56 protein-coding genes and 3 pseudogenes (1 of these 59 only partly in view) are annotated in these 55,188 nt (G+C 63.8%); 27 read left to right on the forward strand and 32 right to left on the reverse strand.

Annotated elements, in window-relative coordinates; translation table 11 throughout:
* Positions 1-681 (forward strand): annotated as a pseudogene (locus IPF76_RS19885) (TonB-dependent receptor); the annotation flags it as partial.
* On the opposite strand, the gene IPF76_RS19890 reads toward IPF76_RS19885, so the two are convergent.
* The 6 genes from IPF76_RS19890 to IPF76_RS19915 form a co-directional block, all read right to left on the reverse strand.
* The gene (locus tag IPF76_RS19890) at positions 678-1,730 is read right to left on the reverse strand and encodes a glycosyltransferase family 1 protein (protein WP_293847416.1); all 1,053 of its coding nucleotides are present in this window, start codon (positions 1,728-1,730) and stop codon (positions 678-680) included. The pseudogene IPF76_RS19885 and the gene IPF76_RS19890 overlap by 4 nt on opposite strands.
* Complete coding sequence (locus tag IPF76_RS19895) at positions 1,727-2,608, reverse strand: UDP-2,3-diacylglucosamine diphosphatase (protein ID WP_293847417.1); 882 nt, start codon at positions 2,606-2,608, stop codon at positions 1,727-1,729. Before IPF76_RS19895 ends, IPF76_RS19890 begins: the two co-directional genes overlap by 4 nt.
* Before the next feature lie 220 nt (positions 2,609-2,828).
* The gene (locus IPF76_RS19900) at positions 2,829-4,262 is read right to left on the reverse strand and encodes an aldehyde dehydrogenase family protein (RefSeq protein WP_293847418.1); all 1,434 of its coding nucleotides are present in this window, start codon (positions 4,260-4,262) and stop codon (positions 2,829-2,831) included.
* A 160-nt stretch (positions 4,263-4,422) separates the two neighbouring features.
* Positions 4,423-6,069, reverse strand: a complete 1,647-nt coding sequence (locus tag IPF76_RS19905; RefSeq protein ID WP_293847419.1) for an acetolactate synthase large subunit — start codon at positions 6,067-6,069, stop codon at positions 4,423-4,425.
* Positions 6,070-6,248: 179 nt separating this feature from the next.
* Entirely contained in the window at positions 6,249-6,782 is a 534-nt protein-coding gene (locus tag IPF76_RS19910) for a hypothetical protein (protein ID WP_293847420.1), read from the reverse strand.
* Positions 6,779-7,366 (reverse strand): hypothetical protein, encoded by a 588-nt coding sequence (locus tag IPF76_RS19915; protein ID WP_293847421.1) that lies wholly within the window; start codon positions 7,364-7,366, stop codon positions 6,779-6,781. Before IPF76_RS19915 ends, IPF76_RS19910 begins: the two co-directional genes overlap by 4 nt.
* Positions 7,367-7,484: 118 nt before the next feature.
* Between IPF76_RS19915 and IPF76_RS19920 the strand changes: the two genes are divergently transcribed.
* Positions 7,485-7,928 carry a hypothetical protein gene (locus IPF76_RS19920; RefSeq protein ID WP_293847422.1) on the forward strand — a complete coding sequence of 148 codons (444 nt, stop codon included), beginning with the start codon at positions 7,485-7,487 and terminating at the stop codon, positions 7,926-7,928.
* Positions 7,929-8,001: 73 nt separating this feature from the next.
* Here the strand turns inward: IPF76_RS19920 and cobT are convergent, their stop codons facing one another.
* A complete protein-coding gene (gene cobT / locus IPF76_RS19925; protein WP_293847423.1) occupies positions 8,002-9,825 on the reverse strand; it encodes a cobaltochelatase subunit CobT in 1,824 nt (607 codons plus the stop codon).
* 147 nt (positions 9,826-9,972) lie between these two features.
* On the opposite strand from cobT, the gene IPF76_RS19930 reads away from it, so the two are divergent.
* Positions 9,973-11,193, forward strand: a complete 1,221-nt coding sequence (locus IPF76_RS19930) for an MFS transporter (RefSeq protein WP_293847424.1) — start codon at positions 9,973-9,975, stop codon at positions 11,191-11,193.
* The gene (locus IPF76_RS19935; RefSeq protein WP_293847425.1) at positions 11,190-11,321 is read left to right on the forward strand and encodes a hypothetical protein; all 132 of its coding nucleotides are present in this window, start codon (positions 11,190-11,192) and stop codon (positions 11,319-11,321) included. The genes IPF76_RS19930 and IPF76_RS19935 overlap by 4 nt, the downstream gene beginning before the upstream one ends.
* A gap of 10 nt (positions 11,322-11,331) precedes the next feature.
* Here the strand turns inward: IPF76_RS19935 and IPF76_RS19940 are convergent, their stop codons facing one another.
* A complete protein-coding gene (locus IPF76_RS19940) occupies positions 11,332-12,495 on the reverse strand; it encodes an alpha/beta hydrolase (RefSeq protein WP_293847426.1) in 1,164 nt (387 codons plus the stop codon).
* A 198-nt stretch (positions 12,496-12,693) separates the two neighbouring features.
* Between IPF76_RS19940 and IPF76_RS19945 the strand changes: the two genes are divergently transcribed.
* On the forward strand, positions 12,694-13,761 hold the full coding sequence (locus tag IPF76_RS19945) for a DUF5694 domain-containing protein (protein WP_293847427.1): 1,068 nt from the start codon (positions 12,694-12,696) through the stop codon (positions 13,759-13,761).
* Positions 13,762-13,765: 4 nt separating this feature from the next.
* Here the strand turns inward: IPF76_RS19945 and cobS are convergent, their stop codons facing one another.
* The 3 genes from cobS to IPF76_RS19960 all read right to left on the reverse strand — a co-directional run bounded on the left by cobS (position 13,766) and on the right by IPF76_RS19960 (position 15,894).
* A complete protein-coding gene (gene cobS / locus IPF76_RS19950; protein ID WP_293847428.1) occupies positions 13,766-14,755 on the reverse strand; it encodes a cobaltochelatase subunit CobS in 990 nt (329 codons plus the stop codon).
* A 96-nt stretch (positions 14,756-14,851) separates the two neighbouring features.
* Positions 14,852-15,292: a nuclear transport factor 2 family protein gene (locus IPF76_RS19955; RefSeq protein WP_293847429.1), complete on the reverse strand. Its 441-nt coding sequence runs from the start codon at positions 15,290-15,292 to the stop codon at positions 14,852-14,854.
* Between the two features lie 8 nt (positions 15,293-15,300).
* The gene (locus IPF76_RS19960) at positions 15,301-15,894 is read right to left on the reverse strand and encodes a J domain-containing protein (protein WP_293847430.1); all 594 of its coding nucleotides are present in this window, start codon (positions 15,892-15,894) and stop codon (positions 15,301-15,303) included.
* Between the two features lie 106 nt (positions 15,895-16,000).
* Here IPF76_RS19960 and IPF76_RS19965 point away from each other — a divergent pair.
* The 4 genes and pseudogenes from IPF76_RS19965 (at position 16,001) to IPF76_RS19980 (ending at position 18,712) form a co-directional block, all read left to right on the forward strand.
* Positions 16,001-16,248, forward strand: a pseudogene (locus tag IPF76_RS19965) (BolA family protein).
* Positions 16,245-17,132, forward strand: coding sequence for a pirin family protein (locus IPF76_RS19970; RefSeq protein WP_293847431.1), 888 nt, complete (start codon positions 16,245-16,247; stop codon positions 17,130-17,132). The pseudogene IPF76_RS19965 and the gene IPF76_RS19970 overlap by 4 nt, the downstream one beginning before the upstream one ends.
* Before the next feature lie 493 nt (positions 17,133-17,625).
* The gene (locus IPF76_RS19975; RefSeq protein WP_366499757.1) at positions 17,626-18,000 is read left to right on the forward strand and encodes an MbcA/ParS/Xre antitoxin family protein; all 375 of its coding nucleotides are present in this window, start codon (positions 17,626-17,628) and stop codon (positions 17,998-18,000) included.
* Positions 17,972-18,712, forward strand: a complete 741-nt coding sequence (locus IPF76_RS19980; RefSeq protein WP_293847433.1) for an RES family NAD+ phosphorylase — start codon at positions 17,972-17,974, stop codon at positions 18,710-18,712. Before IPF76_RS19975 ends, IPF76_RS19980 begins: the two co-directional genes overlap by 29 nt.
* Before the next feature lie 198 nt (positions 18,713-18,910).
* Here the strand turns inward: IPF76_RS19980 and IPF76_RS21045 are convergent, their stop codons facing one another.
* Together IPF76_RS21045 and IPF76_RS21050 are read right to left on the reverse strand one after the other, a co-directional pair.
* On the reverse strand, positions 18,911-19,414 hold the full coding sequence (locus IPF76_RS21045; protein ID WP_366499758.1) for a transposase: 504 nt from the start codon (positions 19,412-19,414) through the stop codon (positions 18,911-18,913).
* A gap of 175 nt (positions 19,415-19,589) precedes the next feature.
* On the reverse strand, positions 19,590-20,048 hold the full coding sequence (locus tag IPF76_RS21050; RefSeq protein ID WP_366499759.1) for a transposase: 459 nt from the start codon (positions 20,046-20,048) through the stop codon (positions 19,590-19,592).
* A 143-nt stretch (positions 20,049-20,191) separates the two neighbouring features.
* On the opposite strand from IPF76_RS21050, the gene IPF76_RS19990 reads away from it, so the two are divergent.
* From IPF76_RS19990 to IPF76_RS21055, 3 genes are read left to right on the forward strand one after another with little or no spacing between them, the layout of a single operon-like run.
* On the forward strand, positions 20,192-20,437 hold the full coding sequence (locus IPF76_RS19990) for a hypothetical protein (protein WP_293847434.1): 246 nt from the start codon (positions 20,192-20,194) through the stop codon (positions 20,435-20,437).
* Positions 20,418-20,585: a DNA methyltransferase gene (locus IPF76_RS19995; protein ID WP_293847435.1), complete on the forward strand. Its 168-nt coding sequence runs from the start codon at positions 20,418-20,420 to the stop codon at positions 20,583-20,585. Before IPF76_RS19990 ends, IPF76_RS19995 begins: the two co-directional genes overlap by 20 nt.
* Complete coding sequence (locus IPF76_RS21055) at positions 20,582-21,169, forward strand: DNA methyltransferase (RefSeq protein WP_366499760.1); 588 nt, start codon at positions 20,582-20,584, stop codon at positions 21,167-21,169. The genes IPF76_RS19995 and IPF76_RS21055 overlap by 4 nt, the downstream gene beginning before the upstream one ends.
* Here the strand turns inward: IPF76_RS21055 and IPF76_RS20000 are convergent.
* Positions 21,069-21,758: pseudogene (locus IPF76_RS20000) on the reverse strand (nucleotidyltransferase domain-containing protein); the annotation flags it as partial. The gene IPF76_RS21055 and the pseudogene IPF76_RS20000 sit on opposite strands and share 101 nt — an antisense overlap.
* A gap of 348 nt (positions 21,759-22,106) precedes the next feature.
* Here IPF76_RS20000 and IPF76_RS20005 point away from each other — a divergent pair.
* Positions 22,107-23,030 (forward strand): alpha/beta hydrolase, encoded by a 924-nt coding sequence (locus tag IPF76_RS20005; RefSeq protein ID WP_293847549.1) that lies wholly within the window; start codon positions 22,107-22,109, stop codon positions 23,028-23,030.
* Positions 23,031-23,255: 225 nt separating this feature from the next.
* Here the strand turns inward: IPF76_RS20005 and IPF76_RS20010 are convergent, their stop codons facing one another.
* The gene (locus IPF76_RS20010; RefSeq protein ID WP_293847436.1) at positions 23,256-23,678 is read right to left on the reverse strand and encodes a hypothetical protein; all 423 of its coding nucleotides are present in this window, start codon (positions 23,676-23,678) and stop codon (positions 23,256-23,258) included.
* 7 nt (positions 23,679-23,685) lie between these two features.
* Between IPF76_RS20010 and IPF76_RS20015 the strand changes: the two genes are divergently transcribed.
* On the forward strand, positions 23,686-24,843 hold the full coding sequence (locus IPF76_RS20015) for a serine hydrolase (RefSeq protein WP_293847437.1): 1,158 nt from the start codon (positions 23,686-23,688) through the stop codon (positions 24,841-24,843).
* On the opposite strand, the gene IPF76_RS20020 is transcribed toward IPF76_RS20015, so the two are convergent.
* Together IPF76_RS20020 and pdxH are read right to left on the reverse strand one after the other, a co-directional pair.
* The gene (locus IPF76_RS20020; RefSeq protein ID WP_293847438.1) at positions 24,838-25,659 is read right to left on the reverse strand and encodes a PhzF family phenazine biosynthesis protein; all 822 of its coding nucleotides are present in this window, start codon (positions 25,657-25,659) and stop codon (positions 24,838-24,840) included. The two genes, IPF76_RS20015 and IPF76_RS20020, sit on opposite strands and share 6 nt — an antisense overlap.
* Positions 25,656-26,234 (reverse strand): pyridoxamine 5'-phosphate oxidase, encoded by a 579-nt coding sequence (gene pdxH, locus IPF76_RS20025; protein WP_293847439.1) that lies wholly within the window; start codon positions 26,232-26,234, stop codon positions 25,656-25,658. The genes IPF76_RS20020 and pdxH overlap by 4 nt, the downstream gene beginning before the upstream one ends.
* Before the next feature lie 125 nt (positions 26,235-26,359).
* On the opposite strand from pdxH, the gene IPF76_RS20030 reads away from it, so the two are divergent.
* The 8 genes from IPF76_RS20030 to IPF76_RS20065 all read left to right on the forward strand — a co-directional run bounded on the left by IPF76_RS20030 (position 26,360) and on the right by IPF76_RS20065 (position 35,493).
* Positions 26,360-27,295, forward strand: coding sequence for a DnaJ C-terminal domain-containing protein (locus tag IPF76_RS20030; RefSeq protein WP_293847440.1), 936 nt, complete (start codon positions 26,360-26,362; stop codon positions 27,293-27,295).
* A 3-nt stretch (positions 27,296-27,298) separates the two neighbouring features.
* Positions 27,299-28,396: a YihY/virulence factor BrkB family protein gene (locus tag IPF76_RS20035; protein WP_293847441.1), complete on the forward strand. Its 1,098-nt coding sequence runs from the start codon at positions 27,299-27,301 to the stop codon at positions 28,394-28,396.
* Positions 28,393-29,220, forward strand: coding sequence for an SDR family oxidoreductase (locus tag IPF76_RS20040; RefSeq protein WP_293847442.1), 828 nt, complete (start codon positions 28,393-28,395; stop codon positions 29,218-29,220). The genes IPF76_RS20035 and IPF76_RS20040 overlap by 4 nt, the downstream gene beginning before the upstream one ends.
* Positions 29,213-29,743: an N-acetyltransferase gene (locus IPF76_RS20045; protein WP_293847443.1), complete on the forward strand. Its 531-nt coding sequence runs from the start codon at positions 29,213-29,215 to the stop codon at positions 29,741-29,743. Before IPF76_RS20040 ends, IPF76_RS20045 begins: the two co-directional genes overlap by 8 nt.
* Positions 29,744-29,746: 3 nt before the next feature.
* The gene (gene aroC, locus IPF76_RS20050; RefSeq protein ID WP_293847444.1) at positions 29,747-30,823 is read left to right on the forward strand and encodes a chorismate synthase; all 1,077 of its coding nucleotides are present in this window, start codon (positions 29,747-29,749) and stop codon (positions 30,821-30,823) included.
* Positions 30,824-30,833: 10 nt separating this feature from the next.
* Positions 30,834-32,615: an SLC13 family permease gene (locus tag IPF76_RS20055; protein ID WP_293847550.1), complete on the forward strand. Its 1,782-nt coding sequence runs from the start codon at positions 30,834-30,836 to the stop codon at positions 32,613-32,615.
* A gap of 102 nt (positions 32,616-32,717) precedes the next feature.
* Positions 32,718-34,070 (forward strand): dicarboxylate/amino acid:cation symporter, encoded by a 1,353-nt coding sequence (locus IPF76_RS20060; RefSeq protein ID WP_293847445.1) that lies wholly within the window; start codon positions 32,718-32,720, stop codon positions 34,068-34,070.
* A 46-nt stretch (positions 34,071-34,116) separates the two neighbouring features.
* On the forward strand, positions 34,117-35,493 hold the full coding sequence (locus tag IPF76_RS20065; protein ID WP_293847446.1) for a dicarboxylate/amino acid:cation symporter: 1,377 nt from the start codon (positions 34,117-34,119) through the stop codon (positions 35,491-35,493).
* Between the two features lie 22 nt (positions 35,494-35,515).
* On the opposite strand, the gene IPF76_RS20070 is transcribed toward IPF76_RS20065, so the two are convergent.
* Positions 35,516-36,400: a hypothetical protein gene (locus IPF76_RS20070; protein WP_293847447.1), complete on the reverse strand. Its 885-nt coding sequence runs from the start codon at positions 36,398-36,400 to the stop codon at positions 35,516-35,518.
* A 171-nt stretch (positions 36,401-36,571) separates the two neighbouring features.
* On the opposite strand from IPF76_RS20070, the gene IPF76_RS20075 reads away from it, so the two are divergent.
* Complete coding sequence (locus tag IPF76_RS20075) at positions 36,572-37,975, forward strand: cytochrome P450 (protein ID WP_293847448.1); 1,404 nt, start codon at positions 36,572-36,574, stop codon at positions 37,973-37,975.
* Positions 37,976-38,012: 37 nt separating this feature from the next.
* On the forward strand, positions 38,013-38,729 hold the full coding sequence (locus IPF76_RS20080) for an extensin family protein (protein WP_293847449.1): 717 nt from the start codon (positions 38,013-38,015) through the stop codon (positions 38,727-38,729).
* Here IPF76_RS20080 and IPF76_RS20085 read toward each other — a convergent pair whose 3' ends face one another.
* The 11 genes from IPF76_RS20085 to IPF76_RS20135 form a co-directional block, all read right to left on the reverse strand.
* Complete coding sequence (locus tag IPF76_RS20085; protein WP_293847450.1) at positions 38,730-39,086, reverse strand: iron-sulfur cluster assembly accessory protein; 357 nt, start codon at positions 39,084-39,086, stop codon at positions 38,730-38,732.
* Positions 39,086-39,556: an SUF system Fe-S cluster assembly protein gene (locus IPF76_RS20090; RefSeq protein WP_293847451.1), complete on the reverse strand. Its 471-nt coding sequence runs from the start codon at positions 39,554-39,556 to the stop codon at positions 39,086-39,088. Before IPF76_RS20090 ends, IPF76_RS20085 begins: the two co-directional genes overlap by 1 nt.
* A complete protein-coding gene (locus tag IPF76_RS20095) occupies positions 39,553-40,734 on the reverse strand; it encodes a cysteine desulfurase (RefSeq protein WP_293847452.1) in 1,182 nt (393 codons plus the stop codon). The genes IPF76_RS20090 and IPF76_RS20095 overlap by 4 nt, the downstream gene beginning before the upstream one ends.
* Entirely contained in the window at positions 40,731-41,459 is a 729-nt protein-coding gene (locus IPF76_RS20100; protein ID WP_293847453.1) for a SufD family Fe-S cluster assembly protein, read from the reverse strand. Before IPF76_RS20100 ends, IPF76_RS20095 begins: the two co-directional genes overlap by 4 nt.
* Before the next feature lie 46 nt (positions 41,460-41,505).
* Entirely contained in the window at positions 41,506-42,249 is a 744-nt protein-coding gene (gene sufC / locus IPF76_RS20105) for a Fe-S cluster assembly ATPase SufC (RefSeq protein ID WP_293847454.1), read from the reverse strand.
* A 107-nt stretch (positions 42,250-42,356) separates the two neighbouring features.
* A complete protein-coding gene (locus tag IPF76_RS20110; protein ID WP_293847455.1) occupies positions 42,357-42,620 on the reverse strand; it encodes a hypothetical protein in 264 nt (87 codons plus the stop codon).
* Positions 42,621-42,850: 230 nt separating this feature from the next.
* Complete coding sequence (locus IPF76_RS20115) at positions 42,851-43,249, reverse strand: hypothetical protein (RefSeq protein WP_293847456.1); 399 nt, start codon at positions 43,247-43,249, stop codon at positions 42,851-42,853.
* A complete protein-coding gene (gene sufB, locus IPF76_RS20120) occupies positions 43,249-44,736 on the reverse strand; it encodes a Fe-S cluster assembly protein SufB (protein WP_293847457.1) in 1,488 nt (495 codons plus the stop codon). Before sufB ends, IPF76_RS20115 begins: the two co-directional genes overlap by 1 nt.
* Positions 44,733-45,194, reverse strand: a complete 462-nt coding sequence (locus IPF76_RS20125) for an SUF system Fe-S cluster assembly regulator (protein ID WP_293847458.1) — start codon at positions 45,192-45,194, stop codon at positions 44,733-44,735. The genes sufB and IPF76_RS20125 overlap by 4 nt, the downstream gene beginning before the upstream one ends.
* Before the next feature lie 392 nt (positions 45,195-45,586).
* A complete protein-coding gene (locus IPF76_RS20130; protein ID WP_293847459.1) occupies positions 45,587-46,474 on the reverse strand; it encodes a helix-turn-helix domain-containing protein in 888 nt (295 codons plus the stop codon).
* A gap of 100 nt (positions 46,475-46,574) precedes the next feature.
* The gene (locus tag IPF76_RS20135; protein WP_293847460.1) at positions 46,575-48,395 is read right to left on the reverse strand and encodes a DUF885 family protein; all 1,821 of its coding nucleotides are present in this window, start codon (positions 48,393-48,395) and stop codon (positions 46,575-46,577) included.
* A gap of 92 nt (positions 48,396-48,487) precedes the next feature.
* On the opposite strand from IPF76_RS20135, the gene IPF76_RS20140 reads away from it, so the two are divergent.
* The 3 genes from IPF76_RS20140 to IPF76_RS20150 all read left to right on the forward strand — a co-directional run bounded on the left by IPF76_RS20140 (position 48,488) and on the right by IPF76_RS20150 (position 53,361).
* Complete coding sequence (locus IPF76_RS20140; RefSeq protein WP_293847461.1) at positions 48,488-49,558, forward strand: quinone-dependent dihydroorotate dehydrogenase; 1,071 nt, start codon at positions 48,488-48,490, stop codon at positions 49,556-49,558.
* A 239-nt stretch (positions 49,559-49,797) separates the two neighbouring features.
* Positions 49,798-51,489 carry a gamma-glutamyltransferase gene (ggt, locus tag IPF76_RS20145; RefSeq protein WP_293847462.1) on the forward strand — a complete coding sequence of 564 codons (1,692 nt, stop codon included), beginning with the start codon at positions 49,798-49,800 and terminating at the stop codon, positions 51,487-51,489.
* A 42-nt stretch (positions 51,490-51,531) separates the two neighbouring features.
* Entirely contained in the window at positions 51,532-53,361 is a 1,830-nt protein-coding gene (locus IPF76_RS20150) for an AMP-dependent synthetase/ligase (protein ID WP_293847463.1), read from the forward strand.
* 151 nt (positions 53,362-53,512) lie between these two features.
* Here the strand turns inward: IPF76_RS20150 and IPF76_RS20155 are convergent, their stop codons facing one another.
* From IPF76_RS20155 to IPF76_RS20165, 3 genes are all read right to left on the reverse strand, one after another.
* Positions 53,513-53,959, reverse strand: a complete 447-nt coding sequence (locus IPF76_RS20155) for a hypothetical protein (RefSeq protein WP_293847464.1) — start codon at positions 53,957-53,959, stop codon at positions 53,513-53,515.
* A 64-nt stretch (positions 53,960-54,023) separates the two neighbouring features.
* Positions 54,024-54,752 (reverse strand): hydroxyacylglutathione hydrolase, encoded by a 729-nt coding sequence (gloB, locus tag IPF76_RS20160; RefSeq protein ID WP_293847465.1) that lies wholly within the window; start codon positions 54,750-54,752, stop codon positions 54,024-54,026.
* Positions 54,753-54,826: 74 nt separating this feature from the next.
* A protein-coding gene (locus tag IPF76_RS20165; protein ID WP_293847466.1) for a VOC family protein crosses the window boundary here: on the reverse strand, positions 54,827-55,188 show its 3' portion. 76 nt of this gene lie beyond the right edge of the window; the window shows 362 of its 438 coding nt (coding positions 77-438); its start codon lies off the right edge, out of view; the stop codon is at positions 54,827-54,829.

Genomic DNA, 55,188 nt, shown 5'->3' on the forward strand with positions numbered 1-55,188 from the left:
AATTTCGATCAGGTAGAAAATTCTCAGATTCGCTGGGGCCTGAACTTTGGCAAAAGCTTTGGGCAGCCAGAGCAGGCGGCGCGCCCCGCCGGTGGGCCGGGCGCTGGTGCTGACCGGCCGCGCGGCGGCGGCGGTCCGCGAGCGGGCGGTCGCGGCGGTCGTGGTGGCGGCGGCGGGCCCGGCGGAATGTTCGGCGGTCCGCAGGGCGGGCGCTGGCAGGTGTCGCTGTATCACACCTACAAGCTGACCGACACAATCCTGATCCGTCCGGGGGTGCCCGAACTCGACCTGCTTGACGGATCGGCGACGGGGAGCGGCGGCGGCAGCAATCGCCACCTGCTCGAACTTGACGGCGGCCTTTTCAACAAGGGCCTGGGGGTCCGGCTCAGCGCCAAATATGACAGCGGCAGCACGGTGACGGGCGGCACGGCGGGCAACCTGAACTTTGGCGATCTCGCCACTTTTAATCTGCGGTTCTTCGTCGACCTAAACCAGCGGCCGAAGCTGACCGAGAAATTGCCGTTCCTGAAGGGATCGCGTTTGCGCCTGTCGGTCGACAATCTGTTCGATGCACAGCGCAGGATCACCGATGCGAATGGCGTGGTGCCGCTCAATTACCAACCCGGCTATATCGACCCGCTGGGCCGCTATATCGAGCTGGAGTGGCGCAAGACCTTCTAGGCGGTGAAACTTGCTGGGCTGGTGCTACCCTCTGGCGCGGGCTGGGCGGGAACGAAGGACAGGGCTTTCGCGAACTGCGCTGTGCAGTTTGTCCAGCTGAAGCGTGCGCCGAGTGCGGCGGCGTCGGCTCGGTCGCAGGCCAGTGCGGCATCGATCGCGCGGCCCAGATCCTCGTCGAGCGCGCCAGCGCCGTCGCGAACGATGTCGCCAGGCCCCGGGACCGGATAGGCGGCGACCGGCGTCCCGCAACTCAGCGCCTCGATGACCACCAGGCCGAAGGTGTCGGTGCGGCTGGGGAAGACGAAGACGTCCGCACCCGAATAGGCCGAGGCAAGCGTTTCACCGCTCAGCTTGCCAAGACATACCGCCTGGGGATGCCGCGCCTGCAACTGGGCGAGGGCAGGGCCGTCGCCAACGATGACCTTTGTTCCCGGTCCGCCACAGTCGAGAAATGCACCGATATTCTTCTCGACCGCGACGCGCCCGACATAGAGCTGGATCGGCCGCGCGAGCCCCGCATAGGCCGGCAGCGGCGCGCGGTCCGCGCGGAACAGGTCGTGGTCGACGCCGCGTTCCCACATCATCGTCTGCGTCAGGCCCTGTTCGGCAAGCTCGCGGGCCAGGCTGCGTGTCGCGACCATGATGTGCCGCGCCGGTCGGTGAAACCAGCGAATGAAGCGCCAAATGAGTGCGGGCGAGACCGGCAACCGCGCCGCGACATATTCGGGAAAGCGCGTGTGATAGGCGGTGGTGAAAGGGAATGTGTTGCGGAGGCACCAGCGGCGCGCCGCCAGCCCGAGCGGGCCTTCCGTCGAGATATGGATCGCCTGCGGTGCAAAGGCGCGGATATATTGCCCGACCTTGCGCCAGCCCGCGAATGCCAAGCGGATCTCGGGATAAGAGGGGCAGGGGACGGAACGAAACAGGTCGGGCGAGACGACGCCGACCTCATGCCCCGCCTTGCGCAGTTCGGCAATCGTGGCCTGCAGTGTCCGCACGACGCCATTGATCTGCGGCTCCCACGCGTCGCTGACGATCAGGATCCTCATGCGGCGCGCGCCGGGGCCGGGAGTTCCAGAACCGTCGGCACGGCGCGTGCCGCGACCGCCTCGGCCCAATGCAATATCTCCATCGTCCCGTCATGATGCTCGACCAGCGCGGTGCAGCCCTCGACCCAGTCGCCATCGTTATAATATTCGGTGCCTTCGATTTCGCGCATCTCGGCGCTGTGGATATGGCCGCAAACGACGCCATCGACCCCGCGCGAGCGGGCGGCGTGGGCGACCACTTCTTCATAGCGGCCGATGAACTGGACCGCGTTCTTGACCTTGTGCTTGGCGACCATCGACAGCGACCAATAGGGCAGGCCAAAGGCGCTGCGGATGCGGTTGACCACCACATTGCACTTCATCAGCGCGGTGTAGGCGGCATCGCCGACAAAGGCGAGCCAGCGGTGCGCCAGCATCACCGCGTCGAATTCGTCGCCATGGACGACCAGCAGTTTCCGTCCGTCGGCGGTTTCGTGGATCGCCTCGCGGCGGATCTCGACCCCGCCGAAATCGAAGCCGTCGAACGGCTTGACCATCTCGTCATGGTTGCCGGGGACATAGACGACGCGCGTGCCACGCTTCGCGCGCTTGAGCACGCGCCAGACAAGGTCGTTATGCTCGGGTGGCCAGAAATGCCGCTTTTTGAGCCGCCAGCCGTCGATGATGTCGCCGACAAGATAGAGCGTCTCGCAATCGACATGGTCGAAAAAATCGATCAGCATCGCCGCGTTGCAGCCGCGGGTGCCGAGATGGATGTCGCTGACCCACACGGTGCGATAGCTCCGCCGCTCGCCGATCGCGCGTTCGGGAATATGCGGGTCACTCGTGAACGGGTCGGGAAAACGCGCGGGGATGGGCAGGGTCGAAATCGTGGCCATGTCACACTCCGTAAGCAGCTTCGGCTGCTCACGGCGTAGACAGGAGATTTGTGACACTGTGCGATTCAAAGCCGCGTCGGTTTGGCGACGGTTTGGGGGCGGTTTTGTGACGGCGGCACCTCATCCGCCCTTGCGAGGAGCGAAGCGACGCGGCCATCCAGAGATGGCGTAAACCGCCCTGGATTCTCTCGCTCCGCTCGCAAGGACGAGGCCTATGGCGCTAAGTCCGTCGAATCACCAAATTCCTGATTTCGCTCATATCCTCCATCGCAAAGCGCACGCCCTCGCGGCCCAGCCCCGAATCCTTCACCCCGCCATAGGGCATATTGTCGACGCGGTAGCTCGACACATCGTTGACGACGATACCGCCGACGTCGAGATGGTCCCACGCGTCCATGACCTTCTGGATGTCGCTGGTGAACAGCCCCGCCTGAAGCCCAAATTTGCTGTCGTTGACCTCTGCCAGCGCGTCGTCCCATTTGGCGAATTTGGACAGCACCACCACCGGTCCGAACGCTTCCTCGACGACGACATCGCTGCCCGCCGGGACATTTTCGAGCAGCGCTGCTTCCAGCATATTGCCCTCGCAGCCGCCGCCCGCGAGCAGGGTCGCGCCCGCGGCGACCGCGTCGTCGATCCACCCTTTCAGACGCTGCGCTTCCTTCACCGAAATCATCGGGCCGATGAAGGTGTCGCGGTGCTTGGGATCACCCGATTTCAACGTCTTGACCTTCGCCGCTAACATGTCGCGGAACCGATCGTAGATGTCTTCGTGGATGATCACGCGCTGCACATGGATGCAGCTCTGCCCCGACTGATAATAGCCGCCGAAGATGATCCGCGCGAGCGCATGGTCGAGGTCGGCATCCTTGTCGACCACCACCGCGGCATTGCCGCCCAGTTCGAGCACGACCTTCTTCTTGCCTGCCTTGCCCTTCAAATCCCAGCCGACGCCGGGCGAGCCGGTGAAGGACAGCAGCTTCAGCCGCTCGTCGGTGGTGAACAGGTCGGCGCCGGCGCGGCTGGCGGGCAGGATGCTGAACGCGCCCTCGGGCAGGATGTCGCATTCAGCGAGCACTTCGCCCATGATGATTGCGCCCAGCGGCGTCATGCTCGCGGGCTTCATCACGAACGGGCAGCCGATCGCGATCGCCGGCGCGATCTTGTGCGCGGCGAGGTTGAGCGGAAAGTTGAACGGCGAGATGAAGCTGCACGGCCCGATCGGCACCCGCTTCCACATTCCCATATAGCCCTTGGCGCGCGCCGAAATGTCGAGCGGCTGGACCTCGCCATAATTGCGCGTCGCCTCCTCGGCGGCGATGCGGAAGGTGTCGATCAGGCGGGTGACTTCGCCCTCGCTGTCGGCGATCGGCTTGCCCGCCTCGATGCAAAGCGCAAATGCGAGCTCGTCGAACCGCTCCTGAAACCGCGTCACGCAATGCGTAAGCACGTCGCGTTTCTCGAAACTCGCCAGCCGCGCCATCGGCTCAGCGGCGCGCACCGCGCCGGCGATCGCTTCGTCGATCACATCGGGGGTGGCGAGAGCGGTGCGGAACGCGATTTCGCCGGTGAACTTGTCCGTCACCTCGAGGTCGGCGTTCGGCTGAACGGCCTTGTTGTTGAGGTAGAGCGGGTAGACGTCTTTGAGTTTCATCTCATTCTCCATCCTCCCGCTGGCGGGAGGGGGCGTTCAGAGGTACGTGCCTCTGAACGCGGGTGGGCCAGCGGCGGCGCGGTATGCCTGCCCCGCTGCGAATAGCGAGCCAAGGTCGCAAGTCTTGCTGCCCCTCCCGCAGGCGGGAGGGGATGAGGGATTACATCTCTTTCGATATCTTCTTGATATCGATATTCAAGATCTGATCATTCTCCGAATAGTCGACCGGGCAATCGATGAGATGCACGCCCGGCGTATCGCGGGTGTGGGCGAGGAGTTCCTGCAGGTGCGCGGCGCTGGTCACGCGGTGGCCGTGCGCGCCATAGGCTTCGGCATATTTGACAAAATCGGGATTGCCATAGGTCAGCCCCCAATCCTTGAAGCCCATATTGGCTTGTTTCCAGCGGATCATGCCATAGCTGTTGTCGTTGAGGATCAGCACCGTCATGTTGAGCCCCAGTCGGACCGCGGTTTCCATTTCCTGGCTGTTCATCATGAACCCGCCGTCGCCGCACACCGCCATGACCTTGCGTTCAGGATAGATCATCGCCGACATCATCGCCGACGGCAGCCCAGCGCCCATCGTTGCCAGCGCATTGTCAAGCAATACGGTATTGGGACGATAGGCTGTGTAGCCGCGCGCGAACCAGATTTTATACACGCCGTTATCGAGACAGATGATGCCGTCGTCGGGCATCGCGTCGCGGATCGACTGGACGAGATGCGGCGGAAAGATCGGGAAGCGCGCATCCTCGGCCAGCGGCTTGGTATGCTCGACCTCGCCCTGCCGGTACTTTAGCATATGGTCGAATTTCCAGCTGCCGCTGGGGACGATATCTTCCTTCATCTGCCACACCGCATTGGCGATATCGCCGATCACCTCGATGTTCGGGAAATAGACCGGATCGACCTCGGCGGTTTTCGACGACACATGGATGACCGTCGGCCCGCCGCGTTGCATGAAGAAAGGCGGCTTTTCGATCACGTCGTGACCCAGGTTGACGATGCAGTCCGACGCCTCGACCGCGCGATGGACGAAATCGCCCGCCGACAGCGCAGCGCAGCCGAGGAATTTCGGATGTCGCTCGTCGATAACGCCCTTGCCGAGCTGGGTCGTCAGGAACGGGATGCCGGTCTTTTCGATGAATTGCAGCAGCATGCGGCTGGTCATCGTCCGGTTGGCGCCGGCGCCGATCACAAGAACCGGCGATTTGGCGGCTTCGAGCGCCTTGACCGCCTCGCGGATCGATTTGACGTCAGCGGTCGGGCGGCGCGAATGGCTGCGCTTCAGCGGCGTCGCGTCGGTATGTTCGTCGGCGATATCCTCGGGCAGTTCGATGTGGACCGCGCCGGGCTTTTCCTCCTCGGCCAGACGAAAGGCTTCGCGCACCCGGCTCGGGATATTGTCCGACGCCGCCATCTGGTGGGTATATTTGGTGATCGGACCCATCATCGCGACGACGTCGAGGATCTGGAACCGGCCTTGTTTCGATTTCTTGATCGGCTTTTGGCCGGTGATCATCATCATCGGCATCCCGCCGAGCTGGGCATAGGCCGCAGCGGTGACGAAGTTCGTCGCGCCGGGGCCGAGGGTCGCGAGGCAGACCCCGGTCTTGCCCGTATGGCGCCCGTAGGTTGCCGCCATGAACCCCGCACCCTGCTCGTGCCGCGTCAGGATTAATTTGATCTGGGTCGACCGCGACAGGCTGTCGAGAAAGTCGAGATTCTCCTCGCCCGGAACGCCGAAAATATATTCGACGCCTTCTTCTTCCAGACATTCGATGAACAGGTCGGATGCTTTTTTCATATGTCAGTCGCCCCCTCAGCCACGCACCACCCCGGTGCGGCCCCAAGCCATGCTGGCGACCCTCAGCATCATGTCGTTGCAGCGGCGCTCGTCATAGGCCGCGAGTCCCTGCTGCATCGGAAAGGTTTGTAACGAGGGGGCAAGGGGTTGTCACCCTGTGCGAGCCGCACCGCCTTCGATCAGCGCCGGTCGATCCACAGGTCGCGGTCGAGGCGGCCCAAAACCTCCGATCCGGCGGGGATTTCGGCGCTTCGCCCGGTGGCAATGAAGGGCAGCAAGAGAAAAGCGGCGGCGGTGGCTGCGGCATCGTCGGCACCGGCCTCGCCCTTGGCTTCGAGCATGCCGGCGATCCGGACGGTGCCGCCGGGGAGCTCGGCATAGAGCAATTGCACCTCGAGTTTCCCCGATTTGCCGAACGCGCCGCGCGCTTCGGCCCGTGACAGCTGGGCGACGACCACGGTGCCGACGGGAATGACCGCTGCCTCTTTGACGATCAGCGGCGCTGCGACCTTCAGGTACAGAAGGTCGCCCTTGACGCTCTTTTTGCTGGAAATCGCGTTGATGGTGACCAACTCGATGATGGTTCCGGCTGGCACGAGAATGCGCGATTCGGATCGGACCGCGGCCGGCCCCACCGCGGGGTCACTCTGGCTGCCCGCCGGAATGGCCATCGCAAGGCTGATGAAGACGGGTAGGGCCTGAAACAAGGTCATAGCCCGGTTGGCGACGACGGCACGATCTCGGTATCCTGTTCGACAAAGCCCGTCATGAGTTCGCCCGCCTTGATCTTCGCGTTGTTGCCTTTGGCAAAAAGGCCGAGCGGGCCAAGCGCAAAAATGCCCAGCGCGGTCTCGCCGCCACCACTGGCACCCTTGGCGGCATTTGTACCGCTGACCGGAATCTGCAGGCCGCCGCTTTCAACATAAAGAAGCTTCGCTTCGAGCGATCCGGCCTTGCCGACATTGCCGCTTTTCTTCGCCATCAACACTTCGCCCCATGCCGCGGCGCCAACGGGAATGACCGTCACGCCCTCGATCATTACCGGTTTGTCGACGCGCAATTTGAAGCGATGTCCGGCCAGATGCGTTTTCGTCGTCACTTCCGATACGACCATGAAATGAATCGGCGTGTCGCGCCGCAGCAGGAGGGCGGAAGGAGGCGGCGCGACCACGATCGCCGCGGGGGCGGCCGTCTCCGTCTCGGCCTTGATCGCGACTGCCACGGGTTCGTCGATCGGTGCGAGCGTTGTTGCCGCCGCCAACCAGACTGCTGCCATCGCTTCATGAATCGACATCATGATATCCCCCTTAACCCCCGCGACTTAGGCCACGAATGATGCGCTTTGCCAATCAAAAATCTGGTTGACCGCGGTCCGCGAGACGGCGAACTAATGCGCTCCTATGGGGGAGCAGAACATGAAACGAATCGAGTTACTCGCGGCGGTTTCCGTCGCAACAATGGCTTTGTCGACGCCCGCGATCGCCAAACAAAAAGACGCGACATATGTAATGGTCAACGAAGAAATGGGGGTTCCCGTTTTTCCTCATGACATCACCGACAAGCCCTACAAGATTGTCGGCGTCGTCACCGCGGGGGTCCGCAAGGCTACGATCTTCAGCAAGGAACCGTCGCAGAAGAAGATTTACGCGGAAATCTGGGAGCGCGGCGAAAAGCTCGGGGCCGATGCGGTGATCGGCGCGAAATATGGCGACAGCCATGTGACGGCGCTGAGCTGGGGCAACACAAAGGCCGGCGGCGTCGCGATCAAGTTCCTGACCGCGGAAGAAATCGCCGCTGGCGCGAAGGGCGATACGCTCGAGGGCTTCAACCCCGAAGCCTGGAGCGGCAAGAAGATGTAATAACGCGGCCATTCCGCCGCAGGCCGAAATTGCGAAACGGAGAGGGAGCGGTGTTGCCGCTCCCTTTTTGCAATCAATCGATGTCGAACAACCCCGCCAGCTGCTCGACCATCGTCCCGCCGAGCTGTTCGGCGTCCATGATCGTCACCGCGCGGCTGTAATAGCGCGTCACGTCGTGACCGATGCCGATCGCGCACAGCTCGACCGGCGAGCGGTTCTCGATCCAGTCGATGACCTGCCGCAGATGCTGGTCGAGATAGGCGCCGTGATTGACTGACAAGGTGCTGTCGTCGACCGGCGCGCCGTCGCTGATCACCATCAGGATCTTGCGCTCTTCGGGGCGGCCGATGATGCGGCTGTGCGCCCATGTCAGCGCCTCGCCGTCGATATTTTCCTTGAGCAGCCCCTCGCGCATCATCAGCCCCAGCGACTTGCGCGCGCGGCGGTAGGGTTCGTCGGCGGGCTTGTAGATGATGTGGCGCAGGTCGTTGAGCCGACCGGGGTGCGCGGGGCGGCCCGCGGCAAGCCAGTCCTCGCGGCTTTGGCCACCCTTCCATGTCCGCGTCGTGAAGCCGAGGATTTCGGTCTTCACGCCGCAGCGCTCGAGCGTGCGCGCGAGGATGTCGGCACTGATTGCGGCGATGCTGATCGGCCGCCCGCGCATCGACCCGCTGTTGTCGATCAGCAGCGTGACGACGGTATCGCGAAAGTCGGTGTCGCGCTCGATCTTGTACGACAGCGACTGGCCCGGCGAGACGATGACGCGCGCGAGCCGTGCCGCGTCGAGCTGGCCTTCCTCCTGATCGAAATCCCAGGCGCGGTTCTGCTGCGCCATCAACCGGCGCTGCAGGCGGTTGGCGAGCTTGGTCACCGCGCCTTGCAGATGCTGCATCTGCTGGTCGAGATAGGCGCGCAGCCGGGTCAGCTCGTCGGCATCGCAAAGCTCGGTCGCGAGGATGATCTCGTCATGCTTTTCGGTGAAGCGCAGATAATTGAAATCGGGGATGTCGCCGGGCAGGCGATTGGGCCGCACGGGCAGCATGCCCTCATCGCCTTCGCCGCCCATTTCGGGCTCGCCGTCGGCTTCCATTTCCTGCGCGTCGGGGTCGCTGTCGCCGTCGTCGGCCTGGTCGCCCGCCATTTCGGCGCGCGCATCGACCTGCGATTCACCGGCGCCGCCGTCCTCACTATCCTGCTCTTCCTGGCTTTCGTCGGCCTCGGTCTCATCGTCCTCGCCGCCATCTTCGGCGCCCTCGTTCACGGGCTCATCGCTCTGGATCAGGTCGAGGTGGCGCAGCGCGAGCTTGGCGGTTTCGGCAAAGGCGGCCTGATCGTCGAGCAGCATCGACAGCGCGGTCAAGTCGCCGCCCGCTTCCTTGGCAATCCATTCGCGAACGAGTGAAAGGCCGGTTTCGGTGCCCTGCGGTGCCTGTTCTCCGGTCAAGGCCTCGCGCAGCATAAGTTCGAGCGCGCTGGACATCGGGACATCTTCGCGGCCCTGCGCGCGGCTGATCGGATCGCTGCGCATCCGCATCGCGAGGCTGGCCGACAGATTGGCGCGCATGCCGGCCATATGGCGCGCGCCCAGAGCCTCGATCCGCGCGCGCTCCATCGCGTCGAACGCGGCGGCGGCGAGCGGTTCGGCAGGGCGCGCGGCGGCGTGCAATTTCTCGCTGTGGTGCTTCATGCGCAGCGCGAAGCTGTCGGCGAACCCGCGCGCTTCAGCGACCTGATCGGCGGGAAGCGTGCGCGACGGGGTCGGCACCTTGATCGCCTTGCCGATCTGCGCCGGGGCATCGGCAGTAAAGCCAACCTCGACCTCGGCATCGCGGGTGACAGCGCGCGCAACGCTGGAAAGCGCGGCCTTGAAATCGTCGAGTGGCGAGGATGCGGTCATTTCGAATCGGCTCTAACCGGCTTTGACCATCGAAGGAAATCCCCTTTATCGCCGCCCCGGCTCAAGTCCGGGGGGCAGAAGCGAGGATAGGCCAGGCGATAGCTAAGCGCGCTTGACGCCGCAGTGCCGCGGGAGCATCCGGCATGAATGAGCTCTCCCGCCCTGTCCGCGATGAAAAAACCGTGGATCGTCATCGCCTGCGCGGCCTTCATCGTCACGCTGGCGATGGGGGTGCGTCAGTCGTTCGGGCTGTTCCTGCCGCAGATGAGCGTCGATATCGGCATCGGCCGGTCGGACTTCGGCCTCGCGATGGCGCTCCAGAACCTGCTCTTCGGCCTCGTCCAGCCGTTCGTCGGCGCGCTGGCGGACAAGCATGGCGCGGGGCGCGTCGTGCTCGGCGGCGCGTTGCTTTATGCGCTTGGGCTGATCGGCGCGGCTTTGGCCACCGATGCGATCGGGCTCCACATCAGTTTTGGTATCTTCATCGGCATGGCGCAGTCGGCGACGACATTTGTCGTCGTGCTCGGTGCGGTGGGGCGCGTCGTCAGCCCCGAAAAGCGCAGCAGCGCGTTCGGCATCGTCACCGCGGGCGGCTCGCTCGGTCAGTTCCTTGTTGTGCCGCTGGCGTCGATGTTGCTCGGCGATGTCGGATACCATCAGACGCTATGGATCATGGCGGGGCTGGTGGCGCTATGCGGGCTGCTCGCGATCGGGGTCGCCGGGCGGACCGACGGCGGGCCGGGACTTACTGCCGAGGTCGAACAGAGCGCGCGCGAGGCGCTCCGCGAAGCGGCCATTCATCGCGGCTTCTGGTTGCTCAACGCCGGTTTTTTCGTCTGCGGTTTCCACATTGCCTTCATCGCAACCCATCTGCCCGCCTATCTCGACGACAAGGGCTTGGGGATCGGCATCGGCGCGCAGGTGCTGGCGCTCGTCGGCCTGTTCAACATCCTGGGATCCTACATGTTCGGCCGCGCGGGCGATATGCTGCGCCAGAAATATGTGCTGTCGGCGCTCTATGTCGCGCGTTCGGCGGTGATCGCGCTGTTCCTGTTCCTTCCGCTCACCCACGTCAGCGCGCTGGTGTTCGCAGGCGCAATGGGCTTTTTGTGGCTCGGCACGGTGCCGCTGACCAGCGGCATCGTCGGGCGCATCTTCGGCATCCGTTATCTCTCGATGCTCTATGGCATCGTGTTCCTCAGCCATCAGATCGGCAGCTTTTTCGGCGCTTGGATGGCGGGGCTGATCTTCGACGCCACCGGCAGCTATAATATCGCGTGGGGCATTTCGATCGCGCTCGGGCTGTTCGCGGGTCTAGTTCACCTGCCGATCGCCGACGCACCGGTCAAAAGGCTGCAACGCGCATGAGGATCGCGCGGCAGGACTGGATCGCGCTCGCGCTGTTTCTGGCCGTTGCGGCAGGGGGATTGTGGCTGTGGACGGGCGAGGGGCCGGTTGTCTGGCTCGCCAATTTCGCAATCATGTGCGGCTTTTAGGGTCAGCGCACTAAGGCGCTTCGACCGCCGGAATACGGTTGCAGATCGCCTCGTCAGCGGGCTTCGGATCCGCGGGATCGGGGAGCAGCCGGAACACATGCGCCAGATGCGTCGCCATGCGGTCGGGCCGCGTCCGCTTGCCCGCGACGACGTCGACGAAATCGCGGCACGCGACCGCGCTGCGCAGGAAATTGCTGTGCCCGGTGGCGGAGCGCGACACGTCGGTGGTGTCCACAACAGTCAGACCGGCGACCGAGACCGGATAGCAGCGCACCGGCAGCCCCTTCGCCTTCAGGTCGGCGGCTTCGAACGGATCGAAACAATAGGGCGAACCCAGCCGCGGATAGCCGTGCAGCGCGCGCGAGGCGGCGAGCGCCTTGTCGGCCAGCGAGACATAAGCGGTGATGCGCCGATTGTTGGCGACCCGCCGCGCCGACAGCACTTCTTCCTCGATATCGCGTTCGAAGGTTTCGCGATCGATATCGGGTGAGGCGAGGATGACATTCGAAATATTGCTGCTGTCCGCGCTGCTCGAGGTGCGGTCGACATAGGCGATGGCGGGGATCACCAGCCGCGCCCCCAGCGAGTGCGACACCACAACGATTTCCTTGACCCACGGCCGTTCAGCGAGCGTCTTCAGGAAATCGCGGAAGTTGCGGACGTCGTGATACATGTTCGTCTCATCGACGGCGTAGCTGAGCACTTCACCCTGCGACGCCCAGCTATATTCGATCACCGGCCCGTCAAAACCCGTCATCCGCGCGATCTGGGCGGCGTCCTTCGACGTCGTTTCGAACGTCTCGCGGTAGCCATGGACATACAGCAGGACGCGGCCCTGGCGCCGGTCGGTTTCGGCTTGCAACGCCGTCCACCAGTCGCCCGAATCCTGAAACGCTAATGGCGTGCGTAGCTTTGTCTTGCCAGCGACTTCGGCTTCGCGCGGCGACGCAAAGCGGCCATAGCGGATTTTGTCGCCGCGATGGCGAAGCAAGCTGATGGTGTCGGTGCGGCAGTCGGGCAGGCGGCTCGTCGCGAAGAAATATGGCAGCGCCTCGCCATCGACCGATGCACCCGGCCGCGCCGTGCAGCGCGGATCAACGACATACTCGGCGTGACGGACCGGGCCGTAATCGACGGCGGCGATGCTGCACCCCGACAACGGCACGATGGCCATGAGCGTCCACAAGCCTTTGGTCCGCGCGGCGCGATCGATTTTTGAATTTTCTGACATTGCGCGCGACGCTGGCAGAGCCGGACAGGCTTTGGAAGCCCCAAAGATCAATCGATGCGAAGAGTATTGATCGAGTAATACACTTGGCTTATGTCAGGTCCATCGGCCAGCATTTGCCGTCGCGCAACGAGGAGAAACGACGTGTCGGCCTTTGCTGCCTTGCTGTTGACGACGTCGGCAACCGCGCCGCCGCCCTATGTTCCAGCTTTTGATCCCGGCACATTGAAAGGGAATGTGGCCGGAACGCCGAACGAGACGCTGGTGCTGGGCTCTCCGCATTTGTCGGGCTTGCCCGACGAATTTGCACCCCAAAGCCTCGAACCGCTGCTCGCGCGGCTCGCGGCGTGGAAGCCGACGATCATTGCGATCGAAGCCGTGTCGGGCCCGGATTGCGAACGACTGGTCCGTTACGCGCCGCTCTATCCCGGCGCCTCCGACTATTGTCCAGACCCGGCTGCGGCGCAAAAGTCTGTCGGGCTCGACATGGTCGCCGCGACGATCGAAGCCGATCGCGTCCTTAGCGCCTGGCCCGCGCATCCCGCGCCGGCCGATCGCCGCAGGCTTGCTGCGCTGTTTCTAGCGGGCGGCGAACCGGCATCGGCGCTGGTCCAATGGCTGCGGCTTCCCGTCGGCGAACGTCGAGCGGGCGATGGCCTCGACGAAGCGCTGGCCGCGATGCTCGACACGCTGATGACGCGTCGCAACGAGAATTTCCTGGTCGGGTCGGCGCTCGCAGCCCGGCTGGGGCTTGAGCGTGTGTATGCGACCGATGACCATAGCGCTGACGGCGTGAACGCGGCGCTCGACAAAGACCCGGAATATGGCGCTGCGATGCAACGCATATGGGATAATCCGGTGGTGAAGGCGCGGCTGGCAGGGGAAAAGGCGCTTGAGGAAAAGCTGGATGGCGAGGGCGTGCTGGCGATCTATCGCTATTATAACCGGCCGGCGACGATGCAGATCGCATTTGACAGCGATTTCGGCGCTGCGCTGTCCGATGCAACCGCGCAAAATTACGGACGCCGTTATGCTGCCTGGTGGGAAACGCGCAACCTGCGCATGGTCGCGAACATTCGCGCCGCCATGGGCGCGCAGCCGGGCGCCCGCACGCTTGCCATCGTCGGCGCCTCGCACAAGGGCTATTTTGAGTCCTATCTCAACAAGATGCACGACGTCCGACTGGTCGACGCCGAGACAATATTGAAGTGAGCGGCTATTTGCCGATGACGCCTTCGGGCAGGTCTTCGCCGAACACGCGCTGATAATATTCGGCGACGATCATCCGCTCAGCCTCATCGCATTTGTTGAGAAAGCTCAGGCGGAAGGCGAAGCCGAGGTTGTTGAAGATCGCGGCATTCTGCGCCCAGCTGATCACCGTGCGCGGGCTCATGACGGTCGAGATATCGCCGTTGATGAAGCCCTGACGCGTCAAATCGGCGACCTTGACCATATTGGCGACCGTCGTGTCGTCGGTGTTCGGCACCTTGGCAAGGATGATCGCGCTCTCGGTCGCGGCGGGCAGATAGTTCAGCGTGACGACGATGTTCCAGCGGTCCATCTGACCCTGATTGATCTGCTGCGTGCCGTGATACAGCCCGCTCGTGTCGCCGAGCCCGACGGTATTGGCGGTCGAGAACAGGCGGAACCAGGGGTTGGGGCGGATGACGCGGTTCTGGTCGAGCAGGGTCAGCTTGCCTTCGGCCTCCAGCACGCGCTGGATCACGAACATCACATCGGGGCGCCCCGCGTCATATTCGTCGAAGACGAGCGCGGTCGGGGTCTGCAACGCCCAGGGCAGCAGGCCTTCGCGAAACTCGGTCACCTGCTGCCCGTCGCGCAGCACGATCGCGTCGCGGCCGACCAGATCGATGCGGCTGATATGCGCGTCGAGGTTGACCCGGATGCACGGCCATTTGAGGCGCGCCGCAACCTGTTCGATATGCGTCGACTTGCCGGTGCCATGGTAACCCTGCACCATCACGCGGCGGTTGAACTTGAAGCCCGCGAGGATCGCGAGCGTCGTGTCGCCGTCGAAGACATAGGCGGGGTCAAGATCGGGAACGCGCTCGTCGGCCTCGCTGAACGCCGGAACCTTCATGTCGATGTCGATGCCGAACAGCTCGCGCGCATCGACCTCGATATCGGGCGCCGAAAGGAGCGTCGAACCGTGATGGTCGGGAAGGCTGTTCGGAATATCGGTCATGTCACAAGGTCCAGCGAAGGCGGTCGGGAAGAGTCGCCGGTACCCGGCGCTTCGGCTAGCGCGGTATAGGCGTCGGTTTCAGCTTGCAACGCCTTTTCAGAGGAGGCCAAGCGCCTTCATCACGGCCGACTGGTCATAATAGGGGCGTTCGCAGATGATCTTGTCGCTGCCCGGCGCGAACTGAAAGCTCGCCGCAATACGGATGCGAAAGGCCCGGCCGGTTGGCTCGATTGTGCGCGGGCCGAGCTTCAGCGGGCCAAGGTGGGTGCCGGTCAGCCAGAATTCGACCAGCACCGTATCGGTCGCGGCATCGGCGGCAATCGCGATCACCTCGTTCGCCTGATCGGGAAAGGGTTCGCGCGATGCGGCGAAATAGGACCGTACCGCCGCCTCGCCGTCGAACACGGTGCCGGGGCCGAGCAATTCGTAGCGGGGATGCTCGAAGGTCGCGATGACGCCGTCCCAATCGTGGGTGATCTCGAGCGCCATATGGCGGCGGACCACCTCGATCCGTGCCGCGTCCAGATCACCCATCATGCGTCTCCCTATGCAAAGGCCTTGGTCTTGCGGAGCAACTGATACGCCGCAACAACCTCGCCCAGCCGCGACTCGAAACTGCGATCGCCGCCGTTGCGGTCGGGATGATAGCGACGGACCAGCTCGCTGTAACGCCGCCTGAGCGCCGCGCGGTCGGCGCCGGGAGCGAGGCCGAGCAATTGCATCGCGGCATGTTCCTCGCGCGTCAGCCCGGGGTTGGCGGCCTCACGCCGAGCCTCGTCCATCCGCTGGCGGAAGCGCGCTCCGAGCGCGTCGATCGGATCCTTGAAATCGGCCCAGCGCGGCGGCAGGTCGGCGCTGCCCGCGGCGCGAAAGGTGCGGCTTTCGGTCTCCCACCCCGCAGTCGGCGACTGCGCCGCCATGATCTGATCGGGGTTCATGCCTTCAAAGAAATTATAGCCGGCGTTGAATTCGCGGACATGGTCGAGGCACAGCCAGCGATATTGCGGCGGCCCGTCGGGTGAACGCGTCCACGACATCGGCGCACGAAACTCGCCGGGCTCGCGGCATCCGGGCGCAGCGCACGGTTCGTCGCGCGGAACGCGGCCATGGAAACGGTTGGGGCGGGCAGAGGTGGACAAAATGCGCTTTCGAGGTGCGGGGCCGAAGCAAAGGGAGGTCTTATAATTTGGCCACGGTGCGCTTATGGTCAACCCCATGAGCAGCAATGGCCCCGTGCACCAAGAGATGGAAAGCCTGCTCAGCGCAGCTTTCCCCGACGCCAATTTCGTCGTGAGCAACGACAGCGCGAAACATCATGGCCACGCCGGCGACGATGGATCGGGCGAATCGCATTTCAGCCTGACGATCGAATGGGCGGGGTTTGCCGGGATGATCGCGTCGCGCGCCAGCGCGCGGTGAACAAGGCGCTTGGCGACTTGCCGGGGAGGCGCGTCCACGCGCTTGCGATCAAGGCGCGCGCGCCGGGGGAATGACGATGGAAATCATTACCCCATCGACCCACGACCTCGGCGCATTCAAGGTGCGGCGCACCCTGCCCAGCAAGGCGCGGACGATGGTCGGTCCGTTCATTTTCGTCGACCAGTTCGGCCCGGCGCATTTCGACATCGGCGCGGGCATGGATGTGCGACCGCATCCGCATATCAACCTCGCCACCGTCACCTATTTGTTCGACGGCGCGATCGATCATCGCGACAGCCTCGGCACCCTCGCGACGATCCGCCCCGGCGCCTGCAACCTGATGACCGCAGGGCGCGGCATCGTCCATTCGGAGCGCACCCCTGCGGCGGAGCGCGCGACCGGATCGGGGATTTCGGGGATGCAGACCTGGCTCGCGCTGCCCGACGGCAAGGAAGAGATCGACGCGGCATTCGAGCATGTTGCGAAGGATGATCTGCCGCTGATCGAGGATGGCGGCGTGTCGGCGCGGGTGATCATGGGCAGCCTGTGGGGAGCAACCTCGCCGATTACCCAGCATGCCGCGACCATCTATGCCGACATCCTGATGAATGCCGGGTCCAGCATTCCGATCGCAGCCGAAGCCGACGAGCGCGCGGTGCTCGTTGCGCTCGGCGATGCGAGCCTCGATGGCGAGGCGCTCGATCGCCACAGTCTTTATATCCTGAAACCGGGGCAGGCGATGACGCTGCGCGCCGACAGCGATGCGCGCGTGATGCTGCTCGGCGGCGAAGCCTTCAACACGCCGCGCCATGTCTGGTGGAATTTCGTGAGCTCCAGCCGCGATCGCATCAACCAGGCGAAGCATGACTGGAAAGACGGCAAATTCCCGCTCGTCCCCGGCGACAGCGAGGAATTCATCCCGATCCCCGAAGTGCCGAAGACCGTCAGCTATCCGTGAAGGTCGACTGACGACCAATACTGTTCTCTGATAGATCAAGTTCTGGCACCTCGGTCCTGGGCGAATAATGCAGCATCGGATGGCTGCGGGCGCGTCTGGGAGTTTGCTTGCCGGACCGAGAACTCGGCCTAATTGTTTATCATTTTTCAGGGGCTTGTCTCACGAACTCCGGCCCCCACCGGTGTCCCCGGGACTTTCTGAACCATTTCGGTTAGGTAATTTGGTTCGTTATAACCACTCCAGAGATGCCGGGGTCCGTTAGCGAATTGCGCGTCCACATATGTCTCGATGTCGTGTCCGACCTGAGACTCGGGACGACCTGTTGTGAACAATGCTGCCATCGCTGCGGCTCCAATCTGAGCCGCGGCCCGCGAGCATTTTCGGCGGCATCACGCCCGGCGACTTCCGGGATCTTTGCAGGCAGGCGCCCACTTGCAAAATCCGTCGATTGTTCCTATGAATGAAAGTGTAGAGTTCCATTCTGGAGAATGTTTTGGCCACGCGGTTAGCCTCTCAAGCGGATCAGGGAAGAGTTCTCTCGGAAGCGGTCGCCAGGGTGGCGACTTGCTGGAAGTTGACCAACGAGCAGTTGGGCGCGGTTGTCGGTATTTCTGCTGCGACGGCGTCGCGACTTCGGTCTGGCAGCTATCAGCTTCAGCGAGGCGAGAAGGCGTTCGAGCTTGGGCAATATCTGATCCGGCTGTTTCGCAGCCTCGATGCGCTCCTGGGAAGCGACGATGCGGCGTCGACGTCCTGGTTGAAGTCTGAAAACTTGGATCTTGGCGGCAGACCCATCGATCTGATCCGGTCGATCCGCGGTCTGAACGACGTGGCCGACTATGTCGATGACTACCGCGCCCGCGTTTGAACGAACCCCGAAGCCGGAGAATTTTCGCGCCTACAGGGGAAAGCTCTGGCGGATTGTCGAGGCGCAGCATCGGATTTCGACCAACCGTCTGGCTGCTGGCGCCGACGATCAAGCGTTGCTCGAGCAACTTGTGGAAGACGTGAAACCGAACGTGCCGGCTGCGGCGAGACATCTCCACTATCTGCTCGCGACGCCGTTTCGCTACGGGCACAATAGCAGTTCGAGATTTCGGCGAGCTGGCGAGAAGCCCGGCATCTTCTACGCTGCAGAAGCAATTGGCACCGCAATTGCCGAGACAGCCTATTGGCGGCTGCGCTTCTACTCCCGATCGCCCGGATTTCAGCCGCCGAGCACCACCGTGGAACACTCGGCGATCAGTGTCTCGGTCGCGATGGATCATATGCTCGACCTGTGTGCGGAACCCTTTGTTGCGAGCGCTTCGCTGTGGATGGCGCCGGATGACTATTCCGCTTGCCAGCAATTTGCGTCCGAAGCGCGAGCAATTGACGCCCAGGCTATACGCTATACTTCAGTTAGAGATCTTCAGCATCGCGCGAACGTTGCTCTGCTAGACCCATCGGTTTTCCGCGACCCATCGCCTCGCAATGCCCAAACTTGGCATATTCGTTACGAGCAAGGCGAGTTGGTCGCCCTTCGCGCTTTTCCATCAGAAGAGCGGTTCAACTTTCATCCGGCCGACTTCGGGCTTTGATCCAGCGCTTAGCCGATCATGTTGGTTCATCTGCCTAGGAGCCCGTCCACGAACTCTTTTTCGCAGGTGTCGCGGCGGACATGACGGCGTTCGCGCCGGGTTTTGACCTGAGGGTGGTAGGATCGCGGTGATTGGGCCCGAATGCCGGGTTGGTTGCGGCCTGTGGCGCTGAAGAGACGCCAATCGAAGAGGGCAGAACTACGCTACGGCCCAGAGCTTGGTGATATTGTGGGCGATGCAGACGAGGCTCCATTCGTCTTGGACTTTGTCGAGACCGCGCAGGAGGAACTGACGGGATCCGCGCGCTTGCAGTCTGTCCGAAAACCGGTTCGGGCAGTTGTTTGCGTAAACGATAGCGACTGCGGTGTCCGCCAAGCTAGAGCTTCTGGCGCATCGCCTGGGTGAGCGGTCCGCCCACCTTGCCTCCGGTCGTCGGGCGCTTGGCTGGCCCGTGGCGATGTAAGCGGAAATCTCGCGATCCTTGAGCCCGGCCAGATTGGCTTCGGAGCAATAGCCGGCGTCCGCCGAGATCTCCCTGGCCTTCTTGCCCTCCATGTTCCGGGTGACAGCGTCGGTGAGCGGGATCAGGCAAGTGGAATCGGCTGACGAGTTCGACAGCGAATGCGCCACGATTATTTGCGCGGTCGCATCGACGGCGATCTGACCGTTATACGCCTGAATGAAGCCATCCTTGCCCGGCATGATCCGACTGTCCGGGTCGGTGAAATTGCGCTGTGCCTTGGGCTTGGGCGTTCCTGGCGGATGCTTGGGCTTGCGGCCTGGCCGCGGTCCATCGCTGCGATCGTCATCATCGCCCTTCGCCTTGGCCTTGGCATCTTCCTTTGCTCGGGCCTCGGCTTCGAGCGCGGCCTTAACCTCACGGATCCTGGTCAGGCGCTGCTGTTTGTCCCAGCAGCAGGTCGGGCAACTCGTCGCCGCGCTGGCCGGCACCGAGGCTCGCATCATCGCGGCGGTCAGCGGCCTCGGCAGACTTGAGCCAGCTTGCCACTTCGGCCGCAAGCGCCGCTTCGGCCTTCTGCATGCGGGCATAGCTCATCGCCTTGTGCTTGGACGCATTGGCTTTGATCTTCGTACCGTCCAGCGCGACGTGGCCAAAAGTGACCAGGCCAGCCTCGGCGCACAGCTTCAACACCTGTACGAACAATCCCGACAGCGCTTTGAGATGCCGCTTGCGAAACTCTGAGATCGTCCGAAAATCCGGCTTCGAACTGGCCGTCACCGCAAGGAAATCAGGCCGGTCTTCGCAAGCCCGCGCGATCCGTCGCGAGGAATAGACGCCCTGCGTGTACGCGTATAGCAGCAGCGCCGTCATCATCGCAGGATGAAACGCCGGCGCCCCACGAGCATCGTCATACGATGCATAGACCGCTTCGAGATCCAGCTCGTCGCGCACCAGATCCCGAACAAAATGGGCAGGGTGCGAGACCGGGACATAATCCGACACCGAAGCGCAGCCAGTTGGGCGCGCATTACACCGACCGTGACAAGATCATGATGATCGTGCGCCCAGTCGTCATCGAGCCGCTGGAGGCTGAGTGGGCCGTGGCGCTAGCCAAGATGGCGGCGCTGATCGACAGCGCGCCGAAACGTACCAAAGCGGTTGCTGACCCCGGCAGAGAAACGGCGAGCCGACAAACTGATGAGCGAAGCCGCAACTATCCATCAGGCATTCATCAGGCGGCTTGTGCATTTCCGCGTCCTTGACCCGGCGTGCGGATCAGGCAATTTCCTTTATGTCGCGCTGCGCGCGCTGAAGGATATCGAGCATCGCGCCAATCTGGATGCCAAGCGCTGGGGCTGCCGCGCGGATTTCCGCGCGTCGGACCCGAAAGCGTACTGGGGATCGAGTTGAATCCCTATGCCGCCGAACTAGCACGCGTATCGGTCTGGATCGGCGAAATCCAGTGGATGCGGCGAAACGGTTTTGATGCGGCCAAAAATCCGGTCCTGCGGAACCTCGATACGATCGAGTGCCGCGATGCGGTGTTGAGCGACGATGGCACGCGGGCGGAATGGCCGATAGCGGATGCGGTGGTGGGGAACCCGCCGTTTTTGGGCAACAAGAAGATGATCAGCGAATTGGGCGAGGATTATGTCCTCGCCCTGCGCAAACGTGGCTCGAGGTGCCTGGCGGTGTCGATCTGGTTTTGTTATTGGTTCGCGAAGGCTTGGGCAATGATGGTGGCCGGCAAATTGGAACGCGCAGGGTTGGTTTCAACCAATTCGATTCGAGGAGGCCTAAACCGTGAGATCCTAAAGCCAATCGTTAATAATGGACGGATTTTCGAGGCGTGGAGCGACGAAGATTGGACCGTCGAAGGAGCAGCGGTGCGGGTTGGGTGCGCAGGAAGGCGAGATTGTGAACGTGGGGAGTGTAAAAGGTACAGACTAGCAGGACGCAGTGGTAAAGCCGTTCCGCCGCTTGGTGCATATTGAAGGCCGCCTCCCGCAAGCCGCCGTCACCAGCGAGGAACTCAGCAGCGCTCTTGAAGCGACCTGCGCTTGGGTACCAATCCTCAAAATATTCCTGCGCCATCGCTAGCGCCTGTTCAGGCGTCTTTGGCTTTGGCGTGTGCAGAGGCTTCTCATCAAACTCGTGAAGCGCTATGCCATCTTTGGCCACGTCCATGAAAAAGTAGCGTCCATGTGCCAGCCCGTCATTCACCTCCTGCAAGGTGTGAACGATGAAGTTGACCGGCGTGTGCAGGGTCTTGTCGATCGCCAGCTCCCGGATGAGCCGGTCTTCGAGCTTCAACCAGTAATCCACCCGCTCGGTTAGCCGCTTGTCGTTGACGATAATGAGAAGATCGAAGTCCGACCGATAACCCTTGGCGGTGTGCGGCTCATCCACCCAGCCGCCACGGGCATAGCTGCCGTAAAGGATGATCTTGTCGATCCGCCCTTTCTTTTTCCAGCTCATGGTGCCGAGCGCGAGCGCATCCTCAAACTCCTCGAAGATGATCTGCTTCACGCGCTCAAGCTCGCGCTGCTTGTTCGCCGGAAGATGATCGAGGTCGGTTTTCATGCTGGCGTCACCCTGTCGAGACGGCGACGGATTGGCAAGGTCGAAGCGCCGCTAGCGGCGCCAGAATTGCCACCACGGATGGTTCTTTTCGTCGCAATCGCAGACCCAACGGAGCACCCGCCACATATGGCATTCGATCTCGATCGCGCTGAGGCCGTGCTTCCCGGCAAGTTTGCGATACGTCTGATCCCCGACGCCGATGGTGCGTGCTTTCTCGAACTCAGCGACAGCCGTCCTCGGGATGCAGACCCCTTGCCAGCGGGGCCACTCCACCACGGGCGCAGGCGTACCGATCCCCGCCAGATTGGTTTTGAAAAGAAACCAAAGGAGCCCGAGGTAGCGATGTCGATGATCGGCGATTTCGAACAGCAGCGTGTGAAGCTATCGACCGGGGTCGAGCTCGACGTCGTCGACATCGGCCCGCGCGACGCGCCGGCGCTGATCTTCCTCCACGGCTTCCCCGAATCGCACCGCACCTGGCGCTACCAGCTGCCGCATTTTGCGACCCGCTACCGCTGCATCGCGCCCGACCAGCGCGGCTATCGCGGGTCGTCGAAGCCGCAGGAAGTGTACGCCTATACCCCCGACAAACTGATCGCGGACATTTTTGCGCTCGCCGATGCGCTCGATGTCGGCGACTTTACGATCGTTGGCCATGATTGGGGTGGGGCAATTGCTTGGGGGGTGGCGCTCGGCGGCCAGCCGAACGGGCTGCATCCGGCATGGTCGGGGCGCGTGACGCGCGCCGTCATCGCCAACGCCCCGCATCCGGCAATCTTTCAGCGCCTGCTGCTGACCAACGACCAGCAGCGCGCGGCGAGTCAATATATCAGCATCTTTCGCGATCCCGCGAGCGACGCGATAATCGCGGAACATGGCATCGCCGGGATCCTTGCCCATGGCTTTGCCGGCCGTGTCCCGAGCAGCGGCATCCAGCCGCCCGACGAGATTGCCCGGCTGCTGAAAGACTGGGAGGATCGCGACGCATGCCGCGCGATGATCAACTGGTACCGCGCTTCGCCCGCCAACGTGCCGCCGATGGACGCGCCCTATGCCGAACCGCCGGCCACGCCGTTTCCCAAGCTCAATATTCCGACGCTGGTGATCTGGGCACTCGACGATGTCGCGCTGCCGCCGTGCAACCTTGATGGCATCAGCGACCTCGTTCCTGATGTACAGATCGTTCACGTGCCTGATTGCGGCCACTTCGTACCGTGGGAGGCGCCGAAAGCCGTCAACGCAGCGATCGACACGTTCCTGACGGCAGGCTGATTTTCGCAACCGCATTCTGAGCCAAAAAGGTGGCGGGCGGCGTATTCGCCGCCCGCCTCGGGGGCTGGCCGTGCGTACCGGCGGCGCGCAAAAAGGGTCTGCCGATCGGCAAGCTGCTCGATGGGGTACTCTACGCGGGTTACGGCTGGGCCGAAGAAGCGCGGAGATGGCTGCTGGTGTTCGGCGTCCCGGCGGCAACTGTGCTCGCGGCCCGGCGCCGCGCCCCTAATCTTCGGGTCGCAGCAAACAGCCGCTGGCGCCCGCATAGCGCGCGCTGCGCGAGGCGAGCAGCGGGACACTGCCCGTCACGGTTTTGGTCGCCGGGTCTTCGCTTAGCGATATCATCTCCATGCCGGGCTCGAAATCGCCCTGACAGCTCTCCAGGCTGCGGCCCTGAACATAGCGGCACGAACAGCCGACGCGCGCCGCATAGGCCGATCCGAGCTCGGCCTGCGCCTTGAACGATGGAAATTTCCAGATCGCAAGGCCGGTCAGCAGCACGGCAAGGACGAGCAGCCATGGCAGGCAGCCGCCCCAGCGACTGGGTTTCTTGCGCGCGCGCGGCGGAGGCGGAGTAGCGGTTTTGGGCTGCGGTGCCGCGGTCGGCGTCTCGCCCGTTGAAGGGCCGGTCGGGTTGGTGCTAGTCACTCATCCCATGATCACGAAAAAACGGTTGCTGGCAAGTGCCGCTCTCGCCACGCTCGGAGCCTGGTCGCTGACGCAAGCGGCGGGGCAGGGTAGTATGGCGCCGGCGTCGCCCGCGCCCAAATTCGGTGCTTCGCTCGACGGCGTGGTGGCCGCCGACACGCGGCCGCCGCTGCCCGCGCTACCCGCCGCGATCAAGGCGCGCGCCGATGCGCTGTTTGTCAACGCCGAGGATGTCGGGCAGACGCGCGCGCTGGTCGTGCTGCGCGACGGCGAACTGATTTATGAACGCTATGGGGCGGGATTCGGCCCTGAAACGAAGCTGATCAGCTGGTCGATGGCGAAAAGCATCACGGCGGTGCTGACCGGCTTCCTTGTCGCTGACGGCCAATTGGCGCTCGACGGGCCGGCGCCAGTGGCCTCGTGGCAACGCAGCGGCGATCCGCGCGGCGCGATCACGCTCAAGCACCTGCTCCACATGTCGGCGGGGCTCGAACATGTCGAGAATGGCGATCCGGTGTGGGAAGGCGACACTGTCGATATGCTGTTCGGTCCCGGCGCCCCCGATATGGCAGGTTTTGCCGAGGCCAAACCTGCGGCGGCGCAGCCGGGCGAAATCTTCAACTACAGTTCGGCGACCAGCGTTATCCTGTCCGACATCATCGCCGACACGCTGACCCCATCGCAAAACCCGGCCGCGCGCCGCGATACGATGCGCGAGTTCATCGCGGGTCGTCTGGTCGAACCGCTCGGCATGACCAGCCTGACCCCCGAGTTCGACGCCAACGGCACGATGATCGGCGGGTCGGTCATGCACGCAACCGCACGCGACTACGCCCGTTTTGGCGAATTCCTGCGCAACCATGGCGTGGTGAACGGCCAGCGGCTGCTGCCTGAAAGCTGGATGAACTTCATGCTGAGCCCCTCTGCCAACGACGGCGGTTATGGCGGGCATATCTGGCTCAATCGCAGGCGCCCGGCGGGTGCGCAGCCGGCGCTATGGCCCGACCGCGGTCCGAACGACCTGTTCGCGTGTATCGGTCATCAGGGGCAATATATCATCGTCTCGCCGTCGCAGCGGGTGACGATCGTCCGCTTGGGCGTTACCAAGGACGACCAGTTTCCGGCGCTGCGCCGCCACCTCGCCGACCTGACGGCTGCCTTATAGGAGGAAGTCACCGACCAGCGTCGTGACGCAGGTTCCGGTCAGCTCAACCATGTCGCCATCGAGGCGGCAGCCGACGTGGCCGCCGCGCGCGCTCGCCTGATACGCCGAAAAACCGCCGCGCCCCAGCCGTGCGGCCCAATAGGGGGTCAGCACGCTGTGCGCCGAACCGGTGACCGGATCCTCGTCGATCCCGGCGCCCGGCGCAAAAGCGCGGCTGACGACATCGGCGCCAGACGGGTCGCCGTCGCCCGGCGCGGTCGCGATATAGAGGACGTCACCACCTTGCTTGAGGGCGCGAAAATCGGGCGTCAGCGCCCGGACGCTCGCAGCATCGCGATAGGCGATGACAGCGTAGCCGCCCGGGTGCCACTGCGTTTCAACCGGATCGCCGCCGAGTGCGCGGACGATGTCGGGCATCGCTTTCGGCGCGGCCGGATATGCGGGTAACGCCATGCGATAGCCTTCGTTCTCGCCGTCGCGCGACACCTGCAAAATGCCTGCCTTGCGGGTGCGAAAGCGCATTTCCTGACGCCACGGCGCCGCCGACAACAGGACATGCCCGCTCGCCAGCGTCGCGTGGCCGCACAGGGCGACCTCGACGGTCGGGGTGAACCAGCGCAGCTCATAATCGGCCTCGCCGCTCTCATCGGGGATCAGGAAGGCGGTTTCGGCGAGGTTGTTTTCGGCCGCGATCGCTTGCAGCACGCCGTCGCCCAGCCACTCTTCCAGCGGCATCACCGCCGCCGGATTGCCGGTGAAGGGGCGGTCGGCAAAGGCATCGACCTGGCTGATCGGCAGCCGCCGCGCCGCGCTCATGGGTAGAGCATCCCGCTCGACCAGCCATCGCCAGTGCGCGTGTAAACCGTGCGTTCGTGCAGGCGATGCGCGCGGTCCTGCCAGAATTCGATCGCCGAAGGCGTCACCCGCCAACCCGACCAGCGCGGGGGCCGCGGCACATCCTGTCCGTCGAACCGCGCCTGCATTTCGGCAAAGCGCGCCTCGAAGGTCGCGCGGTCGGCCAGCGGGCGCGACTGCTCGCTCGCCCAGGCGCCGAGCTGGCTGTCGCGGCTGCGCGTCGCGAAATAGGCGTCGGCGGTGGCGTCGTCGACCGGCGCGACCGGCCCTTCGATGCGAATCTGCCGCCGCAACGATTTCCAGTGAAACAGCAACGCGACATGCGGGTTTTTCGCGAGTTCGCCGCCCTTTCGGCTGTCAAGGTTGGTGTAAAAGACGAAACCGTCGGGGCCATGCCCCTTGAGCAGCACCATGCGGAGCGACGGGTGGCCGTCGGGCGTTGTCGTGGCGAGCGCCATCGCGTTGGCGTCGTTCGATTCGCTGCTGCGTGCCTCGACGAACCAGTCGTCGAACAGGGCAAAGGGATTGTTTGTCATGTCCGCGGTCATAATGCGGCGCGCAGCCACGCGAAAGGCGGAACTTGACCGCTCGGCGGCACATAACCACATCGACGCGCAATCGGGCCTTCCCGGTCAAACGATATTCGGGCTACAGGAGCAATATGGCAGATCCCTATTCCATTCTCGGCGTCGCAAAAGGCGCAAGCGAAGCGGAAATCAAAACCGCCTATCGCAAGCTCGCCAAGCAACTGCACCCCGACAAGAACAAGGACAATCCGAAGGCATCGGAGAAATTCTCCGAGGTCACGCGGGCGTATGACATCCTGTCGGACAAAACCAAGCGCGCGCAGTTCGATCGCGGCGAGATCGACGGTGACGGCAATCCGGCGATGCCATTTGGATATGGCGGCGGCGGCGGTTTTCGCGGCGATCAGCGTAGCGGGCCGGGCGGTTTCAGCGGTTTCGGCAACGAAGGAGCCGATTTCGGCGATATTTTCGAAGGCCTGTTCGGGCGCGGCGGCGGCGGCGCAGCGGGCGGCGGGTTCGGCGGTTTTGGCGGCCGCGGCGCACCGCCGCAAAAGGGCGCCAATGTCGGCTATCGTCTGGCGGTGTCGTTCGTCGACGCGGCGACGCAGGGGCCGCAGCGGATCACGCTGGCCGACGGTGGCACGATCGACCTGAAACTGCCCGCCGGGGTCGAGACGGGCACCCAGATGCGGCTGGCGGGCAAGGGGCAGCCGGGGCCGGGCGGCCCTGGCGACGGAATCGTGACGATCACGGTCAAGGATCATCCTTTTTTCGAGCGCGACGGCGCCAACATTCGGCTCGACCTGCCAGTGACGCTGAACGAGGCGGTCAAGGGCGCGAAGATCAAGGTGCCGACGGTCGACGGTCCGGTGATGCTGTCGATCCCCGCCGGATCGTCATCAGGCAAGGTCATGCGGCTGAAAGGCAAGGGCTTTAGCCAAAAGAGCGGCGATCGCGGCGACCAGCTCGTTCGCTTGATGGTCGATCTGCCGGCCGACAACGCTGCGCTGGCGGCCCTGCTCGGCGATTGGACCGATCCGCGCGCGGTGCGGGCCGACCTGGGCGTCTGATGCGTGGCTGAGGCGCCACCATCCGGTCCTGCTGTCGCGCGGGATGCCGCAATCGACGAGCTGGCGCGCCGGGTTGCGGTTGAGGTCGATCAGGAATTTCTGGCCGGCGGCCATTCGCCGCACTCGCCCGAAGCACGCGCCGAGCGCGTCAAGCGCTTCGAGCTGCGCGCGCGTGCACAGGGTTTCATTCATCGTGGCCGCGAAACGCTCGGTCCGGGAACGCGCGCGTTCAAGATCATGCGCCGCGTCGTCGTGGGCACCTATACCGACGGCTTCATTCATGCCGGAAACCTTGCCTATCTGGCGCTGATCGCGCTCTTTCCCTTCTTCATCCTGCTCGCTGCCGCCTTCTCGCTGCTGGGGGGCAGCGTTGGCGGCGAAGCCGCGATCGAGGCGGTGTTCTCGACGATGCCGCCGACGGTGGCCAGCGCGCTGTCGGGGCCGATCCGTGAAGTCATGACCGCGCGCACCGGGATCTTTCTGTGGCTCGGCGCGCTCGTCGCGCTGTGGACGGTGGGCAGCCTGATCGAAACCGTGCGCGACATCCTGCGCCGCGCTTATGGCACCCATTTCAGCAAGGGCTTCTTCCATTACCGGCTGCTGTCGATCGGCATCATCACCGGCGCCGTCGTGCTGATGCTGCTGTCGTTCAGCATGCAGGTGCTGATCGTCGGCATCGAACAATTCGTGACCCGGGTGCTGCCCGAACAGTTTCAGTCGTGGGGCGTGGTCGCCATCTCACGCGGGGTGTCGGGCGCCGGGTTGTTCCTCGCGATCTACATGCTCTTCTACAGTCTCACGCCCTCCAAATACCGCCGCAAGCAATTCCCCAAATGGCCCGGCGCGCTGTTCACCACCTTGTGGTGGATCGGCGTCACACTCGCGCTGCCACCGCTGCTTGCCAGCCTGCTCAGCTATGACGCAACCTACGGCAGCCTCGCGGGTGTGATGGTTGCGCTGTTCTTTTTCTATCTGGTCGGATTGGGTATGGTGATGGGCGCCGAACTCAACGCCGCGCTCGTCGAGGTTGAGGATTTGGGCCACGACGCTATTGGGCGCGTCGACGATGTGATTATTGAAAAGGCCGGAGACAAAGAATGACGGGTCTGATGACGGGCAAGCGCGGGCTGATTATGGGCCTCGCCAACGACAAATCGCTGGCATGGGGCATTGCCAAGGCGTTGCACGCGCACGGCGCCGAGCTGGCGATTTCCTATCAGGGTGACGTGATGCTGAAGCGCGTGAAACCGCTCGCCGACGAACTCGGCTGCGATTTCCTGATCGATTGCGACGTGTCCGACATGGACAATCTCGATGCCGCGTTCGGGGCCCTCGCGGCGCGCTGGCCGACGATCGATTTTGTCGTCCATGCGATCGGCTACACCAACAAGGAAGCGCTGCGCGGCCATTATGCCGATGTGACGCTTGAAGACTTCCTGATGACGATGAACATCAGCGTCTACAGCTTCACCGCGGTGGCAAAGCGTGCAGCCTCGATGATGACGCCGCTCGACCCGGAGACGGGCAAGGGTGGCGGCGCAATGCTGACCCTGAGCTATTATGGCGCGGAGAAGGTGATCCCGCACTACAACGTCATGGGGGTCGCAAAATCGGCGCTCGAAACCAGCGTCAAATATCTCGCGAACGATTATGGCCCGCAGGGTGTGCGCGTGAACGCGATCTCGGCCGGACCGATCAAGACGCTGGCGGCGAGCGGCATCGGCGATTTCCGCCTGATCCTCAAATGGAACGAGCATAATGCCCCGCTGCGCCGCAACGTCACGATCGACGATGTCGGCGGCTCGGCGCTCTATCTGCTCAGCGATCTTGCTTCGGGGGTGACCGGCGAGACGCACCATGTCGATGCGGGTTACCACACCGTCGGCATGAAACAGGAAGACGCCCCGGACATCGCGCTTGTCTGACGGGCTCGTCATCCGCGCCGCGACGGCGGCGGATGCCGATGCCATCGATACCGTCCATCGCGCCGCTTTCGCCGCGACCGCATACGGGTATCAGGGCGAAGCGGAGCTGGTGCGGATGATCGACGCAGACAGGGATGCGCTGGTGTCGCTCGTCGCCCGGCAGGGCGGCGACATTGTCGGGCATGTCTTGTTCAGCCGCATGAATGTCGAGGCCGACGGCAAGGCGATACCGGCGGCAGCGCTCGCGCCGGTTGCGGCCTTGCCCGACAAACAGGGTCAGGGCATCGGCGCCGCGCTGATCCGCACCGGGTTGGACATGCTGTGCGAGCAGGGCGCGGCGATAAGCTTCGTCCTCGGCCATAAGGAATATTATCCGCGCTTTGGCTATTCGTCAGAGCTTGCTTCGCGCTTCGCCTCGCCCTTCGCCGGACCGCATTTCATGGCAATGATGCTGGACTCGGCTGCGCCTTGGCCGCTAGGCGGACGGGCAGACTATGCACCTGCATTCGGCCGGATGGGATAGGCGATGAGTTTCAACAGCTTCGGACGCGTTCTTCGCTTCACCACTTGGGGGGAAAGCCATGGCCCCGCGCTCGGCGCTGTCGTCGATGGTTGCCCGCCGCGGCTGTCGCTTAGCGAAGCCGACATCCAGCCCTTCCTCGACAAGCGCCGCCCCGGCCAGTCGCGCCACACGACGCAGCGGCAGGAGCCCGATCAGGTTTGCATCCTGTCAGGGGTGTTCGAGGGCAAGACGACGGGCACGCCGATCAGCCTGATGATCGACAATGTCGACCAGCGGTCGAAGGACTATGGCGAGATCGCGCAGGCCTATCGTCCCGGCCACGCCGATTATGCCTATGACGCCAAATATGGCATTCGCGACTATCGCGGCGGCGGCCGGTCGAGCGCGCGCGAGACCGCCGCGCGCGTCGCCGCGGGCGGCGTAGCGCGGCTGGTGATCCCCGAGGTCCAGATCCACGCGTGGGTCGCCGAAATCGGCGGTGATGCTATCGATCCTGCAAACTTCGACCTCGAAGAAATTGATCGCAATCCCTTTTTCTGTCCTGACCCGGCTGCCGCGCAACGCTGGGAAGGGCTGATGGATGCCGCGCGCAAATCGGGCAGCTCGCTCGGCGCGGTCATCGAATGCGCCGCGAGCGGCGTACCTGCCGGCTGGGGCGCGCCGATCTATGCCAAGCTCGACAGCGACCTCGCCGCCGCGATGATGGGCATCAACGCGGTCAAGGGCGTGGAGATCGGCGCGGGCTTCCATGCGGCGCGGCTGCGCGGCGAGGAGAATGCCGATCCGATGCGCCCCGCGACCGACGGCAGCAATCGCCCCGATTTCCTCTCGAACAACGCCGGCGGCATCGCGGGCGGCATTTCGACCGGCCAGCCCGTCGTCGTGCGCGTCGCGTTCAAGCCGACCAGCTCGATCCTCACCCCGGTACCGACGATCAACAAGGCGGGCGAGGCCGCCGACATCGTCACCAAAGGCCGCCACGACCCCTGCGTCGGCATCCGCGGCGCCCCGGTGGTCGAAGCGATGATGGCGCTCGTCCTCGCCGATCACAAACTTCTCCACCGCGCGCAGTGCGGCTGATGCGACGGTGATGGGGTTTATCCAGGCTTTCATCGAAACGCATCAGGCAGTCATCTCGCTGGTCGTCCTGGTCGGCATCTTTGTCGGCTTCATGATGGAACGCCTGCCCGCCACGGTGATCGCCGTCGTCGGCGCGTGCGTCTATCTGGCGCTGGGCATCCTCGATTCCGACGCCATGTATTCGGTGTTTTCGAACTCGGCGCCGATTGTCATCGGCGCGATGTTCGTGCTGTCGGGGGCGCTGATCCGCACCGGGGTGATCCAGCGCGTCGCCGACGCGATCATGGTCCGCGCCGAAAAACATCCGCGCCTCGCCATCGTCGAGGTGCTCGTCGGCGCCCTTGTCGCCTCGGCATTCCTGAACAACACGCCGGTCGTGGTCGTGTTGGTACCGATCATGTTGAAGCTGGCCGAAGTGACGGGCGTCAGTGCCAAAAAGCTGCTGATGCCGCTGTCGATTTCGGCGGTGCTGGGCGGGACGCTCACCCTGATCGGGACCTCAACCAATCTTGTCGTCGACGGTATCGTGCGTGATGCCGGGATGGAGCGGTTCGGGATTTTCGAGATCACTCCGATCGGCCTGGTCACCGCAGCGTCCGGGATGATCGGGCTGGCGCTGATGTGGTGGCTGCTCCCGGCCGACAAGCCGATCAAGGGACCCGCGGGAACGCACGACGCGCACCAATATCTCACCGAACTTGTGCTGGACGAGGACGATGACCTCGTTGGCATGACGGTCGAAGCATTTCGCGACTTGCCGCGTGCCGGCCGGATCGTTGGCATTCGCCGCGCATCGGCGGTGGTCCGGGGGGCGGAGCTGGAAAACTGGGTTCTCGCCCCTGGCGACCGCCTGATCGTTCGCGTCGATGGCGCGACTTTGATGACCTGGCGCGAGCAGGGGCGTTTTCGGCTCGGGATCGGTAGCGGCGATCCGGCCGAGAGCGACATGGTCGTCGAAACGATGGTCGCATCGAACCATCCTGCGATCGGCCAGCGGCTGATCGACATTCCCTTCCTGCAAAAGATCCGCGCGCGCATCATCGGCCTCGACCGCCCCGCGCACCAACCTGGCCCCGATCTGGCCAGCGTCCGCATCCGCCCCGCTGACCGCCTGCTCGTCGCCGGGGGCGCGCGCGAGGTCGAGGCGCTGCGCGACAATCCGCACCTGATCGGTGCCGATCTCGCAAAAGTGCGTGCTTTCCGCCGCGGCAAGGCCTGGATCGCGATCGCCTGCATGCTCGGCGTCGTGACACTCGCCGCGCTCAACGTGCTGACCATCGGCGTCGCCGCGATCATCGCGATCGGGGTGATCCTGATTACGCGCTGCATCGACAGCGAAGAGGCCTGGGGGACGATCGACGGCGACGTGCTGATCCTGATCTTCGCGATGCTTGCGGTCGGCCTTGCCCTCGAAAACAGCGGCGCGGTCGCGATGATGGTCGGGTGGGTCAAGCCGTCGCTCGCCGATGCACCGCCGTGGGTGCTCGTCTTCGGCATCTATTTCTTCGCGCTGATCCTGTCCGAACTGCTTAGCAACAATGCGGTGGCGGCGTTGATGACCCCGGTCACGCTGGCAATTGCGTCCGAACTTGGCGCCGATCCGCGCCCCCTCGTCATCGCGCTGATGATCGGCGCCTCGGCCTGTTTTGCAACCCCGATCGGTTATCAGACCAATACTATCGTCTATGCCGCGGGCGATTACCGCTTCATCGACTTCGTCAAGATCGGCGTTCCGCTCAATATCATCACCGGGGTGTCGACCTGCGTCGCCATCGTGTTTTTCATGACCTGACGCGCCCTTGACGCTGCGCGCTGCGGCGGCTCAAAGGGAAGTCAAATCCGGCTCGCGAAAGCGGGCCGATCGGCAAAAAAGATCTGAACGGGGGACGTCCGCATGGACCGCAAGCTGACTTGGTATATATTGGCGGGCATGGCGCTTGGCGTGGTGGTGGGTTACGCCGTCCACATCGGCATTGCGGCCGACCAGCCCTGGTTCGAATATCTGACCAAGACATTCAAGCTGCTGTCCGACATCTTCCTCAACCTGATCAAGCTGCTCGTCGCGCCGCTGGTGCTCTCGACCATCGTCGTCGGCATCGCGCATATGGGCGACAGCAGCGCGCTCGGCCGCATCGGGACGCGCGCGATCATCTGGTTCATCACCGCCAGCTTCATCTCGATCGCGCTCGGCCTGCTCATGGTCAACCTGTTCCAGCCCGGCATCGGCGCGCCGATCCCTGACGCGGCGGAAGCCGCGAAGATGGTCGGAGAGGTCAAGAAGCTCGACGCCTGGGAATTCACCCTGTCGATCTTTCCCAAAAATGCGCTTGAGGCGCTGGCGACCAACAACATCCTGCAAATTCTGGTCTTCTCGATCTTTGCCGGCGTCGCCTTGTCGGCGATCGGTGAGAAGGGCGCGGCGCTGGTTCGCGGCGCCGATGCGCTGGCCGAAATGATGCTCCAGATCACCGGCTATGTGATGCGCTTCGCACCCTTTGCCGTGTTTGGCGCGATCGCCAATGTCGTCGCCAAAAGCGGCCTCGGCATCCTCGCGACCTATTTCGAGCTGCTCGTCGAATTTTATGCGTCGCTGGTGCTGCTGTGGATCATCCTGCTGATGATCGGCTGGGTGTTCCTGCGCCAGCGCATCTGGATGCTGATCCGCTATATCCGCGAGCCGCTGCTGATCGCCTTTTCGACCGCTTCGTCGGAAGCCGCGCTGCCCAAGATGTTCGAACAGCTCGACCGCTTCGGCGTACCGCGCCGCATTTCGGGCTTCATGCTGCCCCTGGGCTACAGCTTCAACCTCGATGGTTCGATGATGTATATGAGCTTTGCGACAATCTTCATCGCGCAGGCTTATGGCATCGACCTGTCGATCAGCACCCAGATCCTCATCCTGCTGACACTGATGATCAGTTCGAAGGGGATCGCCGCGGTGCCGCGCGCCAGCCTCGTCGTCATCACCGGGACGCTGGCGCAATTTGGCCTGCCGATAGAAGGGGTGGCGATCATCCTCGCGATCGACCAGTTCCTCGACATGGGCCGCACCGCGACCAATGTCGTCGGCAATGCGGTGGCGACCAGCGTCATCACCAAGTGGGAAGGCATGCTCGAAGTGCCCGAACCGCCCGAAGTCGAGCGGCCGCACGCCCCGGCGCATACGCCGCACCATGGAACCCGCGGGCTCGATCTTCGTGATGATATAGCGGAGGGCGAAAGCAAGCCGGCGGCCGACAGCGCTTAAAACGCAAGCTTCGGGCCGCTCAAATCGAGCGAGCAAGGAGCGAAACATGGCAGAAACAGCAGCGATCGACACGGCGGCGCGCGATGAGGCGCGCGCCCGGCGGCTGCGCTGGCGGATGCTCATCGGCTTCGTCGCCGGGCTGCTCGTCGGGCTGGCGGTCCACTATGGCGCGCGCGACGCGGCGTGGGTTTCGGCGATCACCACCTATGTGACCGGGCCGCTGGGACAGATATTCCTGCGCCTGCTGTTCATGCTCGTCATCCCGCTGCTCGTCTCGGCGCTGATCGTCGGCGTCGCCGAAATGGGCGAGATGCGCGCACTGAAATCGATCGGCGTGCGGACGCTCGTCTATACGATTGCGATTTCGGCGATTTCGGTGATCATCAGCCTTGCGGTCGTGAACCTGCTCCAGCCCGGCGCCGGGGTCGATCCCGCGCTGGCCCGCTCGCTGATGGCGGAGGGGGCGGCGGGCGCGCAGGCGATCGCCGATCGCGCGGGCGAATCCAAATCGGGGATCGACGCGGTCATCGCGATCGTCCCCGACAATATCTTCGCCGCCATGGGGACGAACGACGTGCTCGCGGTGATGTTCTTCGCGCTCTTCTTCGGCATCGGGCTGATGCTGGTCAACACCCCGCGGACCGAAACGCTGAAGACGGCGATCGAGGGGGTGTTCGAAGTCGTCATGAAGCTGATCGGTCTTGTCATCCAGCTCGCGCCGATCGCGGTCTTCTGTTTCATGTTCAACCTCGCCGCGCAGTTCGGTTGGGACCTCATCCTTCGTCTGTCGGCCTTTGTCGGCGTCGTGCTGCTCGCGCTTGCGCTTCAGATGTTCATCGTCTTCCCCCTCCTGCTCAAGACGCTGGCGGGCAAATCGCCGGTCCTATTCTTTCGCCAGACGCAGGAAGCCTTTGTGATGGCCTTTGCGACCGCCTCGTCGAACGCGACGCTGCCGACGGCGCTCCGCGTCGCGCACGACCAGCTGCGCCTGCCCGACAAGGTCGCACGCTTCGTGCTCACTATCGGCGCGACCGCCAACCAGAATGGCACCGCGATGTTCGAAGGCGTGACCGTGATCTTTCTCGCGCAATTCTTCGGCATCGACCTGACGCTTCAGCAGCAGGTCGTTGTGATGTTCGTGTGCATATTGGGGGGCATCGGCACCGCGGGCGTTCCCGCCGGATCGCTGCCGGTGATCGCGCTGATCCTCGCCTCGGTCGGGGTGCCGCCTGAAGGCATCGGGCTGATCCTCGGCGTCGACCGCTTCCTCGATATGTGCCGCACGACGCTCAACGTCGTCGGCGATCTCGTCGCCGCGACGGTTGTATCGGCGGGCATCAAGGACGAGCCGGCGGATGTGGAACAGGCTGCCGCCGGCATCAAGGACGAACCGGCGGCAACGGAACAGGCTCCCGCCGCCTGACCGGGTTGGAAGCGATCAACCGTTACTGGGGCCGCACATTGGTTTCGCGATTGCCGCGGCTCGGTCTTTCCAACCTTGCTGGGCGGGGTTCGGGTGCGGGCGCACTGCGCGCCGGCGGCACCGACTGCGCCGAGGGCGCCTGACGAACCGTCGGGGCCGGACGCTCGGCCCGCGGCGTGCGCCGCAGTTCGGTGCCGGTGCGCGGGGCTGAAACCGCTTCGCCAGGTGCGATCACCGGCCTGTTGCGGCTCGGGCGCGGGCGCGGGGCGCTGCCGTCGGCTTGCGGCACCGGGCGCGGGCGGCCCGCACCCCAATTGGGGCGTCCAGGCCGGTCGGGGCTTGTGACAGCCGGCGGTGCGGCGGCGGCGCCATCGCCCAGGCCGCGGCCCGGTCGCGTGCCGCGGGGGCCGTCATTGCCGCGATCGCCGCGGTTCCAGCCGCCGGGCCTGCCCGGGCGACCATCGCCCGGCCGTCCGTCGCCGTCGCCGCGGTTCCAGCCGCCGGGGCGCCCGGGCTGGCCGTCGCCGCGCCCGCCATGATGCTTCCACCAGGCGCGGCGCCCGCCCCAATAGTTGAGATACTGGTCTCGCAGCGGATAGCGGTTGCGGTAATTGTCGAACATCCACATGCCATAGCCGGGGTAATAATAATCGTCGTACCAGCCGCCGCCGAAGCCGATCTGCGCGAAACCGCCGCCATAATCGGACGCGTCGTAGCAGTCATAGCCATAGCCATCGTCATAGGCATAGCCGTCGCTGTTGTAATAGGCATCGCCATAGCGTGACGAGCAATCGCCGCCCGATGCATAGCTCGATCCGTACACGTCGCCATAATAGCAGCCACTGAGCGTCGTCGTCGCAAGCGCGGCAAGCGCGATGGACAGGGGGCGCTTCAAACTCTTGGCCATAATTTATCCTTTCGGGTCGAACGCATACGGTCCGGACCTCGACCGCCCGATTGCACGAGTCGAGTTGAATTTGCGGTGAATGGTGTCGCGCGCCAGGCCCGACGTTACTTGCATCAATGTCAGTAGTACGGTACCCCAAACCCAAGGCAAGATGGACGAGGATTTGAACCGATGAACGCGCCCACGAAGATCCAGCAGACAAGCCAATGGTCGGACGCCCGCTTCGGCCCCGATACGCAGCATTGGCTGCCGCGCAATCCCGACCATATGCTCGACCATATTCCGGGCGAGGACGGCATGCCGGTGATCGGCAACACGCTCGAACAGCTCGGCGACTATCGCGGCTTCACCAATCGCATGGTGGCCAAATATGGCCGCGTCTATCGCAACAACAGTTTTGGCGGACGCAGCGTGGCCCTGCACGGTCCCGAAGCGAACGAGCTCGTGATGTTCGACCGCGACAAGATCTTTTCGTCCGAACAGGGCTGGGGGCCGGTGCTCAACCTGCTGTTCCCACGCGGGCTGATGCTGATGGATTTCGAAAAGCATCGCGCCGATCGCAAGATATTGTCGGTGGCGTTCAAGCCCGAACCGATGCGCCACTATGCCGAGGCGCTGAACGAGGGAATCAAGGATCGGGTTTCATCGTGGAGCGGCAAAAGCTTCAAATTCTATCCGGCGATCAAGAAGCTGACGCTCGACCTCGCCGCGACCAGCTTCCTCGGCATCCCCTTTGGTCCCGAGGCCGACAAGGTGAATAAGGCGTTTGTCGACATGGTGCAGGCATCGATCGGCGTCGTCCGCGTCCCCATGCCCTTCACGGCGATGGGCCGCGGCGCCAAGGCGCGCGCCTATCTTGTCGAGTATTTCGGACGCATGGTGCCCGAGCGCCGCGAAGGCACGGGCGAGGATATTTTCAGCCAGATCTGCCGCGCCCGCGACGACAATGGCAACTATATGAGCGCCGAGGCGATCGTCGACCATATGAACTTCCTGATGATGGCGGCGCACGACACCATCACCAGCTCGATCACCTCGATGGTGTGGATGCTCGCCAAGCATCCCGAATGGCAGGACCAGTTGCGCGAAGAAATGCTCGCGGTTTCGCCGGCGGGCGAGGGCGTCGGTCACAACAGCCTCGGCGAGCTCGAAATGACCGAATGGGCGTTTAAGGAATCGCTGCGGCTGATCCCCCCGGTGCCCAGCTTTCCGCGCCGGGCCTTGAAAGATTTCGAATATGGCGGCTATCGCATCCCCGCCGGGACGTCGGTTGGGGTCAGCCCCGCCTATACGCACATGATGGAAGAATATTGGCCGCAGCCCGAAAAATTCGACCCGATGCGCTTTTCGCCCGAGGTCGCGCGCGAGCGGCACAAATATGCGTGGGTCCCCTTTGGCGGGGGCGCGCACATGTGCCTCGGGCTCCATTTCGCCTACATGCAGGCGAAGATTTTTTTTCATCACGTCATCACGACGCACCGCATCGTCGTGGCACCGGGCTACGAGCCGAAATGGCAAGTGCTGCCGATCCCGCGTCCGAAAGACGGGTTGATGGTGACATTCACGCCGCTCTGAGCTTGCACAGCGAGGCGCCGCACCCCATTGAAATGGGGTGAAAAGCGCTCGCCCTTATCTCATCTGGTTCGCCATCGCGGTTCTCCTCGCCCTGGGTGCAATCCGGGGCATGCAATGGGTGCGCGATCACCCTGAACATATGCCGACCGCGCGCTTCGAGATCGCGCATCCGCAGGGGTGGGCGACGCAGCGCAAGCTGGTCGGGTTGGCCGATGACGACGCCGCGTGTTTCGCCGCACTTGACCGCGTCAGCGCCGGGTATGAACGCCGGCCCGTGGTGGGCGTCGGCGCCTGCCGTGCGAGCCAGCGCATGGTGCTGACCGGCGACAAACTCGTGCCGACACTGCGCCCGGCCAATGCAGCACCCGGCTGCGCGGTCACGATCGCCATGGCCCTGTGGAATCGGGACGTCGTCCAGCCGCTGGCGCAAAAATATTTCGGCCAGAAAGTCGTCGCGCTCGAAAATCTGGGCAGCTACAACTGCCGCAAGATCGCGGGACAGCAGGCACGGAGCCAGCATTCGACCGCGAACGCGATCGATGTTTCGGCCTTCATCCTCGCCGACGGCACGCGCATCTCGCTGATCAACGACTGGGACGATGCCGACGTCCGGCGCGAATTCTTGCATGAGGTGCGCGACGGATCGTGCGACCTGTTCAGCACGGTGCTCTCACCCGACTATAATGCGGCCCACGCCGACCATTTCCATTTCGACATGGCGGCGCGAACGGCGGGATGGTCGGTCTGCCGCTGATTAAACGGTAAAGCTCTCGCCGCAACCGCAGGCGCCCTTGGCGTTCGGGTTTTCGAACACGAAACCCGCGGCGAAATCATCCTCGACCCAGTCCATGACACTGCCGATCAGGTAAAGCACCGACGCGCCGTCGATGTAGAAAACACCGCCCGGGGTTTCGATCTTTTCGTCGAACCGTTCTTCGCTTGTCACATAGTCGACCGAGTAAGCGAGGCCCGAGCAGCCGCGGCGCGGCGTCGACAGCTTGACGCCGATCGCATCAGCGGGGGCAGCCGCCATCAGCGCCGCGACGCGTGCCTCGGCGTTCGGGGTCAGGGTGACCGCGGCAGGGCGGGTGCGGACTTTGGTTTCGGTCATCAGAGCATTCCCAGTTCGAGCCGCGCTTCGTCGGTCATGTTCGCAGGCGACCATGGCGGATCCCAGACCAGATTGACCTCGGCATCGCCGACGCCGGGGACCGCGCCGACGCGCAGCTCGACCTCGGCGGGCATCGATTCCGCCACCGGACAATGCGGGGTCGTCAGCGTCATGGTGACGACGGCATGGCCCTCGTCGATCTCGACATTGTAGATGAGGCCCAGATCGTAGATATTCACCGGAATTTCGGGGTCGTAAATGTCCTTGAGCGCACTGACGATGGCCTCGTACAGGTCGCCGCCGACGCCATGCGGATCGGCCGCCGCGGGCTTGGCCGCAAGGAAGCCCTCCAGATAGTCACGCTTGCGCTCCAGCTTTTCGGGCGCCGTTTCGACATCCGCGACGCGCGCCTTTGGCGGCGCTTCGACGCTTTCGACTTCTTCGACCTTGATCATACGGTCCTCGCTCATCCGAAAATCCTCTCGACGCGTGACAGGCCCTCGATCAGCGCCGCCACATCGTCGTCATTGCTGTAAACGCCAAAACTCGCACGCGCGGTCGCGGCTACGCCCAGATGCTCCATCAGCGGCTGCGCGCAATGGTGCCCGGCGCGGATCGCGACCCCGCTTTCATCCAAGATAGTGCCGATGTCGTGCGGATGCACCCCCGCCATCGCAAAACTGACGATTCCGGCGCTGTTTTCCGGGCCGAACAAGGTGATGCTGTTGCGCCGCGCCAGTGCTTCGCGCAACGTGCCGACCAGTGCACATTCGTGCGCATGGATCGCGTCGATGCCGATGGCTTCGACATAACCGACCGCCGCCGCGAGCCCGATCGCCTCGATGATCGCCGGCGTTCCCGCCTCGAAGCGCGTGGGCGCGGGGGCATAGGTCGTGCGTTCAAAGGTCACGCGGTCGATCATCGACCCGCCGCCCTGCCACGGCGGCAGCGCATCGAGCTTGTCGCTCCACAGCACGCCGATGCCGGTCGGGCCGTAGAGCTTGTGCCCCGAAAAGACATAATAGTCGCAGCCCAATGCCGAAACATCGACGGGCAGGCGCGGCACCGCCTGACAGCCATCGATCAGCAGCTCGGCACCGACGCGGTGTGCAAGGTCGGCGGCGCGCGCAACGTCGAGCGGGCTGCCGAGCACGTTCGAGACATGCGCGAAGGCAACCATCGTGTGTTCGGGGGTCAGCAGCTTCTCGGCTGCATCCAAATCGATACAGCCGTCCGCCGTCAGTGGGCAGACGTCGATCTGCCAGCCGGCCAGCTGCCAGGGCACGATATTGCTGTGATGCTCGAGCACCGACAGCAGCACGCGGCCCTTGTTCGGGTGTGAATAGGCGACCAGATTGATTGCTTCGGTCGCCCCGCGCACGAACACGACCTGCTGCTCGGTCGCCCCGACAAACGCCGCAATTCGCCGCCGCGCCGCTTCATAGGCGAGCGTCATGTCGGCCGACCGCGCGTAAACGCCGCGGTGCACGGTCGCATAGTCGCGGCCCATCGCATTGACCGTCGCGTCGATCACCGCCCGCGGCTTTTGCGCTGTCGCGGCAGTGTCGAGATAATGCCAGCCCGGGCCAAGGCCGGGAAAGTCAGCCCGCACGTCGGGGAAGGTGCGAAGAGCGGTCGCGGTGTTCACACCAGCTCTCCCAACTTTGCCAGCGCCAGCGCTTGCAGCTTTTCCGCATCCTCGGCGCCGTCGAATACTCCAGCAACAAACGCCTGCAACATCAGCTTCTTCGCCTCGCCCGGCGGAATGCCGCGCGATTGCAGATAATAAAGCGCTTGTTCGTCGAGTTCGCCGATCGCGCAGCCATGCGCGCACTTCACATCGTCGGCGTAAATTTCCAGCTCGGGCTTGGCGTTGGCGGTAGCGCTGCGGTTGAGCAGCATCGCCTTTACATCCTGCGCGCTGTCGGTCTGCTGCGCATCGCGTGCGACTGCGACCTTGCCGAGATAGGTGCCGGTCGCGGTGCCGCCAAGGACCGAGCGCACGACCTGCCGCGACGTCGCGGCGGGTTCGGCGTGGGTAACCGTCGTTATGATCTCGAGGTTCTGCTCGCCGCCGCCGATCTGCGCCGCGCCGAGATGGAAGTCGGCGCCTTCGTGCAAGGTCACCGCCAGTTCGATGCGCCCATAAGCGCCCCCGATGTTCAGCACATGCAATGCCGCGGCAGCGCCCTTGCCGAGCACCAGCTCGATCTGCCGGATCTCGCCCGCATCCTGCACGAGCGCACGTGCAAACTTGCCGCCCGCGGGCACGATGATGCTCTCCGGCGCAGGCAACGGCCACGCCGCGGCGACCGCGTCGATGTCGCTATAACGCCACGCTTCGTCGCGGCGCGAGGGCAGAGTGGTCACCATATTCCCTCTCCGGTGGGGAGGGGAGAAGGCTGGAGCCGCGCCAAGCTCACGCCGCAATCTCCGCATAACCATGCGCTTCCAGCTCGCGCGCCAGTTCGGGTCCGCCCGACTTCACGATCCGCCCCGCCGCCAGCACATGCACAAAATCGGGCTGCACATAGTCGAGCAACCGCTGGTAATGCGTAATCAGCAGCACCGCCTTGTCGGGGCGACGCATGATGCTGTTGATCCCGTCGCCGACGGTGCGCAGGGCATCGATGTCGAGGCCGCTGTCGGTCTCGTCGAGGATCGCGAGCTTGGGATCGATGATCCCCATCTGCACCATCTCGTTGCGCTTCTTCTCGCCGCCCGAAAAGCCGACGTTCACCGGGCGTTTCAGCATATCCATGTCCATCTTGAGCAGCGCGGCTTTCTCGCGCGCCACCTTCAGGAACTCGCCGCCCGACAGCGGCTCTTCGCCGCGCGCTCGCCGCTGCGCGTTGAGCGCTTCGCGCAGGAACTGGACGTTCGACACGCCGGGAATCTCGACCGGATATTGGAAACCCAGGAAGAGGCCGGCTGCCGCGCGCTCATGCGGCTCCATGTCGAGCAGGTCGGCGCCGTCGAAGGTCGCCGATCCGTCGGTTACCTCATAGCCCGGCCGCCCGCCGAGCACATAGGACAAGGTCGACTTGCCCGCGCCGTTCGGTCCCATGATCGCATGGATTTCGCCCGCATTGATGCGCAGTGACAGGCCCTTCAGGATCGGCTTGTCGGCGACGGTGGCGTGCAGGTTTTCAATCGTCAGCATGTCAGACTTTCAGGCAGAATGGAGCAACGTGGCGCTCGCCAGATGGCGCGCCGACGCTGGACAAATGATGTGGGAAAAGCCCGCGAAGGGCAGGGGCCGAACGCCGCCTATTCGGCGGCGAAGATTTCCGCCAGTTCCGAATTGGCGACTTCTTCGACGCTGATCACGCTGGTGTTCTGCAGATGCTGCAACCGCCGGATCAGCATGGTCACCGCATGGTGCGGGACCATGATCACCTCGTCGCGGTCGCGTTCGGTTTTGCGCTGCTGCCGAATGACCACGCCCTGATGCGTCGGATAGGCCGTCACTGCCTGCACGGGATGCACGACCAGATCGGCTTCCGACCAGTTGAATTCCAAACCGCGTGCCATGGCTGTGTCTCCGGACCGAATCGGACTGGGGACGAGCATATGACAAAGACGTGACGCACCATGTCCCCGGATGCGGACTGGCAGAAATTATAGTTAATTCAGCCCGGTCCGCGGCGACTTCGCGTGCGAGCCCGGCGCAAACTGTCTCAATTCGGAGCATGTCAGGCCACGATTCAGCCCGCGGCCGACCCGTCAGGACCGCCTTGCCGACTATCGGGGCGCACAGATGGTCAATTTTGCGCATCTTGCGCTTTCATCTGATCCAAAATTCGCCGCTCGGCACCGCTAATGATCGCATTGGCGGTCGCTTGCGCCGTCTCGCGGCTGGCAAAGGGAATTTGCTCGCCAATGCCATCTGCCATGACATTGACCGCCACTTCGCGCGCGCCGGCAACCGATGCGACGTCGGCAAAACTGAGCGGCAAACGACCGAATTCGGCTTTGTAACTTGCAGCCGCCTTACGCAGATCGCGCTCATAGGATGTGACTGCGCCGCGAACCTCAGGCGGCAATTTCTCGGCAATCGCGCCCGCGTCGAGCAAGCGGCCATCGTCGGCCGAGCCCGCGTCACCGCAAGCCGAAAGCAGGGCCATGCCCAAGAAAACAGGGATCGCAAACCGCAGGCCCATTATCCCACGCTCCCTTCAAGGCTGATCCCCAGCAGCTTTTGCGCCTCGACCGCAAATTCCATTGGCAGCTGCTGCAGCACTTCCTTGGCAAAACCATTGACGATCAGTGCCACAGATTCTTCCGCATTCAGTCCGCGCTGCATCGCGTAGAACAGTTGGTCGTCGCTGATCTTGCTCGTCGTCGCTTCATGTTCGACGGTCGCAGTCGGGTTGCGGACCTCGATGTAGGGCACGGTGTGCGCGCCGCTCAGCGAGCCCAGCAGCAGGCTGTCGCACTGGGTGAAGTTGCGCACCCCCTCGGCATTCGGCGCCACTCGCACAATCCCGCGATAGGTGTTGTTCGACTTGCCCGCGCTGATCCCCTTTGAGACGATCGTCGAGCGCGTGCGCTTGCCATTGTGGATCATCTTGGTGCCGGTGTCGGCCTGCTGGTAATTGTTGGTGACCGCGACCGAATAAAATTCGCCGACGCTGTCGTCGCCGTTGAGCACGCAGCTGGGGTATTTCCACGTCACCGCGGAGCCCGTTTCGACCTGCGTCCACGACACCTTGCTGCGGTGCCCCTGGCACAGCGCGCGCTTGGTCACGAAATTATAGATGCCGCCCAGTCCCTCGGCATTGCCGGGGTACCAGTTCTGCACCGTCGAATATTTGATCTCGGCATCGTCGAGCGTCACCAGTTCGACCACCGCGGCATGCAGCTGGTTCTCGTCGCGCATCGGCGCGGTGCAGCCTTCGAGATAGGAGACGTACGCGCCCTTGTCGGCGATGATCAACGTCCGCTCGAACTGCCCCGTATTTTCGGCATTGATGCGGAAATAGGTGCTGAGTTCCATCGGGCAGCGCACGCCCTCGGGCACATAGACGAACGTCCCGTCGGAGAAGACCGCGCAATTGAGCGTCGCGAAATAATTGTCGTGCATCGGCACGACCTTGCCGAGCCACTTTTTCACCAGCTCGGGATATTCGCGGATCGCCTCCGAAATCGAGAGGAAGATCACCCCCGCACGCTTCAGCTCCTCGCGAAACGTCGTCGCGACGCTGACGCTGTCGAACACCGCATCGACCGCGACCTTGCGCGCGCCCTCGACGCCGGCGAGGACCTTCTGCTCCTCGATCGGGATGCCGAGCTTTTTATAGACCTCGAGGATTTCGGGATCGACTTCGTCGAGGCTGCCAAGCTTGGGCTTCGGCTTCGGGGCCGCGTAATAATAGGCGTCCTGATAGTCGATCGGCGGCACGTTGAGCTTCGCCCAGTCGGGGGTCTCCATCGTCTGCCAATGGCGAAACGCCTTCAGCCGCCAGTCGAGCATCCACTCGGGCTCGTTCTTCTTGGCCGAGATGAAGCGGACCGTGTCCTCGGTCAGCCCCTTGGGCGCAAAGTCGGTTTCGATGTCGGCGGACCAGCCATGCTCATAATCGGCGACCTTGGCGGCGGCGTCGTGCGCGGCCTGGTCTTTCACGGGGAGGTCGGTGTTATCGGTCATAATCTGATCTCGTCGCCGGCCATTGCCGGGATCGGCGGAGGGGAGGGGTGTTTGGGGGCGACGCTCAAGGTCGCCAGGCTGATCTCTTGCAAGGCCCCGCGCACCGCGCCGTTCACCACGCCCCAATGCGGCTGCACCTTGCAGCTACCCTCGAGCGAGCAATCATGCCGCCCTTCGGCAACGCAGGAGGTCAGGGCGATGGGCCCTTCCACCGCTTCGATGATGTCCGCAACGCTGATCGCCGCCGCAGGCCGCGCGAGCCGTACGCCGCCGCCGCTGCCGCGTGATGCCACGAGCAGACCGGCGCGGGCGAGGCCGCTCACCAGTTTCTGTGCGGTCGGTCCCGGTATGCCCGTCTGTTCGGCGAGCAGCGCGGCGTGGAGCGGCACCGTCCCGCACTGGCGGGCGGCGGCGCTCATGAGCACGACGGCATAATCGGCAAGGTTGGACAGGCGCATAAAATTGCGAACGATTCTTAACTGGAGTAAATCACTCCACTTATATAGGCCAAGCCTCTGCGCGGTGCAACCAGGCGGCCCTTCCAGGGTGCCAAGAAAAAAAAGGCACCCATCCGGCCGGGGCCAAATGAGTGCCGAGATGAAGGTCTCAGTCCTCGTCAGAGGATGAGCTCTTCTGGGTCGCAAGCGGGGATTATGCCGACGCGATGATTCGCGATTGGACGGAAACGCCAAAAGCGGCGGCCGCTCATATTTTGATGGTTAATCAGTGGCGGAGGTTCGATTTGCGGCGCGTCTCTTGCGTGATCGCGAGCGCCGCGAAGCAATCCAGAGCCCGCGTAAACCGCGCTCGATTTCTTCGCTGAGCTTGCCATGGCGGCGGCGGAGGACGCTCAGGTTTCCGACACCAGCGGGCCGACCTTGCCGGCCAGCTGCTTGCGGCCGCGGGTCGTCGCTTCGGTATAATTTGTCGGTTTGCTGAGCTGGCCTGGCGTCGCACCCGCGAAGCGCTTGATCTCGCGGATCAGATGCGACTGGTCATAAAAGGCATCGCCGAGCTGCGCGGAATCGAGCCCTTCGCCGCGCGCCAGCGCCGATGCGGCGCGCACCGCGCGATATTTGCGCGCCAGCATCCGCGGCGATAGCCCGTAATAATGTTTCGTCATCCGCTCAACCGAACGGATCGACATGCCCGTGGCACCGACCAGGTCGGATACCTGCGGCGAAGGCGATGCGGTCAGCCATTCATCGACGGTGCGGATGAACCACAAGGGCGGCGCCTCGCCGCGCGTCAGGATCTCGCGCGCAAAATTATTGCCGATGATCAGCCTCGCCTCGACGTCCGCTGCCTGTTCCAGCGCCGTCGCCACCTCGTCGATCCACGGCCCGAACCGGTCGGTCGCATCAATCGCGCGGTCGGTCAGCTTTTCGGCGTCGTCGCCCATCAGCGCCGCCCAGCCCGCGGGCAGCAGGCCAAGACCGAACAACTGCGTCGGAGAGTTGCTGATCGCGCGAACGCGCCCGCTCGTCGGGCCAATGATGATCGCACGCGACACCGTTGTGCGGTGGCCGTCGGCAAAGACATATTCGCCGTCGGCATTGGTGACAAAGCGGAACTGCGGCCGGTCGGCGCGTTCATATTCGTCGAATTTCGGCATGTTCAGCCGCGCAAAATAAAAGCTGGACACCATGTCCGCCAGATCGGGATCGGGCGGGAAATAGTGTAATTCGAACGGCGCGACGCCGTCCACGCTGCCACGCGACGATGATGCTTCTGACATGAGACCCAGCCCCGACAGCTTTTCCCCAAGCTGCCTTGTTATCTGGAACAAATCATTTGCGTTTCTTCGCTGCGCGTCAAGCGTGAAGTTTGTTCTTTAATTAGCTTTTTTGCGCGGCAATCCATGCATCGACGCGTCGCTCGAGGATGTCGAGCGGCACCGGTCCCGATTCGAGGACCACGTCGTGAAAGGCGCGATAGTCGAATTTCGCGCCCATCGCTGCCTGCGCGCGGCCGCGCAATTCCATGATCTTGAGCTTGCCGATCAGATATGCGGTCGCCTGTCCCGGATAGACGATATAGCGTTCGATCGCCTTTTCGATGTCGCCGTCGGGGTTGGGCGTGTTGTCTTTAAGATATTTGATCGCCCGTTCGCGGCTCCAGCGCTTGTCGTGGATTCCGGTGTCGACGACCAGGCGGCACGCACGCCACAGCTCCATGCCCAACCGCCCGAAATCGCTGTAGGGATCGGTGTAGAAGCCCATGTCCTTGGCCAGTTCCTCGCTATAGAGACCCCAGCCTTCGGTATAGGCTGTGAAACCGCCAAAGCGGCGGAACGGCGGCAGGCCGGTGAGCTCGGTCTGCACCGCACGCTGGAGGTGATGCCCCGGGACGCCCTCATGATATGCGAGCGCTTCGAGCTCGGTCTTGGGCATGTCGCGCAGGTCATAGAGATTGACGTAATAGGTACCGGGGCGCGATCCGTCGGGTGACGGCGACTGGTAGAACGCCTTGCCCGCCGATTTTTCGCGGAACGCTTCGACCGCCTTTACCTGCAAGGCGGCCTTGGGCAGCGTGTTGAAGAAAGCCGGGAGCCGGGCCTCCATCGCCCGCGTCCGCGCATCGACTTCGGCCAGATAGGCTTCGCGCGTCGTGTGATAATATTGCGGGCTGGTGCGCAGATGCTCGAAAAACTGCTGCAGCGTTCCCTTGAAGCCGACCTTGGTCATGATCGTCTTCATCTCGCCATGGATGCGCGCGACCTCGGACAGGCCGAGGTCGTGGATCTGTGTCGCGGTCATGTCGGTGGTCGTATAATTGGCGAGCAGCGCTTCGTAATAGGCTTTGCCGTCGGGCAGGCGCCACACCCCGTCCTGCGTCGGTGCGCTTGCCTGCTGGCGCTTCATTTCGGTCAGCAGGCGGCCGTAGGCGGGACCGGCGCTGTCGGCCCACGCCGTTTTCGCTGCGGTGGTCAGCCGCGTCTTTTCGGCAGCGGCAATGTCGAGCTTGGCGACCTTCGCGGTCAGATCCTCGATGACGGCGTTGTTCTGTCCTTGCAGATTACCAATGTCCGAAATCAGATAGGCATAGACCCATTTGGGCGGCTGGACGCCGCTGGCGGCGCGCGCCACCGATTGTGCGGTCAGCGCGTCGAGGACGGGACCAAGACCGCGAATCCGTGCGAGATAGGCTTCGGCCTCGGCGGCATCGGCAACCCGGTGGATGTTGATCAGGAAAGCGGGGAGCTGGCTTTGCGGGCCGTTCATCTGGTCGAAGACATAGCCGTGGTTGCGGTACGCAAACAGCCGCTGGGCGCGGGCGGCCTGCGCGTTGAACAGTTCGAACGACAGCGCATCGTCGGCCGACATCGTTTTGGGGTCAAAACTGCCGCGCATTGCCTCGGCGGTCGCCTGCTGCAATTTGTGGCTCGCGACCGCGGCGTCATCGCTGACATCGTTCCAGCGGCCATAATCGCCATCGCGAATTCCGCGATAAGCCTTGCCCTGCGGGCTCAGCGACAGCTGCGCGGCGTCATAATTGGCGAAGAATTGCGCAAGGTTGGCGCCGGCAGGAACGGCGTCGGGCGCAGGCACCGACGCCGCGGTAGCCGGCGCTTCCTGCGTCGCGGTGGGCGCGCAGCCTGCCACGGCGAGCAGAGCAAGGCCGGTGGACAGACGAGCGATGAGGCGAAGCTGCGACACGATTTTCTCCCAGTATTTCGATGGCTTTTTGGCGATGCCGATAGGTTGAGGCGGGGCTTGCCATAGCCGCGCGGGGCGCGCAATGGCGGGCCATGTCGCTCTTCGCCTCTGCCGCCGACGCCGCCTATGCGCTCGTTCGCCCGATCGTCCAAGCCACCGACGGTGAGGCGGCGCATAATCTGACCCTCAGCGCACTCCAGCCGCTGCCGCGCGCGCGGACCGCGCTGACCAGCCCGGTGCTCGCGACCGAACTTGCCGGGCTGCATTTCCCCAATCCGGTCGGTCTTGCCCCCGGTTTCGACAAGGATGCGCGCGTTGCGCACGCGATGCCGCATTTTGGTTTCGGCTTTGTCGAGGTCGGCACGCTGACGCCGTTGCCGCAAGCGGGCAACCCGCGCCCGCGGCTGTTCCGGCTGGTCGAGGATGGCGCGGTGATCAACCGCATGGGCTTCAACAATGGCGGGCAGGCCAAGGCGGCCGAACGCATTGCGTGCCTACGCCGCTATGGCCTGCCGGTGCCGCTCGGGATCAATATCGGCGCGAACAAGGACAGTATCGACCGTATCGCCGATTATGCCAAAGGCACCGCGGCGATGGCGCCGCTCGCCGATTATCTGACGATCAATATCAGCTCGCCGAACACGCCGGGCCTGCGCGCCTTGCAAGACAAGGGCGCTCTCGAGGCGCTGCTTGACGGCGTCGCCGCGGCGCAGCCTGCGGGCGCGGCGAGACCGGTGTTCCTGAAGGTCGCGCCAGACCTCGAACCCGCGGACATCGATGACATCGTCGCGGTGGCGATGAACATGGGTTTGGCCGCGGTGATCGTGTCGAACACGACCATCACCCGCCCGCCGCTGGCATCGCGCTATGCCGACGAAGCGGGAGGCCTGTCAGGGGCACCGCTCGCCGAACTGGCGCTGCAGCGGGTTCGCGACTTCCGCGCCGCGAGCGGTGGCAAGTTGCCGCTGGTTGCCGCGGGCGGGATCGCTTCGGCGGAGCAGGCGTGGGAACGCATCCGCGCGGGCGCCAGCCTGGTGCAGATTTATTCGGCGATGGTCTTTTCGGGCCCGGGCCTGGCGGCGCGTATTGCGCACGGGCTGGAACAGCTCGCGGTGCGCGACGGGTTCGCGCGCGTGGCGGACGCGGTCGGCAAGGGCGAATAATCCTCCCTGTCGCGGAGTGATCCGACCACGGACATCGGCTTCAGCTGTTCGGAGACATCGTTTACACTTTTGGCGGGTTGGCCGGGCGCGGAGCGATGCCGTTCGAAGGATTCCGTGCGATGTCCTTGCAAGCCAGAGTTGGTCCGTCAGTGCGCCGCGCTGCCACCTCGTCGCCGCTGCGCGGCAGGAAGGATCGGTTAGACTTGCACTCCCTCCGACCCCGCGCCAAAGTCGCCGCCATGTTGAAAAGATTCCTGCCGCTTGCCGCGGTCCTCACCCTGACCCTTCCGTCATCCGCCCTCGCACAGGGGGTCACCTCGTCCGCCGATTCGCGCGCGACCGAAGCGGGGCGTCAGATTTTGCACCAGGGCGGCACCGCTGCCGACGCCGCGGTCGCAATGGTCGCGGTGCTGACTTTGGTCGAGCCGCAATCGAGTGGCATCGGCGGCGGCGGCCTCATGCTGCATCATGATGCAAGGGATGGCAGCATTTCGACGATCGACGGCCGCGAAATGGCGCCTGCTTCTGCAAAGCCCGGTCGCTTTCTCGGCGCCGACGGCAAGCCGCGCGGCTATTCGGATGCGATTCCGGGCGGATTGTCGGTGGGTATTCCTGGCAACATGCGGCTGATGGAAATGGCGCACAAGAAATGGGGCAAGCTGGAATGGGCGGCTCTGTTCCAGCCCGCGATCAAGCTGGCCGAAGAAGGTTTCGAGGTCACCCCGGTGCTGTACAACTGGATGACGCGGTTCGAATCGCTGTGGAAGGATTTTCCAGAAGCGCGCGCGATCTATTATGTCGATGGCAAGCCGGCGCCAGTCGGGACCCGGATCCGCAATCCCGCCTACGCCGCGCTACTGCGTGATGTCGCCGCGCGCGGCCCCGGTGCTTTTTACAGCGGCGCCAATGCCAGGGCGATCAGCGAGGCGGTCGCCAATGCGCCGCGCAACAAGGCGCAGCTGACGGTCAAGGATGTCGCGTCCTACAAGGCGAAGGAACGTCCGGCGGTCTGCACCAGCTATCGCATCTACAAGGTGTGCGGCATGGGGCCGCCGTCATCGGGGGCGACCACTGTTCTCGGCATCCTCGGAATGATCGAGGGCTGGGACATGAAGGCGATGGGGCAGGACAATCCGATGAGCTGGCACCTGCTCGCCGAGGCGATGCAGCTCTCCTACGCCGACCGCGGTGCCTATCTGGGTGATGCCGATTTTGTCGAAGTCCCGGTGGCGGGGCTGCTCGACAAAAAATATCTGGCCGAGCGCCGCCAGCTGATCTCGCCCTTTGGCGCTGCCGGAACTTATGCGCCGGGCGCCCCGCCTGGCGCCAAGCCGCGCGCCGAAGCGCCGCCGATCCCCGAACAGGGTACCACCCATTTTGCGGTCGTCGACAAAGCGGGCAATGTCGTGTCGATGACCTCGACGATCGAGAGCATTTTCGGCAGCCACCTGATCGCCAACGGCTATTTCCTCAACAACGAACTCACCGATTTCGACCTTGCCCCGCTTCAGGATGGCGTACCAACCGCGAACCGTGTGCAGGCGGGCAAGCGCCCGCTGTCGTCGATGTCGCCGACGATCGTCTATGGTCCTGACGGCAAGGTCGTGCTCGCGGTCGGGTCGGCGGGCGGCAAGCGCATCATCATGCATGTGACGAAGGTGCTCGTTGGCGTGCTTGATTGGGGGCTCGATGCCAAAACGGCGATGGAACTGCCCAACCTCTATTTCGGCGACCGCGGCGTGCTGATCGAAAACACCGACGCCGGCGAGGCGTTGGCCGCGAAGATGAAACCCTTTGGTTATAGCTTCACACCGACCGAACTGGGATCAAAGCTCAACGCGGTCGAGCGTGTCGGCGACGGCTGGCGCGGCGCCGCCGATCCGCGCGGTCCGGGGACATCGTCGGTGGATGGCGCGCCGCCGCAAGGCTAAGATGCAACGATAATAATCGAGAATCCGCGGAGAGTGACAGGCATGAAGCTGACCAACCCCCATCTCGACCATTTTCCGAGTCTGGTCGCGATGTTCTTCGACCGCGCCGAAAGGGGCGGCGAAGATCCGTTTCTCTGGCGCAAGGCCGACCGCGTCTGGCATCCGCTCAGCTGGCGACAGGTCGCGAACCAGGTTGCGGCGCTCGCGCATAATCTCCGCGAACTGGGGCTCAAAGACGGCGACCGGGTGGTACTGATCAGCGAAAACCGCCCCGAATGGTGCATCGCCGACCTCGCGATCATGGCCGCAGGGTGCATCACCGTGCCGACCTACACCACGAACACCGAACGCGATCATCAGCACATTCTCGACAATAGCGGCGCCAAGGCGGTGATCGTGTCGACCGCCAAGCTGGCGCGCACGCTCATGCCCGCGGTCATGCGCTCCGATGCCAATATCGTCATCAGCATGGAAAGCCTGCGCGTGGGGCAACAAGGCGATGTGTCGGTTCGCGACTGGCAGTCGCTGGTAACCGGTGGCGAGGCGTATCTGGACGAAGCCAAGGCGCGCGGCACCGCAATGACGCGCGACGATACGGCCTGCCTGATCTACACCAGCGGCACCGGCGGTGCCCCGCGCGGAGTGATGCAGCATCATGGCGCGATCCTGCACAATGCCGCGGGCGCCGCCGAGGTGCTCGTCAATGATTTCGGCATCGGCGACGAAGAGGTGTTCCTGTCCTTCCTGCCGCTCAGCCACGCCTATGAACATTCGGGTGGTCAGTTCCTGCCGATCATGGTCGGGGCGCAAATCTATTACAGCGAAGGCCTCGAAAAGCTGGTCTCGAACATCGAGGAGACGCGCCCGACGATCATGGTCGTCGTGCCGCGCCTGTTCGAGGTGATCCGCGCGCGGATGATCAAATCGGTCGAAAAACAGGGCAAGCTTGCGAACTGGATGCTGAACCAGGCGCTGCGCGTCGGCGAAAAGGATTATGAGCGCGGTTTGGGCGTACTCGACCGGCCCGTCGATCTGATCCTCGACAAACTGTTCCGGCCCAAGATCCAGAAACGCTTTGGCGGCAGAATGAAGGCGCTGGTGTCGGGCGGCGCGCCGCTCAATCCCGAAATCGGGGTATTCTTCCACTCGATCGGGCTGACCTTGCTGCAGGGCTATGGGCAGACCGAGGCGGGGCCGGTGATCAGCTGCAACCGCCCGAGCGCCGGGATCAAGATGGACACCGTCGGTCCGCCATTGATGAACACCGAGGTCAAGATCGCCGACGATGGCGAGATATTGGTGCGCGGCGAGCTGGTGATGAAGGGCTATTGGCGCAATCCGGCCGAAACCGAGCGGGTGCTGGTCCCAGATCCGGCGGAGCCGGAAAAAGGCGCGTGGCTGCACACCGGCGACATCGGGCATATCGATGCAAAGGGCCGCATCGTTATCACCGACCGCAAGAAGGATCTGATCGTCAACGACAAGGGCGACAATGTCTCGCCGCAGCGCGTCGAAGGCATGCTGACGCTGCAGCCCGAGATTTTGCAGGCGATGGTCTATGGCGACAAGCGCCCACATCTGGTCGGCCTGCTCGTCCCCGACCCCGAATGGATGGCCGAATGGGCCGAAGCGGAAGGGCTGCCGAAAGACCTCTGCCGGCTGCGCGAGCATGAGAAATTCCGCGCCGCGATCCGCGCCGCAGTCGATCGCGTCAATGGCCAGCTGTCGGTGATCGAAAAGGTGCGCAAGTTCGACTTCGCCGAAGAAGCCTTCTCAATCGAGAATGAGCAGATGACGCCGTCGATGAAGATCCGCCGCCATGTGCTGCGCGAAGTATATGCGGATAAGATATCGGCCTTGTATAAAGCCTGATCGTCGATCCCGCAAAGGGCGCGCGCTGCCGGCCTTGGCTACCCTGCCTGAAGGCCCCGCCTTCGCGAGGGCCACGAGTGCTGGAGCAGGCGGGGGTGCGACCCGAAGAGCTCGGCGCAAACCGGTCCCCGCCTGCGACTGAACCGCTGGTTCAGCCAGCATCCCCCGCCGGTTTGCGATAGGGGACGAATTCGCCAAAAACACAGGTCGGGCCGCGAATGCCGCTCGACCGATCGACCAGATGGAAAAAATCGCCGCTGCACGTCGACGATCCGAACTGCCGGACGACCATGATGTCGCTATCGCGGGCCAGCCCGGGGCAGCTGCCCTTGAGATCGTTTCGATACACAAGATTGCTGCCCGAACGATAAAGCAAGATGCTGTCCGAGACGCGGATCGTGTCATTGCTGCGATAACTGGGCAGGCATTTCAACGGCGCGCCCGGAATCTTGCCAGCCAGCTGTTTGTCCAGCCGCTCAGCCTGTTTCGGGGTCAGCGCGGTCGCGCCCGGTTCGGCGGTGCCGGCGGGCGCGCAGCTGGCGACCAGCGGCGCTGCTGCGATTAGCAGCACGGCGCGCATGGAATTCAGCATGGCCATGAAATTGCTCCTAGAGAATATTCTGTATAGACCAGGCGGATGAACGGGCGCTGAAGCCGCAGCATCAGGCGGCGTCCTTGAGCGCGCGGATACGCCCGAGTTCGGCGGCACTTGGCGCCCGTAGAAAGGGATTGGTGGCGCGCTCGTCGCCGATGGTCGTCGGCACCGTCGCTTCCCCCGCCGCCCGCGCCGCTTCGACCGCGGCAAGCCGCGCCGCAAGCGCGTCATTCTCCGGATCGACCGTCACCGCAAAACGCGCGTTCGACAGCGTATATTCGTGCGCGCAGTACACGCGCGTTGCATCGTCAAGCGTCGCCAGCTTCTGCATATTGGCGAACATCTGGTCGGCGGTGCCTTCGAACAAGCGGCCGCAGCCCATCGCGAACATCGTGTCACCGACGAAGATCGCGGCATCTTCGGCAAAATGAAAGGCGATATGCCCGGCGGTGTGCGCGGGTAGGTCCCAAACGCTGGCGGCATGACGGCCGAGATGCACGGTATCGCCGCCAGCGACCTGCACATCGAGCGTCGGTATCCTTGCATATTCAGCCGCCGGACCGGTGATCGTGCAACCCGTCGCCTGCTTGATCGCTGCATTGCCGCCGGTGTGGTCGGGGTGCCAGTGGGTGTTCCAGATGTCGGTGATCGTCCACCCACGTTCGGCGGCGGCTGCCAGCACCGGATCGGCTATGGCGGGATCGACGACCATCGTGGCCTTGCTGTCAGGGTCATGGACCAGCCAGACATAATTGTCGCTGAGCACGGGGATGCGGACGATTTCGAGTGCAGTCATGCGTCGCTCCTTTCGATCACCGGCCTCATGCTCGCAAGACGGAGACGCGGGTGCGCCGCCTTGATTGCGCAGACCTACCAGACGCCGGTGTTGGGCATCGACGCCCAGGGTTCCTGCGGCGGCAAATGGCCATCCTGCAGCAGTTCGACCGAAATGCCGTCGGGCGAGCGGACAAACGCCATATGACCGTCGCGCGGCGGGCGGTTGATTGTCACCCCAGCGTCCATCAGCCGCTGGCACGTCGCGTAAATGTCATCGACGCGGTAGGCGAGATGGCCGAAATTGCGGCCGCCAGAATATTGCTCCGCAGCTGCGCCGTCCTCGGGCGGCCAATTATAGGTCAGCTCAACCTCGGCAACGCCGTCCTGCCCGGGACAGGCGAGGAAGATCAGCGTGAAGCGCCCTTGTTCGCTGTCGAAACGGCGGGTTTCTTCGA

It is taken from the genome of Sphingopyxis sp. (genome assembly GCF_016704835.1).
Lineage (GTDB): Bacteria > Pseudomonadota > Alphaproteobacteria > Sphingomonadales > Sphingomonadaceae > Sphingopyxis.

Coding starts and splice junctions, on each gene's coding strand:
- IPF76_RS19890 (WP_293847416.1), bottom strand. CDS start 1,730: ATGAGGATCCTGATCGTCAGCGACGCGTGGGAGCCGCAGATCAATGGC.
- IPF76_RS19895 (WP_293847417.1), bottom strand. CDS start 2,608: ATGGCCACGATTTCGACCCTGCCCATCCCCGCGCGTTTTCCCGACCCG.
- IPF76_RS19900 (WP_293847418.1), bottom strand. CDS start 4,262: ATGAAACTCAAAGACGTCTACCCGCTCTACCTCAACAACAAGGCCGTT.
- IPF76_RS19905 (WP_293847419.1), bottom strand. CDS start 6,069: ATGAAAAAAGCATCCGACCTGTTCATCGAATGTCTGGAAGAAGAAGGC.
- IPF76_RS19910 (WP_293847420.1), bottom strand. CDS start 6,782: ATGACCTTGTTTCAGGCCCTACCCGTCTTCATCAGCCTTGCGATGGCC.
- IPF76_RS19915 (WP_293847421.1), bottom strand. CDS start 7,366: ATGATGTCGATTCATGAAGCGATGGCAGCAGTCTGGTTGGCGGCGGCA.
- IPF76_RS19920 (WP_293847422.1), top strand. CDS start 7,485: ATGAAACGAATCGAGTTACTCGCGGCGGTTTCCGTCGCAACAATGGCT.
- cobT (WP_293847423.1), bottom strand. CDS start 9,825: ATGACCGCATCCTCGCCACTCGACGATTTCAAGGCCGCGCTTTCCAGC.
- IPF76_RS19930 (WP_293847424.1), top strand. CDS start 9,973: ATGAGCTCTCCCGCCCTGTCCGCGATGAAAAAACCGTGGATCGTCATC.
- IPF76_RS19935 (WP_293847425.1), top strand. CDS start 11,190: ATGAGGATCGCGCGGCAGGACTGGATCGCGCTCGCGCTGTTTCTGGCC.
- IPF76_RS19940 (WP_293847426.1), bottom strand. CDS start 12,495: ATGGCCATCGTGCCGTTGTCGGGGTGCAGCATCGCCGCCGTCGATTAC.
- cobS (WP_293847428.1), bottom strand. CDS start 14,755: ATGACCGATATTCCGAACAGCCTTCCCGACCATCACGGTTCGACGCTC.
- IPF76_RS19955 (WP_293847429.1), bottom strand. CDS start 15,292: ATGATGGGTGATCTGGACGCGGCACGGATCGAGGTGGTCCGCCGCCAT.
- IPF76_RS19970 (WP_293847431.1), top strand. CDS start 16,245: ATGACGATGGAAATCATTACCCCATCGACCCACGACCTCGGCGCATTC.
- IPF76_RS19980 (WP_293847433.1), top strand. CDS start 17,972: ATGTCGATGACTACCGCGCCCGCGTTTGAACGAACCCCGAAGCCGGAG.
- IPF76_RS21045 (WP_366499758.1), bottom strand. CDS start 19,414: ATGCCGGGCAAGGATGGCTTCATTCAGGCGTATAACGGTCAGATCGCC.
- IPF76_RS21050 (WP_366499759.1), bottom strand. CDS start 20,048: ATGATGACGGCGCTGCTGCTATACGCGTACACGCAGGGCGTCTATTCC.
- IPF76_RS20005 (WP_293847549.1), top strand. CDS start 22,107: ATGATCGGCGATTTCGAACAGCAGCGTGTGAAGCTATCGACCGGGGTC.
- IPF76_RS20015 (WP_293847437.1), top strand. CDS start 23,686: ATGATCACGAAAAAACGGTTGCTGGCAAGTGCCGCTCTCGCCACGCTC.
- IPF76_RS20020 (WP_293847438.1), bottom strand. CDS start 25,659: ATGAGCGCGGCGCGGCGGCTGCCGATCAGCCAGGTCGATGCCTTTGCC.
- pdxH (WP_293847439.1), bottom strand. CDS start 26,234: ATGACAAACAATCCCTTTGCCCTGTTCGACGACTGGTTCGTCGAGGCA.
- IPF76_RS20030 (WP_293847440.1), top strand. CDS start 26,360: ATGGCAGATCCCTATTCCATTCTCGGCGTCGCAAAAGGCGCAAGCGAA.
- IPF76_RS20040 (WP_293847442.1), top strand. CDS start 28,393: ATGACGGGTCTGATGACGGGCAAGCGCGGGCTGATTATGGGCCTCGCC.
- aroC (WP_293847444.1), top strand. CDS start 29,747: ATGAGTTTCAACAGCTTCGGACGCGTTCTTCGCTTCACCACTTGGGGG.
- IPF76_RS20055 (WP_293847550.1), top strand. CDS start 30,834: ATGGGGTTTATCCAGGCTTTCATCGAAACGCATCAGGCAGTCATCTCG.
- IPF76_RS20060 (WP_293847445.1), top strand. CDS start 32,718: ATGGACCGCAAGCTGACTTGGTATATATTGGCGGGCATGGCGCTTGGC.
- IPF76_RS20065 (WP_293847446.1), top strand. CDS start 34,117: ATGGCAGAAACAGCAGCGATCGACACGGCGGCGCGCGATGAGGCGCGC.
- IPF76_RS20070 (WP_293847447.1), bottom strand. CDS start 36,400: ATGGCCAAGAGTTTGAAGCGCCCCCTGTCCATCGCGCTTGCCGCGCTT.
- IPF76_RS20075 (WP_293847448.1), top strand. CDS start 36,572: ATGAACGCGCCCACGAAGATCCAGCAGACAAGCCAATGGTCGGACGCC.
- IPF76_RS20085 (WP_293847450.1), bottom strand. CDS start 39,086: ATGACCGAAACCAAAGTCCGCACCCGCCCTGCCGCGGTCACCCTGACC.
- IPF76_RS20090 (WP_293847451.1), bottom strand. CDS start 39,556: ATGAGCGAGGACCGTATGATCAAGGTCGAAGAAGTCGAAAGCGTCGAA.
- IPF76_RS20100 (WP_293847453.1), bottom strand. CDS start 41,459: ATGGTGACCACTCTGCCCTCGCGCCGCGACGAAGCGTGGCGTTATAGC.
- sufC (WP_293847454.1), bottom strand. CDS start 42,249: ATGCTGACGATTGAAAACCTGCACGCCACCGTCGCCGACAAGCCGATC.
- IPF76_RS20110 (WP_293847455.1), bottom strand. CDS start 42,620: ATGGCACGCGGTTTGGAATTCAACTGGTCGGAAGCCGATCTGGTCGTG.
- IPF76_RS20115 (WP_293847456.1), bottom strand. CDS start 43,249: ATGGGCCTGCGGTTTGCGATCCCTGTTTTCTTGGGCATGGCCCTGCTT.
- sufB (WP_293847457.1), bottom strand. CDS start 44,736: ATGACCGATAACACCGACCTCCCCGTGAAAGACCAGGCCGCGCACGAC.
- IPF76_RS20125 (WP_293847458.1), bottom strand. CDS start 45,194: ATGCGCCTGTCCAACCTTGCCGATTATGCCGTCGTGCTCATGAGCGCC.
- IPF76_RS20130 (WP_293847459.1), bottom strand. CDS start 46,474: ATGTCAGAAGCATCATCGTCGCGTGGCAGCGTGGACGGCGTCGCGCCG.
- IPF76_RS20140 (WP_293847461.1), top strand. CDS start 48,488: ATGTCGCTCTTCGCCTCTGCCGCCGACGCCGCCTATGCGCTCGTTCGC.
- ggt (WP_293847462.1), top strand. CDS start 49,798: ATGTTGAAAAGATTCCTGCCGCTTGCCGCGGTCCTCACCCTGACCCTT.
- IPF76_RS20150 (WP_293847463.1), top strand. CDS start 51,532: ATGAAGCTGACCAACCCCCATCTCGACCATTTTCCGAGTCTGGTCGCG.
- IPF76_RS20155 (WP_293847464.1), bottom strand. CDS start 53,959: ATGGCCATGCTGAATTCCATGCGCGCCGTGCTGCTAATCGCAGCAGCG.
- gloB (WP_293847465.1), bottom strand. CDS start 54,752: ATGACTGCACTCGAAATCGTCCGCATCCCCGTGCTCAGCGACAATTAT.